Origin of the sequence: Rhizobium sp. Leaf262 (assembly GCF_001422245.1) — a bacterium.
Lineage (GTDB): Bacteria > Pseudomonadota > Alphaproteobacteria > Rhizobiales > Rhizobiaceae > Agrobacterium.
Genome location: NZ_LMMM01000005.1, coordinates 112472 through 170142, shown reverse-complemented (window position 1 = coordinate 170142; position 57671 = coordinate 112472). Strand labels below are relative to the sequence as shown.

The following is a 57671-nucleotide window of genomic DNA, read 5'->3' as shown; positions in this document are numbered from 1 at the left end:
ATACATCCGCCATTGCAAGCATTGTCGTCATCGTATCCGATCTCGTGGAGGAGGTGGGTGATCCCAATATCGCTCGTCAGGTGGCGGCCTATAGCGAACTGATGAAAGCCAAGGAGTTGGCCGGGCAGGAACGCGGTCTCGCCAATGGTTTCATTGCCGCCAAGCAGATGGACCCGGCACGCTTTGCTGATTTTGCCGCAATGGCTGGCGGACAGCAGGCTTTGATCGACACCTTCATACTGGCGCAGTCACCAGAGCGTAGGGCAGGTATCGCGGATGCGATTTCAACGGCTTCCAAAGACATCGCCGCTTTCCGCGCCCGCATTCTCGCCAATGGCGAAAAGGCCGATCTCGGCACCCTCGACAGCGCGTCCTGGTTTGGAACAGCGACCAAGCGTATCGAACTGCTCAAGCAGATCGAAACGGAAAGCCTGACCTCCATCTCCACTCTGGCAAAGGCCGAGGCGGGCGTGGCGTTCGACAAGCTGATCGTCATCGGTCTCATCACGCTGGCTGGCGGCATTGTCATGGTGATCTTCTCCAGCATCATGGCTATGACTGTCGTACGCCCGATTGGCACGATGGTTGCCGCGATGGGCCGACTGGCCAAAGGCGAAATCGACAATGCAGCCCTGGCTTCCGGTCGCAAGGACGAGATCGGCGACATGGAGCAGGCGGTCGAAATCTTCCGCCAGTCCGCCATCCGCAACCGCGAACTGGAAGAGGCAGAGGCGGGCAACAGAGCGCGGGCCGAACGTGAACGGGTGGAAATGCAGCGCGCAGCGGAAGCTGAGGCTGAGGCAAGGCTGACGCAGGCCACGAGCACCTTTGCAGCCAGCATGAAGCGGCTGGCATCCGGCGACATGCTGTGCGAACTCAACGAGCCATTGTCATCGCAATTTGAAGCCCTGCGTCAGGATTTCAACAGCTCTGTCCGGCAATTGCGCGAAACGCTTGCGAGCGTCGGTCAGTCGGTCTCGACGGTCACGAGCGGATCGCAGGAGATTTCAGCGGCGTCGGACGATCTATCCCGGCGCACGGAACAGCAGGCCGCCTCGCTCGAAGAAACCGCTGCTGCTCTCGAGCAGATCACTGCGAACGTGACATCGACCTCCAAGCGTTCCGCCGAGGCGCGGGGCGTGGTGCGGACGGCGCGGGAAAAGGCCAGCAACTCCGGCAATGTGATGCGCGATGCGGTGGCGGCGATGGAGAAGATCGAGGAATCGTCCAGGCAGATCGGTCAGATCATCGGTGTTATCGACGAGATTGCGTTCCAAACCAACCTGCTGGCTTTGAATGCCGGTGTGGAAGCCGCGCGTGCGGGCGAGGCCGGTAAGGGCTTTGCGGTTGTTGCACAGGAGGTCCGGGAACTTGCGCAACGCTCTGCCAAGGCCGCAAAGGAGATCAAGGAGTTGATCGGCAATTCCGCCATCGCCGTTGGAGAAGGTGTTCGTCTCGTCAGCGACACGGGTGCGGGCCTTGGCGAGATTGCCGAACTGGTACAATCGGTCAATTCCCATATGGAAGCGATTGCAACCGCAGCCCAGGAACAGTCCGCTGGCCTTGCCGAGGTCAATACGGCGGTCAACCATATGGACCAGGCCACACAGCAAAATGCGGCGATGGTTGAAGAAATGAATGCTGCCGGAGCATCGCTTGCGCAGGAGAGCGTTAACCTCAACAATCTGCTGTCGCATTTCCAACTGGGGCAGTCGTCGCAGGCTGGGAGGGGTTCATCGTACGGGGCTGTCGGACACGGCTCGCAGCGTCATGCGGCCTGATGTCGGGTAGGCGTTTGCCTGCACATTGGTGGCCGACGCCTGCGAATGACATCATAAGACGTTGAATAAAAGCCACCGCTTCGGACCGAAGCGGTGGCTTTTACATATCTGCGACCCATGGGATTGGTGATTCTTTCGATCTACAGGCTGTTCCACTGCGAAAGCGTCATCATTCCGGGTATGTCTTGTCGTGCCTGTCCAGACAAGATGGCGATATATTCCAGAGAATGCCCATCAGGGTCGTCGAAATAGACGTTGGCCGATGGCATCCAGGGGAAAACGCTCGGCTCATCGATTTCTACGCCAGAGCCGTCACGTGGTGTGATTCCTTTCGAGCGCAGATAGTCAGGAGACTGGATGACCTGATCGAGTGTCGTTTGAAACGCGATGTGAAGTTTGAGTTGCAGGGGCGAGCTATGAATGGACCAAAGCCCCAGCATGGAGGTTTCACGCCCGCCGATCCAGAAGAACGCCACGTTTCGTTCTGGAATTCTGTGTGCCAACTCCAGGCCGAGTATACTGCGATAAAAATCAATCGAGCGTTCGAGGTTCGAAACGGTCAGATGGGTTTCGTAAAGGCCCTGTACCGGGATCATGGTCAACTCCTTGGTGATGCGCCGGGTACCACACCAGACGCTTGATTGATGAGCTGACTGGGTTCATAGGACCTCAACCAAGGTTGAGGTCAAGAGATATGAATGTGAAATTGGACGTTCACCGTGAGCTTTCTGTTGGAGAGGTTGCCAGACGCAGCGGCGTCGCCGTTTCTGCCATTCATTTCTACGAGGCAAAGGGCCTGTTGCGATCGACGCGAAATGCCGGTAACCAGCGTCGTTATACCCGAGAGGTGCTGCGCCGCGTTGCGGTGATCAAAATCGCTCAACAAGCAGGCATACCGCTGGCGGATATTCGCGATGCCCTGTCGACATTGCCCAACGGGCGCACACCGGATGCCGAAGACTGGAAAACTCTGGCTGGCCTGTGGCGAGCAGAATTGCAGCAGCGAATCAACAGGCTGACGCAATTGAGAGACAAGCTTGAGGGATGCATCGGCTGCGGATGCCTGTCGGTCAAGGACTGCCCTCTGCGCAATCCAGGTGATATGCGCGGTAGAGAAGGAACGGGAGCCGTCCTACTGGAGTAACATCGCTTGGTTGCTTCCTCTTGGATCTTCTGATTTTTGGGGTCGCAACTCCAATGCCGACTTGCAATCGGCCGTCAATCGTATAAAGATATCTTTATATGTTGATTGGCTTGAGGTTTGCGATTTGGCTCTAGGGCTTGATAATCTGGTAGGACTGTTAAAGGCGGCGGGAGAGCCCACGCGGTTTCGCCTGCTTGCGCTTTTGGCTGCGGGCGACCTGACGGTAACGGACCTGACTGAAATCCTCGGGCAATCACAGCCGCGCATTTCGCGCCACCTGAAGCTTTTGGCCGAAGAGGACCTTGTCGACCGCTATCAGGAAGGTGCCTGGGCATACTTCCGTTTGAAGCAGGATGGCAAGTCTGCCGAGATGATCAAGCAGTTACTGGCCGTTGCGTCTCCGACCGACGCTGTTCTGTTGCGCGATCATGAACGGCTTTCTTCCGTCAAGCGTGTGCGGGCAGAGCGCGCGCAGGATTATTTCAGCCGCAACGCATCTGCGTGGGATGAGCTGCGCCGCCTGCATGTCAGCGATGATGCCGTGGAAGCCGCGCTTTTGAAGCTGATCGGTACAACTCCGGTCGACTCGATGCTGGATCTCGGCACGGGTACGGGACGTATCCTGCAGTTGCTGAGCGGTACCTATCGCCGCGCGATTGGTATCGATGCCAGCCGCGATATGCTCGCCGTTGCCCGATCCAATCTGGATAAGGCCGGAGTTGCCCACGCCTCCGTACGGCATGGCGATATCTTGAACCTGCCGCTGGAAGGGCAGGATTTCGATCTTGTCGTGGTGCATCAGGTTCTGCACTTCCTCGATCACCCGGAAATGGCGCTGGCGGAAGCTGCACGCATGCTGCGCCCCAATGGACGTCTGGTGATCATCGATCTGGCGCCCCATTCGCTTGAATATCTTCGCGAAGACCACGCGCATGTGCGTCTGGGCTTCTCGCATCAAACCATGGAAGAGTGGCTGAAAAAATCCGGTCTCACGCCGGAAAAGTCTGTCGATCTGCATTCCGGCAAGACGACGGCTCAGTCGCTCGATGTGACAATCTGGGTTGCGCGTGATCCACGCCTGCTGATCGCAGGGCAGGAGCAGATCGACGTACCTCTTCTTTCCGCCGGGAGGGCATGAGATGACAATTACCGAGGCAGACCGTCACACGGGCGGTTCGTTCAAGCTTTCCTTCGAGTTCTTCCCGCCGAAGAATGCCGATATGGATGTGCAATTGTGGGAAACGGTCGAAGAGCTTTCGCGCTGGAACCCGGACTTCGTTTCTGTGACCTATGGCGCGGGCGGCAGCACCAAGGCGCCGACGTTGCAGGCGGTGCAGAGAATGATATCGGTGGCGGACCTGCCTACCGCATCGCATTTGACCTGCGTCGATGCCAGCAAGCAGGATGTCCATGACGTGGTGCAGGAATTCACGGCCGCTGGCGTGAAGCATTTCGTGGCGCTGCGCGGCGATCCGTCCACAGGCATCGGTACCGACTATAAGCCGCACCCGCAGGGTTACGAGAATGCCGCTGCTCTGGTGCGCGGCTTGCGGGATATCGGTGATTTTGAAATCTCGGTTTCGGCCTATCCTGAGAAACACCCCGAAAGCGAGAGCGACGCCGTCGATATCGACATGCTCAAGCGTAAGGCCGACAACGGCGCGACGCGCGCGCTGACACAGTTCTTTTTCGACAACGAGATTTTCGAGCGGTACATGGAGCGCGTGACCAAGGCAGGCATTACCATTCCTGTCGTGCCAGGAATCATGCCGATCCAGAACCTGACGCAGTTGAAGCGTTTTGCCGGGCGCTGCGGCACGAGCGTGCCAGCCTTTCTGGATGAGCGTTTTGCCGGGTTGGATGACGAACCGACAGCGCGTGCGCGGGTGGCCGCAGAGGTGGCTGCCGAGCAGATACTCGACCTTCAGCGGCGCGGCATCAACGAGTTTCACCTTTACACTATGAACCGCGCGCCTCTGGTGAATGCGGTTCTGGAAAATGTCGGTTTCCGGCCCTTGAGACGGTCCGCCGCATAAGGCACGACAAGGTCGATAATGAAAAAAGCGCAGGTTCTGAAAACCTGCGCTTTTTTAATGGCAAATGATAATCAACTACCGGGTGTGCGATACCCCTTGGTGCGTGTCAGATGAAAAGCATCACCCCGACAAACGCAAACGCAACACCGACTGCTAAGGCATTAAGAGAATTTGTAAGTCCCATGCTCTGCCTCCTTTACGTTGACAGTAAGCATTATGACCGTTTTGTGTCTCTTGAAAAGCGAATTCTATGACGCGGTGCACACTGCAAGCGCATGAATTATCAGCGTTTTGCCGCCAATGCGTTGAAAAACAAGTTATATTACAGTGTGTAAAATGCGGTGCGAATTGCGAAAAAAAGTAAACGGCCATGGTTAACCCACGGCCGTTCGATTGGTTTGCGCCAGGTGGCGTTTTGAAATGGCGGACGCTGGACTCAGAGTGCGTTCAGCAAAGCGCGGGTCGGCCAGCCATCTGCGGGCAGGCCGAGGCGCTGTTGTTCGCGCTGTACGGCGATGCGTGTGCCGGAGCCCAGAATGCCGTCGATCTTGCCAACGTCATGCGTCTTGGCATCGAGCTTGGTCTGCAATTCCTTCATGGCTGCGTCGTCAAGGCCAGGCTCAGGATTTCCCTTGGCGTATACAGGTGCGCCCATGAAGCGGGTGGCGAAATAGGCAGCCGAGGTCGTGTAGATAAAGGACTGGTTCCATTCCAGATAAATGTTGAAGTTGGGGTAGGTGATGAAGGCCGGACCCTTGCGGCCCTGCGGCAGGATGAGGGCTGCGGGCAGAGCAGCAAAGTCCTTGTCGCCGTCGCGCGGGGTCACACCAAGGTTGAACCATTCGCCAGCCGTCAGCGTGCCGCCCAGACCGGATTTTTCCCATGGCAGGTTTTCCGGCACGGATACTTCCTGAATCCAAGGTTCGCCCTTTTTGAACCCGAGATGCTGGATGAACTTGGCGGCTGTCAGAATGGCGTCGGGGCTGCTGGACTTGACGTTGATGTGGCCATCGCCGTCACCATCGACGCCGAAAGCGATGATGTCCTTGGGCAGCATCTGCACCTGGCCGATTTCACCAGCCCATGCGCCGGTGTTGGTGGCGGGGTCAAGGTCGCCATGCTGGACCATTTCTGTCAGCGCGATCAATTGCGGACGGAAAAGTTCCGGGCGGCGGCAGTCGTGAGACAACGTGACAAGCGCGTTGCGGGTGTTGAAATCGCCCTGTACGGCGCCGAAATCGGTTTCCATCGCCCAGAAGGCGGCGATGACGCCGGCTGGCACACCAAACTCGTCGTTTGCGCGCTTGAAGGCGGCGGAATATTCCTGAAGCTTCTTGCGACCGAGATCGAGGCGACCCTGGCTGACGGTGCGCTGCGAGAATTCGAGGAAGGTCTGGCGGAAGACGCCCTGTGCACGGTCGCGTGACAGGACCTTCTGGTCGATCTGCGCGCCAGCCAGCGCCTTGTCGACGGCCTCTGCCGTAACGCCTTTGCCGACCGCTTCGGTTTTTACGCCTTGCAGGAAGGTGTTGAGGTCGCCACCGCAGGCGACCTGCTTTGGGTCATCCGGCGAGGTGACGAGGGGGACGGCCAGTGCGGAACCGCAAGACAATGTGAAGACGGTGGCAGCAAGTGCGACGCTGCGGGGCGAAAAGCTGAACATCAGAATTTCCTCAAATGGGTGTGAGACCATGCGTTTGCCAAGTTTTGTGGCAGAAGCGTGGGCAAGATGGTGGAAAACCCCAAGGGAGCATGTTGTTTCCCACGCAATGCGATTATTTCGCAGCACATCTGCCGGAATTCAGCGAAAAATCAAGCCTGATCTCGTCAGCTTCCGGTCTTTGAGGTGGAGGCCAGCCATGTGCGCCAGTTCTTCTCGGAACCGGCAAAGACGTTGATATCCGTGGGCGTGCTGATGCCGGGTATGACGCCGGTGCCGGTATATTGCCAGAAGGCCCATTGGCGATCGCTGTAGATCTCGCCGGGATGGGCAGCGACCGAGCGAACCCAGAAGGGGTAGCTCTTGAACTGTCCGACGAGATTGTCGCGATGGAAATCCACGCTCGTGTAGATGATCGGGCGCTTGCCGTAATGCTTTTCGATGCGGGTGAGGAAGCGCTGGATTTCTGCGCGCACGACATCCGGCGAGGGCCGCGTCTTGCAGGTGGGGGAGGCGGGGTTCCACTCCACGTCCAGAACCGGCGGCAGCTTCATCGATTCCTTCGGTACGGTGCGAATGAACCAGTCGGCCTGCGCATCTGCCGTCGCGCAGAAATAATAGAAGTGATAGGGCGCATGCGGGACGCCCGCGGCAGACGCCTCGCGCCAATATTCGTCAAAGCGCGCATCAACACGGTCCGTACCCTCGGTGGCCTTGATGAAGGCGAAGGCGACGCCGGATTTGCGCACGGTCGCCCAGTCTATATCGCCATTCCACTTCGAGACGTCGATGCCGTGGACTTCATGCCTGTGCGGCGATTTCGAGCCGAAATCCTGCGGGTCGTTGTCCTTGAAGCGCGGCTTTGCGACCGAAGCGGTTTCGAGAAAATCGTAACTGGTGGAGGTGCAGCCGCTCAGCATGAGCACAGACGCGAAAAGAGCCGGAAGTAGCCGCTGCATGATGATCCCAGAACGTATGATTTTCCCGCCGGCTGCTTGGTGAGAAGCGCCGTAATCTCCTGTTTACCATAACAGGGTAAACAAGCCGTTATGGCAAGATGCTGTGTGGAGAAATGTAGCCGTTCGCGGTTGGGTCGCACGTCATTAGACGGCAGTGGGTGTGGCTAGCCCCCCTCTGTCCTGCCGGACATCTCCCCCACAGGTGGGGAGATCGAATCGCGGAGAGCTCTCGGCAAACTCTGTCGTCGAGATTGAAGCGACGTCGGTGCGTCTAGCCGATCTCCCTCCTTGTGGGGGAGATGTCCGGCAGGACAGAGGGGGGTAAGCCACACCCACTGCCATGTGTTATGTTTCGACCTCAGCCCTTCGGCAGCGTCAGCACCGCACGCCACGCATATCCTCGCGCGATAGGCTCAAACTCTAGGGTCGCATTGTGGCTGCCAGCCAGGGCTTCCAGCACGTAACGCATATTGGCACGCGGTGTGACGTGGAACTTGGTGAGCCACGCCTGAAGCAGGGTGCGGAACCAGCGTGGCAAATCTTCCTGCTGACCGAAATCGACGATATGCAGCGAGCCGCCGGGAGCGAGGGACTGTATGGCGCGTTCGACCGCTTTTTCCCATTCCGGTATCATCGATACGGCATAGGAAATCATGATGCGATCAAAACCGGTGCTGCGGGAAAATTCGCTGAGCTTGAAGCTTGTCGCATCGGACGCGCGCAGCACTGGACGCTCGCGGTGGCCACCGAAGTTTTCCGCAGCCGTCGTCAGCATTTCAGCGGAAATATCGAGGCCATAGAGCTTCGCGGTCGGATAGAGCTTCGAAGCGCGAAGCAGATTGCGCCCCGTGCCGCAGCCGACCTCCAGCAGGTTTCCGTCCTGCGGCACATCCAGCTTGTCGATGGTGGTGTCCCGACCCAGCAGGTAATATTTGCGGGTGATGTCGTAGATGTGCCGCTGGTGGCGGTACATGCGGTCCATCAGGTTTGCATGTTTGACATCGCCCAGGCTGATATGATCGCCGACGGTTTTCATGCTGATGTCCTCTGGTAGATATGGAAGCCGCCGTAGATGGCAGAGCGGTCACGTGCGTTGAGTTCCTGAGAACGTTCGGCGAGATAGGACCATTGTGCGCGGATATCCGGCGACAGGCGCCCTTCGATCACGCTTCTTTCAGCAGCGGTTCGGAAGATCACGCGGGCATCTGCCGCCGCCGTGCGGCTGATCTGCGACCATAGCTCGTTGATCTGCGCATCGCTCATCCAGTCCTGTGCGTCCAGCAGCACGTAGCGGTCGACCGAGGAAGCAGGCTTGGAGGCAAGCAATTCGGTGAAGGTGGCGTGGTGGACGTTGACCCGCGACGCGTTGTTGCGAATGGCATCATAATAGTCCTGACGCAGATAGTCGGGCAGGGCGCCTTCCTGCGACTGTGGATACCGTCGCGCGAAAGCCTGCCAGGCGAAATAATTGTCCTTCAATGGAAAATCGCAGGCCAGTTTTTCAAGGCGAGCGCGCAGGACCGGCGCAATCGTATTGCCGTCCGAGAGGCTGGCAAGTTCGTCATACTGGCGCGGCGGGATGCCCAGCCCGAACAGCGAGCTCTTGCGCTTCGTCAGCCAGCGGATAACAGGCTTGTCGAAGAGGGGGGCGACCTTCTCGTCAAAGAACCGGCGTTGTTCGTCCATCGAGCGCGCATTGGCCATACCACGCAAATCAACGCCGTGCAGGCGAGCCAGGACGTGACCTGCGCCGATGAAACGACCCAGAAGTCCCGTGCGATAGATATTGCGATCGAAAACGGAGATACGGCGGCGACCGCTCAGTGTGCGCTTCGACCAGTATGCGCGGGTTTGCGCATCCAGATGCGGCGCGATGAAGCGGTCATAGCCATCGCTGTTGGAACGGACATTTGCCACGCCGAACTGGCGCACGACATCCCCATGCGCAGGCAGATGGCGGAAGGCGGCCAGTTTCAGCTTGTTGAGCGCGATATGGTGCGGGTTGAGATCCACCACATCGATGCGCGACGGATTGCGCGACAGGTAGGCGAGCACGTTGCATCCACCCGAGCCGATGGTGACGATGCTGTGGCCTTCGCGCAGTTCCATGGCGTGCATGTCGACGTCAGGGTCTTCCCATATCTGCGGGTAGACGAGACCGGAAAACAAAACGCCGAATAGGCGCTCCGACAGACCGCTGGTGGACAGGGCCTTGTGCTGAAGCAGTGCTGTTTTGAGTTTTACGTTTTTGCTGAAACCGGTTTTCGGCGCGACACTCGTCATCTGATTCCACCTCTCATTCGGTTGAGAGGCGTTTAGCGGTGAGACGCAACAGTTTGATGACGGGGTGGGGATGCTGCATTGAGCGGTGGTGGGCTTGGCTCACCCCCCTCTGGTCTGCCGACCATCTCCCCCACAGGTGGGGAGATCGACTCGTGGCTAGGTCTCGATCATCTTAAAGGCTGCGGATAGAGTTGGGTGCGCGCGTCTAACCGATCTCCCTCCTTGAGGGGGAGATGCCCGGCAGGGCAGAGGGTGGGTAGGCCCCGCATTCAAACTTGAAACGTTTGGAAAGACTTACTTCCGCAACACGTGCAGCATGCCCTTGCGCTTGGCATCGTAGTAATACCCACGGGCATACAGCCGCACCGCGTTATCACGATCATTATCGGCCACCAGCCATGCGCCGCGCAGGTACTTCACTGCGTATTTCAGGTTGGTTTCCGCGTCGAACAGGCCGGAAGCGGGGCCATCGAAGCCCATGGAGCGGGCCGTGGCGTGTTTGATCTGCATGAGGCCGAAATGGCCGCCATTGATGGCCCTGGGATTGTAGCGGCTTTCGCGCATGACCACACGGTGTACCAGGTCTTCGGGAACGTCATACATGGTGGCATATTTGGTGATGAGGCCACTGAGCTGCTGGCGACCCATCATTGTTGGGGCATCGGGCGCAGTCGTGAGGCTTTCACGCGTGCTGATGGCGGCCAACGCTGCATTTTGCGGAGCCGAGGCATAGGCGAGCATCGCGCCCTGCGGCTTAGGTACCGGAACGACGCTTTGCTGCTTCATCATGTCTTCGGTCAGAGGAATGGCTGCGGCAGAGGGTGTGCCCGGCGCGCCGGGTGCGGGCGGAAAGCCACCCTTCAATGCGACGACCTGCGGAAGGGCTGCGTTGTTTGCCTGATGCATGACAGCGGTCGTTGCAGGCGTTGCCGCCGCAGGTGCTGCCAGCGCGACCTGCGTCGTTTCGGCATGCGGCTGGATTTGTGCGTCGATGGCTGCAGCAGCAGCTGCGATTTCGGACGCGGGAGGAAGTGCTACGCGCCCGCCTTTGACGGCTGCTGCCGTGGGAAGCGATTCCGTTGCGGTGTTGGCTGCGACCTCGACAGGAGCGGCGGTTGTGCCAGCCGGTGTGGCCGTCGTGGCTGCTGCCGTCTGTTGTGTCTGCGCTTCGGCGGGGGTGCCGGGTGTGGTGGGGGCAGCTGATGTTGGTGTGGTTGCGGCAATTTTCGGTTGGACGGCGTCACTTTTCGATGCCACTTCGACGCTTGTGCATCCTGCCAAGGTCAACGCAACGCAGACGGTTGACGACAGAAGAAGCGCCGATTTTCGACGAAAATTGCCTGAAATTTTCATGCTGCCGCCTTTGAGTGCGCCTGTCTTTCGATACCGCCGTTCAAGCGAAGCAGGCAGTCCCTATCCAGCGATCATTAACCTATCGTAAGGATTCCGGCAAGACGCGACTTTTACCCAGGCTTCAGGCAGCGATTCGACGGTATCCGGCAGTGACGGCGCGACCGGCGATGAAGTGGGTTCTTCTGGGGTTTTTCAGCTTTTTTGTTGCAGACATGCGCCGCACCGAGCGGATGGTGAAGCGCGCAAAACAGGCTTGGGCGAGAAGGCACACGAAGGCAACCAGCAACACCACGGCCTGCATTTGTGATACCATTTCAACGACATCGCGGGTGCCGTTGACGAACTGGACCAGAAACGCGACGAAGAAGCCGAAATAACGCAGGCGAAGCGCCGCCAGCACAAAGCAATCAGTAAAGGTGGTTCCGAAGCTTTTTCCGCGCAGATTGTCGTTATCCGCATTGGCTTCACGCGCGGCAGGCGTTGCAATGGTCCAGAGGCTGAACAGCATCAGCCATGCAGTGCCGGTCCATTGCACGATAGAAAGGACGGGAGAGGGAAGAAATTCTGCGCCAGCGACAATGATGGACGCTGCCGTGACCGTGGTGACGACGCCAAGGGTTGCGCCTGTGACGGCGGCAATGAGCGCAACTTTGCCACGAATGGAAGCGTAGCTCGCGACTTTGAAGGAGATGGGCGAGGGTAATGCGAACAGAATCACACAGGCTGTGCAAAAGATCAGCCAGACTTGTGCGGACATATGCTTTCCTCCTTGCCCTCCCCGACGTCATTTTCTTTCAGACTACAGCATCGGCCCAGAAACCGAAACGGATTTCTAGGCCGATGACCGATAAGGTTCGGAGCGGTGTGTTTGCGCCACAGTTTTTTAGCTTAGGCGCATAATACGGCTTAAGGAAGCTTTGCGCGTCGTGATCATGCCGCCTTGTATGGCTGCCCGATGTGGTCCATGACCTCGCCGAACCACTTTGCCGACAAATCGAAGTGCTTGCCGCCCTTGATGCGCGGGAATTCGATGGTGCGCAGCTTGCCGCCCTGATCCTCGTCATGACCTGTGACGCCGGAGACCTTGTTGAGAGCGCTTTCTACCGCCAGATCGACCATGCCCTGAATGAGGCGAAGGTCTTCGCCATTGGCCGGGGCGGAGCGGGCGTAGTAGCCTGATTTCTGCACCATGGTGCGTTCTGCACCGATGAGGCTTGCGAACTGCTTCTGGAACCAGCCGCCGACATTGATCGTGTCGATCTTGACGTGGCCGAAGGCATCGCGCTTGACGGTGTCGCCTGCGGCTTCACGCTCGGCAACGATGGAATCGAGGCCCGCACCTTCCGACACGAAGAGGGTGACGAAGCCGGTCTTTTCCATGATCTTCTTCAGGCGCTCCGCCTCGGCCTGAATGTCAAATGCCATTTCCGGCAGGTAGAGGCCATCGATGCCCTTCAGCTGCTCGCCCATCAGAAGGCCCTCGACATATTCATTGCCCTTGGTCTTCTGGATGTAAGCGCGGGCCGTGGCCGCCGTCAGCCAGCCGCAGTGGCGGCCCATGACTTCGTGGATGACGAAGGTTTTGGGAGCGGCACTCTGCTCATTGCTGACATTGTCGAAGAAATTCGCGCCGACTTCGGCGGCTGTCCATGCGCCCAGCGATTGTTTGATCGGCACGACGTCATTATCGACCGTCTTTGGCAGGCCGACGACCGTGAGGTTATAGCCGTTGGCGCCGAGATAGGCGGCAAGATCTGCTGCCGTTGTGTTGGTGTCATCGCCACCGATGGTGTGGAGAATGGTGACGCCATCCTTGGCAAGGCGATCTGCAGCCACTGCGAGGGGATTTTCGCCTTCCTTGACGAGGCCGCGCTTCGCGCAGTCTGCGGCGTTGGTCAGCTTTACGCGGCTGTTGCCGATGGGTGAGCCGCCATAGCGGTGCAGAAGGTGCGCCTTTTCGCGCATGTCTTTTGTAATGGCGACGCTGTCGCCCAGAAGAACGCCCTGATAGCCGGAGCGATAGGCCACGATGTCGATGTCTGGCGCGATGTCGCTGTAGCGTTCGATCAGGCCACCCACGGCAGAGGAGAGGCAGGGTGCGAGACCGCCTGCGGTCAACATTGCGACTTTATGTTTGGCCATCGTGGCACTCCTTCGTGTTCGTTCCAAAGATGTCGTGTGGCAAATGGATGCGTGACAGATTGTGGCATGTAAAGTGAATTTCTCAAGAAAATGGCCAAATTTCAAAGCGATTGAAGGAGTTAGCCGATATAATCGTTTCAATTGGCATCGTGTTCTCGACCGTTATCTCCGCCTGTGGAAAACCGCTTTGCATTCGGCGACGTAATGGGAATCGGTACGAGCCGATGTGATCTCAAGATGAATAAAAGTTAATGACATGCGACCGTTATGCATATTGCATTCAGCAAATCGGGCCGTATGCTTGGAGGCATGATGTACGATTTCGCCTGTTTGCAACTTTCATCGCTGTGGGAACGGCTGCTCGGCGCGATCGGCGATGCGGCAGGCAATGTGCTCGGGCGTGTGATAGAGGCGGTGCGAACCGTGTTCGAGGGCGACCCGGAAACACGCCGTCAGGTTTCCTTCTCTGTTGCGATCATCGCGCTGTCTGCAAAGATGGCCAAGGCCGATGGCATGGTCAACGATGCCGAAGTGAAGGCGTTTCGTCAGATTTTCGACTTTCCCGAGGAAGAAGCCAGAAACGTCGCGCGGCTCTATAATTTGGCGCGTCAGGACGTTGCCGGTTACGAGGCCTATGCTGAGCGGCTTGCCGGCCTTTGCGGTTCCGGTGATCAGAATTGCGAAATGCTGGAAAGCGTCATCGACGGTTTGTTCCACATCGCAAAGGCGGATGGCCTTATTCATGAGCGCGAACTGGCGTTTCTGGGACGCATCGCCGAGATTTTCAGAATCACCGAAGACCATTTCGAGATGATCATGGCGCGGCACGTACATATGGACGGTCGCGACCCTTATCGCGTGCTTGGCGTTTCGCCTGCCGATGACTTCATGGATATTCGCAAGCGTTATCGCTCGCTGGTGGCGGAGCATCATCCCGACAAGCTGATTGCGCGCGGCGTGCCGATGGAACTGCATGCGGCCGCCAATGAGCGCATGGCGGCTCTCAACGCGGCTTACGCTGCTATCGAGAAAGAACGCCGCGTCGCATGAGTGATTTCATCGCGGATTATAAGGGGGCCATCGTGGTACCCTCGCCAAACCATGGCGAACGCGTCGATGTCGGTGCGCCTGACATGATCATTCTGCATTATACCGGCATGGGCACTGCCGACAGCGCGCTATCATGGCTGTGTAATGTCGAAAGCCAGGTTTCCAGCCACTATTTCGTTTTCGAGGATGGTCGCGTCATGCAGCTGGTGCCGGAAGCGCGTCGGGCATGGCATGCGGGCAAAAGTCTTTGGGATGGCGCAAGCGACATCAACTCTCGCTCCATCGGCATCGAAATCGCCAATGCGGGGCATCCTGCCGGGCTGCCTGACTTTCCTGAAGCGCAGATTCAGGCGGTCATCGAATTATGTCGCGATTGCGGCGAGCGGTGGTCCATTGCGCCGGAACGCGTGCTTGGTCACTCCGATATTGCGCCGGTCCGCAAGATCGATCCGGGCGAGAAATTCCCGTGGGACATCCTGTCGCAGAACGGCGTCGGCCACTGGGTCGCGCCTGCGCCGATCGGCGGCGGTCGTTTCTTTCAGCGCGGCGATGGCGGCCAGCCGGTGGAGGCCCTGCAATCCATGCTGTCGCTTTATGGATACGGTGTTGAAATAACAGGTAGTTATTGCGACAAAACCGAGGGAGCGGTGGCGGCCTTTCAGCGTCATTTCCGGCCTGCTCTTGTGGATGGGATCGCGGACTTTTCCACCATCGATACGCTGCACCGGCTGATCTCGGCGCTGCCGAAATTTAGAAGCGTTTGAACGCGTTTCGCAGAAAATTGTTCCGATAAAATCGTATCCGATAATCGTTTTTTCTGCCTTGCCACAGTAAATCCTTATTACGCCTCTTTATAAGCCTCACCAAACCGCGACATGTTTCGATGTGAAACAAAGGTCGTCAATATTAATGATGAGGACTTGTGACGGATCGTTCCGATGAACTATCCGGTTGGCCCCGCTATGCACGGAGAGCCCGGCAATCCTCATGCCCGGAGACCCTTAATACTAATGAGAAGAGTCATTGTTGCTGTTTCGGCCTGTCTTGCCATGCTGGCCGCGCAGAGTGGAATTGTTTTTGCCAAAGATGAAGTGAAAACCAAAACCGTGTCGCTGGAAACCTATTTCCGCAAGCCTGGCTACCCCATTCCAGAGAAATCTCTTCCCACCACGTTGCAGAATGACTACTCCGATCTCATCGTCAAATACGCCAAGCGCTACGGCGTGCCGACCAATCTGGCTCATGCGGTGATATCGGTCGAAAGCAAGTTCAATCCCAAGGCACGCGGCAGCGCCGGTGAAGTCGGGCTCATGCAGATCAAGCCAGCTACGGCGCGCATGATGGGCTATCGCGGCACCACCAAGGCGCTCTACGATCCCGAAACCAATATCCGCTGGGGTATGCAATATCTGGCAACCGCCCACCAGCTTGGTGGCGGGCAGGTGTGCAGCACGATTCTGCGTTACAATGCTGGCCACGGCGCCACGCGCATGAACCCGGTTTCAAAGCGCTATTGCGGCAAGGTGCAGGCGATTTTGGCAGGCTAGATTCACTCAACCAGCCTCATTCCTGTGCTTGCGACCGGAATTCAGTAGACGCGCGTCTGCGCGGCTGTAGAAAGTCTTTTCAACCCACGGACTTGGGTTGACTGGATTCCTGCGACGAGCACAGGAATGAGGACTGTGGGGACGTGAAATGCCGGACTTCAAATATATCGTCGTCGGTGCAGGCATGATGGGGGCGGCAGCGGCCCGCCATCTTTCAGCGCAGACGGATGGCGTGGCCTTGATCGGGCCTGCCGAGCCAGTGGATATCAAGACCCACAAGGGCGTCTTTTCCAGCCATTACGATGAGGCACGCATTACCCGCGGTTTCGATGGTGATCCTGTCTGGGCGGAACTGGCGAAGCGTTCGATTGCCCGTTATCCCGAGATCGAAGCCAAAAGCGGCATTCGGTTTTATCACGAGGCGGGTTGCCTCTTTACCGGCAACGGCAAAGGGCTGGGCGGCGATTATGTTGATAGTGCCATGGCGGCGCGGGACCGGCTCGGACTTGAGGTCGAGGAATATGCTGCCTCGCAACTCGAAGCGCGTTTCCCGATGTTTGCTTTGCCTGATGATTACGAAGGTTGGTTCGAGCCGCGCAATGCCGGCTACGTCAATCCACGCGCGCTGGTGAAAGCACAGGTCGCGATTGCCGAAAGCCAGGGTGCCACGCTGATCCGCGAGACCGTGGTGAGTATCGATGACACGGCTTCCGGTGTCGCGGTGGTGACGCATGATAGGCGGCGATACACGGCGGACAAGGTGATCGTTGCGGCGGGCGGCTTCACCAATATGGCCGATCTTCTGCCCTCGAAAGTTGATATGGCGGCAACTGGCCGCACCATTGCATTTTTCGAACTGGACGAGCAAAAGCAGCGCGATTTCGAGGGTATGCCGTCCACCATCGTGCTGGCGGAAAACGCCGATGACATCTTCTATATTCTGCCGCCGGTGCTTTATCCCGATGGCAAGACTTATCTGAAGATTGGCGGCGAGAGCGAGAAGGGTAGGCTGGAAACGCTGGACGATGCGGTGCGCTGGTTTCACTCAGACGGGACGGCGAGCGAGGTGGCGTTTCTGGTCAAACGCGCCATCGAACTCATGCCGAAGCTTGAGGGCTGCCCGGTCACGTCAGGCTCCTGCGTCGCATCCATCACCCGCACCGGATATCCCTATGTCGGTTATACGCAGTCTTCCAACATCGCCGCGTTGACGGGGGGCAATTTCGTATCGGCCAAGTCTTCCGATGAGATTGGCAGGCTGGGTTCGGTGTTGTTGCTGGATGGGCAGTTGACGGAGGAGGATTTTGCGGGGCAGGTGGGGCCGGTGTTTGTGTGAAGCGAACGGCAGCGGGTGTGGCTCACCCCCCTTGTAACTTCCCCTCACCGTCATTTGGCGTTTTAATGCCGGTTGCGGTGGCGGATGTACGACCGGGCTCTGCCAGGGGCTTGGTGTCCCCAGGGGGTCTCGGTCTCACATCCGCCACCGCAACCGGCATTAAAACGCCAAATGACGGTGAGGGGAAGTTACAAGGGGGATAAGCCACGCCCACCAGCACTTGTTATTATCGAACCCAAAACCTCTGGAATCGAATCCGCAAACCGCTACAACTCCTTGTACCAGAGTCTAAAATCGGTGAGCTCGAACATGGCAACGCAGTTCAAATATATCGTGGTCGGTGCGGGTATGATGGGGGCTGCTGCGGCGCGGCATCTGGCGGGAAGCGGGGATGGAATTGCGTTGATCGGGCCGCGTGAGCCGGCGGACATCAAAAATCACACCGGCGTTTTTGCGAGCCACTATGATGCGGCGCGCATTACCCGCACCATCGATAGCAACGCCGACTGGGCGCGCCTCGCCAATCGCTCCATCGCCCGATACGGCGAGATCGAGCGCGAGAGCGGTGTAGAATTTTACGGCGAAGTCGGCTGCCTGATCGTGGGCAAAAAACGCGGTACGGGATTTTCCTATGTCGAGAATGTCTGCACGGCGGCGGAGACGCTGGGTGTCGACACCGAAGTTCTGGATGACGCGACGCTTGCGGATCGCTTTCCCTACTTTGCTTTCGAGAACGGATGCGAAGGCGTGTTCGAGAAGAGCAATGCCGGATGGGTCAATCCGCGCGAGTTGGTGCGAGCGCAGATCGTCAGCGCTGAAAAGCGCGGCGTGATGCGGATCGATGACATCGCCATCAGTGTGCGGGAGGAGAGTGGAGTTGCGACTGTGACGACGGCGTCTGGCCAAACCTACACCGCAGAGAAGGTGATCGTTGCGGCGGGTGGTTTTTCCATTGCCGATGGGCTGTTGCCGCAGGCGCTAGAGATGGAAGTCTATGCCCGCACGGTAGCGTTTTTTGAAATTCCCAAGGAAGAGCTGCATCGCTATGCGGGCATGCCATCGCTGATCTATGAGCCTGCCGACCCGCGCGAGCACATCTATCTCTTGCCGCCGGTGCGTTACCCGGATGGGAAGTTCTATCTGAAGATCGGCGGCGAGCCCGTGGATGTCCCGTTGCGCACAGACCGCGAGATTCGTGACTGGTTCCGTTCAGGCGGAAACGCAACCGTTCGCGATGATTTCGTTGAGATCATCGATAGCCTGATCCCCTTGATCGACACAACGCGCGTGTCTATGGCGGCCTGCGTGACGTCTTATACACCGAGCGGATTTCCGGCCATCGGTTACACGGCCTCGTCCAACATCGCAGTGCTGACCGGCGGATGCGGTGCTGCTGCCAAAAGCTCCGATGAAATCGGGCGGCTGGGTGCGGAGCTTCTGGTCGAAGGGCGGATCATTGATACCGGCTATGAAGCGGATTTCGCGCCGGTTTTCTCTTCGTAATAATGCGTTTGCGGATTTTCTGTTGGCTTTCACGGTCGAACCCGTCTAAGGAGCCCGTGCCAGTTGGCCGGGCAGCCGCGCTTTACCAATGTCGAAAGACGGTAGGGTGAGGAAAGTCCGGGCTCCACAAAGACACGGTGCCGGATAACGTCCGGCGGGGGCGACCCTAGGGAAAGTGCCGCAGAGAGTAGACCGCCACCTTTCAGGTGGTAAGGGTGAAAGGGTGGGGTAAGAGCCCACCGCGCCGCTGGTAACAGGGGTGGCATGGTAAACCCCACCGGGAGCAAGACCGAATAGGGATAACGCGGGGTGCGCGCAAGCGTATCTACAGCCGGTTTTTGGGCGAGTTATCCGGGTGGGTTGCGAGAGGCGGCGTGCAAATGTCGTCCCAGATGAATGGCTGCCACGTTCCGGGTCAAACCGGGGCCATACAGAACCCGGCTTACAGGCCAACTGGCAAATTCCTTTTTATTGCAGGGTCTTAAGGCCCACGTCTTCAGCGTGTATAAGCATTTGATATTGTTCCTGAAATAAGATTTCAGGGGCAATTTTTTATTGTCTTTGCGCAAGTGCTTGAATGAACACGGTAAACCATTCGTTAAACTTAACGGGATATGAATGTTCGATCCGAAGCTGGCATCCTGCTGGCTTCTCCCATTGACGCCCAAAGTGTCCCATGGTATCCCAAATGCACACCACAAAGGGTCGTGTTTTTGACCCGCAATCTCTGAAACGGAGAGGCCTGCAAGGGTCCGATGGGCATTACGTCCTACCGGTCAGCGATGTGTCGTGCGTAACGGTGTTGCCGGTCGGTGCAAGTTTCGTCTCTGCATTCGGCGGCTTTGGCAGGTTTAAGAATGGGTCGGTTTTTATCGAACGTGACAAACAGGATCGACGCCAAGGGGCGCGTTTCGGTTCCGTCTCTGTTTCGTTCGGTTCTGGTGGAGCGCGGCATTCAGGAGCTTTATTGTCTCCAGGATTTTGCATTTCCGGCCATCAGCGTGGGCGGCCCGGACTTGCTGGAACGATACGAACGGCAGATCGCCTCCATGGATGCGTTCTCGCCGGAAGCGAACGCGATGTCGCTGCTGGTTCACGGTGGCGGCGTTTTCATGAAGCTCGATTCCGAAGGGCGTTTGATGGTGACGGATTTCATTCGGGAATTCGCCAACATCACCACCGAAGTGACCTTTGTGGGTCGGGCGGATCATTTTCAGTTGTGGCAGCCGGAAGCGTTTCACGAGGCGCAAAAGGCGGCAAGAACGGGGCGCGGTTTTACCGCTGGTCGCCCCGGATAGGACGGGGAAACGGAATGACGGCGAATTCTGGCGGACGATCTTCTGAAGCCGGTGGCGGACCGGTTCGCCACATTCCGGTTCTTCTCCATGAAGTCTTGAGCGCGCTGCAGCCAGCGCCCGGCAAAGTCATTCTCGACGGCACTTTTGGTGCAGGCGGCTACAGCCAGGCCATTCTCGATCAGGGCGCTAACGTTATTGCACTGGACCGCGACCCCACCGCAATTGCGGGCGGACAGGCCCTGGTTGCGGCCAATGGCGGGCGTCTTTCGCTGATCCAGTCTCAGTTTTCCAATCTCGCCGACCATGCGCCAGCCGAAGGGCTGGATGGCGTCGTGCTGGATATCGGCGTTTCCTCCATGCAGATCGATGAAGCCGAGCGCGGCTTCTCCTTCCAGAAAAACGGCCCGCTGGATATGCGCATGTCCGCATCCGGCGTTTCGGCGGCAGATGTCATCAACCGCGCCAAGGTTTCCGACCTCATCCGTATTTTCGGCTTTCTCGGTGAGGAAAAGCAGCCGGGCCGTATTGCCCGCGCCATTGAAAAGAAGCGTGCCGAAGAGCCCTTCCGCACAACGCGGGATCTGGCCGGGCTGATCGAAATCGTCACGCCGCGCAAGGCCAAGGACAAGATACATCCGGCAACGCGGGTGTTTCAGGCACTGCGCGTCTTCGTCAATGATGAACTCGGCGAGTTGGCGCAGGCGCTGTTTGCGGCAGAGCGGGCGCTGAAGCCGGGCGGTCGTCTCGTCGTCGTCACCTTCCATTCGCTGGAAGACCGTATCGTCAAACAGTATTTTGCGGATCGTTCCGACCGTGCGGCGGGCTCGCGCCACATGCCGATGGTGGCTGCCAAGCCAGCGATTTTCGATGCCGTAGGCAAGCCGATGATTGCAGCAAGCGAAGAGGAGGCGGAGATCAATCCGCGCGCCCGTTCCGCCAAGCTTAGGGCAGGCATTCGCACCACGGCACCCGTTCGGCCTGCGGATCTGTCGATCTTCGATCTGCCCGATCTTGCCAGCCTTGCAAAGATGGGAGGTTGATATGCTGCGTACCTTCGATTTCGTTCTGATGGGTGTGATGGTGGCGGCAGCTGTCGTGACCTATTCCATCAAGCATCAGGCCGACTTGAAACTGGATTCCGTGCGCAAGCTGGAAGCCGAAATCAAGCTGGAGAAGGATACGATCGACCTTCTGCGGGCGGACTGGGCGCTTTTGACCCAGCCGAACCGTCTGCACCGCCTCGTCAACGCCTATCAGAGCGATCTGGCGCTGGTGCCGACGCAGCCGACACAGCTTTCGCAGCCGAAGGAATTGCCGATGCTGCGCTCGCAATTGCCACAGCCGCCGGAGCCGGTGGGCATGAGCGTGGAAGACGTGATCGCTGCTGCGATGAACGGCTCCAAGCCTGGCGCAACATTGGGTGGTGTAAAACCCAAATCGCCACCAGCCGGTCAGATTGCGGTCAGTGGCGGTGTTCCGGTGCCGCAGCCACGTGCGCGGGCCGCTCGCCCAGCACAACCCATGCCGGTGGCGCGTGCCCAACAGGGCGACGAAGCTGGTGATATGGATGAAACGATAACTGGATCGGTGGACTGATGTCTTTTCTGTCGCGCGTCATGGTTCTGAAGAGCAGGGCTCATTTTTCCGCCAGCACAAGCGGCTTTACCGACCATGCAGCTTTTGAAGGTGCGCGCAAACGGCGGGCAACGCAGGCTAAAACCCGCGTCGGTCTGCTGATTTTCGGCTTTATAGCCTTTTACGGTGTCGTTGGTGGACGTCTCGTTCAGTATGGCATGACGCAGCCCGAAACGGTTTCCAGCATTGCGCCTGCCGACCGACTGATGGCCTCGCGTCCCGATCTTCTGGACCGCAACGGCGAAGTGCTGGCAACCGACATCCGCACCGTCTCTCTGTTTGCCGAACCGCACCGCATCGTGGATGTGGATGAAGCCATCGAAAAACTGCAGACGGTTCTGCCCGATCTGGATACGCGCGGTACCTATCAGAAGCTGAAATCCGAATCGCGCTTCCAATGGCTGCGCCGTCAGTTGACGCCCAAGCAGCAAAGCCAGATTCTGGCACTCGGCATTCCCGGCATTGGTTTTCGTCCTGAAAAGCGTCGCTTCTACCCCGGCGGACATACGGCGGCTCACGTCGTCGGTCACGTCAATATCGACAACCGCGGCGTTGCGGGCATGGAACGCTATCTCGATAACCAGGGTCTTGCAGACCTGACGGCGCTCGGCATGACCTCGGACCAGCCGCTGGAGCCGGTCAAGCTGTCCATCGACCTGCGCGTTCAGGCCATCGTGCGCGAAGTCGTTGCCGACGCCATCCAGAAATTCAAGGCGATCGGTGCTGGCGCAGTTGTCATCAACGTGCACACCGGCGAAATTCTCGCCATGGCGTCGCTGCCGGATTACGATCCGAACAATCCTGCCGAAGGTGCAAAAGAGGGCTGGCTGAACCGCATGTCGAACGGCACGTTCGAAATGGGATCGACCTTTAAGTCCTTCACTATCGCCATGGGTCTGGATTCCGGCAAGGTGCATATTGGCGACTCGTTCGACGCACGCGCCCCGATCCGCATCGGTGGCTTCACCATCAAGGACTTCCACGGCAAGGGCCGCATTCTGTCGGTGCCGGAAATCTTCCAGTATTCGTCCAACATCGGTACGGCCAAGATTGCCGATACGGTTGGCATCGAAGGTCACAAGGAGTTTCTGACGCGGCTTGGTCTTCTGACAAAGATGCAGACGGAACTGCCGGAAGTCGCCCAGCCATCGCAGCCGCGTGTGTGGAAGAAGATCAATTCTGTGACCATTTCCTTCGGTCACGGCGTCTCCACCACACCGTTGCAGACCGCCATTGCCGGTGCCGCACTGGTGAATGGCGGCAAGCTCATCGAACCTACTTTCCTGCCGCGCACGGTTGCGCAGGCCGATCAGGTTGCCAAGCAGGTCTTGCAGCCCGGTGCCAGCAAGGACATGCGCTTCCTGTTCGAATGGAACGGTGTCAACGGCTCCGGTCGTAACGCCCGTGTCGAAGGCTTCAACGTTGGCGGCAAGACGGGTACGGCCGACAAGGTCGTCAACGGTCGCTACGTGCACGACAAGAACTTCAACGCCTTCCTGTCGGCCTTCCCGATGGACAAGCCCGAATATGTCGTCTTGTCCTTCATCGACGAGCCAAAGACGGACAAGGGCAACGGTGCCGCACTCGCCGGTACGTCTGCCGCGCCGATGGTGCACGATATCATCACCCGTTCGGCAGCAATTCTTGGTGTAAAACCCAAGTTCGGTAAGGACGGTTCGGCCTTGCTGGTGTCTTATTGATTGGTACAGCTTATGACGGACCGGCGAATCGCGCCGGGGGGACAAGACGGACACATCGATGAATTTGCGAGATCTCTCCGGGACCGAGTTCCCGGAACTGAATGAAGTGCTGCGGACAGATGCCGGAGCGCTCGATATCACCGGGATTACGGCTGACAGCCGCAAGGCCCAGCCGGGATCGCTATTTGTTGCGGTTGCAGGCACGAAGGCGGATGGCGCAGCTTATGTGCAGGATGCCGTGGCCAAGGGTGCCGTTGCTGTCGTTTCCAGCCATGCGATCGATGCCGGTGTGCCGGTTCTTGTTGCGTCCGATCCGCGCCGTTTTCTCTCTCTGTCAGCCACTCGCTTCTACGGAAAACAGCCCGAAACCATGGTTGCCGTAACCGGCACTGCGGGCAAGACTTCCGTCGCTTCCTTCACCCGCCAAATCTGGGCATTCGCAGGTCATGCCGCAGCGCAGATTGGCACCACGGGCGTGATTGCGCCCGGTCGCGAAGACTACGGCTCGCTGACCACGCCCGATCCTGTTTCCCTGCATGCGCTACTGGCCGAACTCGCCTCCGAAGGTGTGACCCATGCGGCGATGGAAGCGTCCAGCCACGGGCTCGACCAGCGCCGTCTGGATGGCGTGAAGCTGGCCGCTGCGGGGTTTACCAACCTCGGTCGTGACCACATGGACTACCATCCGACCCTTGAAGACTACATGGCCGCCAAGATGCGGCTGTTCGATACGCTTTTGCCCAAGGGCTCGCCGGTCGTGATTTTCTCGGACGATCCATGGTCGGACCGCGCCATTCAGGTGGCGAAAGAGGCGGGGCATGACGTGCGAACCGTCGGCCGCAAGGGCGATTATCTGGCACTGAAGCGCGTCGAGCATTTCCGCCACAAGCAGATGATCGAAGTGCATCATCACGGCAAGATTTACGAAGTCGATATTCCGCTGGCCGGTGATTTTCAGGTGGCCAATGCGCTGGTGTCCGCAGGGCTTGCAATTTCGACCGGCGTTTCTGCGCCCGTGGCGCTGAAGGCTCTGGAAAAGCTGGTGGGGGCCTCTGGTCGTCTCGAATTGATCGGCCAGACGAAAAACGGCGCGCTGGCCTATGTGGATTATGCCCACAAGCCGGATGCGCTGGAAAACGTGCTGACCTCCGTGCGGCCCTTCACATCGGGTCGCATCATTACCGTATTCGGTTGCGGTGGAGATCGCGACAAGGGCAAGCGCCCGATCATGGGCGAGGTCGCGACGCGACTTTCCGACATTGTGATCGTGACGGATGACAATCCGCGCTCGGAAGAGCCGCAGACCATCCGCTCAGAAATCATGGCGGCGGCACCCGGTGCGCTGGAAATTGCGGATAGGGCAGAGGCGATCAGCCATGCTGTTTCGCTGTTGGGGAACGGCGATACGTTGATTGTAGCGGGCAAGGGGCATGAGGAAGGTCAGATCGTCGGCGGCGTGACGCTGCCGTTTTCGGACCATGAACAGGTGCGTACTGCGCTGGAAGGATTGTAGATTTGAACTGGTTATGGACAGTCGCGGATATGGTCGCCGTCATGGCAGGCCGTCCGGTTGGCAATCTGCCTCAAGGCATTACGGGTATTTCCATCGATAGCCGCACGGTGCAGCCGGGCGAAGCCTTCTTCGCCATCAAGGGCGACCGGGTGGATGGCCATGATTACGCAAGCTTTGCCGTGGCCAATGGTGCTGGGCTTCTGGTCGTCTCCGAGGCCAAGCTGCCGGCATTGGGCAGACTGACCGTGCCGATGATCGTGGTGGAAGATGTGCTGGCCGCTCTGGTCAAGCTCGGCATTGCCGCCAGAGAACGGACATCGGCCCGTATCATCGCCATCACAGGTTCCGTCGGCAAGACGACGACCAAGGAAATGCTGCGTCAGGTTCTGGCACCTTCGGGCAGGGTTCATGCCGCCGTTTCGTCCTTCAACAACCATTGGGGCGTGCCACTGACTTTGGCGCGCATGCCTGCCGATACGGAATTCGGCATTTTTGAAGTCGGAATGAACCACGCGGGCGAGATCAGCCCGCTGGTCAAGCAGGTCAAGCCGCATCTGGCCATCATCACCACCATTGCAGCGGCGCATCTGGGCAATTTCAACAGCTTGGAAGAGATTGCTGCGGCGAAGGCTGAAATCTTCGATGGTGTTCTGCCCGGTGGTGCCGTCATTCTCAACCGCGACAATGCGCAGTTTGAGCAACTCGAACGGGCCGCGTTCGATGCGGGGATCGAGCATGTGCTGACTTTTGGCCAGCACGCCAAGGCCGACTTCCGGCTTGCGGATTTCGAGAACACGCCTGACGGCTCCACCATCTGGGCCATCATCAATGGTGAAACCAGCGAGCTCCACATCGGCGCCGCCGGTCGCCACATTGCCGAAAACGCCATGGCGGCGCTGGGAACGGTTGCCGTCACTGGGGCAGATATCGACAAGGCCTTTGCGGCACTCGGAACAATGGAAGCGGTGAAGGGCAGGGGCCAGCGTCACCGTCTGTCCGTGGGTGACGGATCGTTCCTGCTGATCGATGAGAGCTACAACGCCAACCCGGCGTCCATGCGGGCTGCCATTGCACTTCTGGCTGCGGCAGAGGTGAAGGGTAACGGACGGCGTGTCGCCGTGCTCGGCGATATGCTTGAAATGGGTGAGTTTGCAGCCGAAGTGCATGAGGAACTGTCCGGGCCGCTTCTGTCGGCTGGCATCGAGCATGTCTGGCTGGCGGGTGAGTCGATGGCCGCACTTCGCGATGCTTTACCCGAAAGCGTCAACGTCGCATGGTTCCCGACAACGGCCGAACTCAACGAATTCGTTCTGAAATGGGTCCAGCCGGGCGATGTGGTGATGATAAAATCGTCACTTGGCATCGGTTTCGGCAAGATCGTTGCTGCGCTTCTTGACAAGTATCCGGCATTCCCCGAGACGGGACGCCAAATCTAAAGCATCCAACCGAACGCCGAGACATGGTTTCGGTGACCGGTGCTGAAACGAAAACGTGAAGCGGCGCAGGCTAACCCATCGTCTGCCCGCCGCTTTAACCGGCCTTTTGAAAGGGCAAACATGCTGATCTGGCTCGTTGAACTGTCGGACAAAGTTCAAATCTTCAATCTGTTCCGGTACATTACGTTCCGGGCTGGTGCGGCACTGTTTACCTCTGCCCTCATCGTCTTCCTGTTTGGACCCGCCATCATCAATTCGCTGCGCATCCGCCAGGGCAAGGGTCAGCCGATCCGCGCCGATGGTCCGCAGACGCATTTCAAGAAGGCCGGTACGCCAACCATGGGCGGGTTGATGATCCTCGCTGGCATTCTCGGCGGCTCGCTGCTGTGGGGCGACCTCTCCAACGTTTACGTCGTCTCGGTTCTGATGGTCACGCTCGGCTTCGGTGCCATCGGCTTTTACGACGACTATCTGAAAGTCACCAAGCAGAGCGACAAGGGCTTTTCCGGCAAGGCACGTCTCGGCATCGAGTTCGTCATTGCTGCGATTGCCGTCTTCTTCATGATGCAGATCGCGCTCGCAACGGCCCCGCATGGTGGCACGCTGGGCAGCTCCATCGCCTTCCCGTTCTTCAAGGAATTCGTCATCAACCTCGGCTATTTCTTCGTGCTGTTCGGTGCCTTCGTCATCGTGGGTGCCGGTAACGCGGTGAACCTGACGGATGGTCTCGACGGTCTTGCCATCGTGCCTGTGATGATTGCGGCGGCAACCTTCGGCGTTATCTCCTACCTCGTCGGAAACGCGATTTTCGCCAATTATCTCCAGATCAATTTCGTGCCCGGCACGGGTGAACTTGCGGTGATCGTCGGTGCTGTTATCGGCGGTGGACTTGGCTTCCTGTGGTTCAACGCACCACCTGCGGCTATCTTCATGGGCGATACCGGATCGCTGGCTCTTGGCGGCCTGATCGGCTCCATCGCGGTTGCCGTCAAGCACGAGATCGTCATGATCATCGTGGGTGGTCTCTTCGTCATGGAAACGCTGTCGGTCATCATTCAGGTGTTCTGGTTCAAACGCACCGGCAGGCGTGTGTTCCTGATGGCACCGATCCACCACCATTTCGAAAAGAAGGGCTGGACGGAAAGCCAGGTGGTTATCCGCTTCTGGATCATCTCCGTCGGTCTTGCGATGCTTGGCCTTGCAACGCTGAAGCTGAGGTAACGGCATGATCCCTGTCACCTCACTTGCCGGAAAAAAGGTTGCCCTGTTCGGTCTGGGTGGCTCGGGCCTCGTCACCGCAAGGGCGCTGGTCGCCGGTGGTGCTGAGGTGACGGCGTTCGATGACAATCCCGATAGTGTCGCCAAGGCTCAAGGCGAAGGCATCCACACCGCAGATCTTCGCACGCTCGACTGGTCGAAGCTTACGGCCTTCGTGCTTGCACCCGGTGTGCCGCTAACGCATCCCAAGCCGCACTGGTCGGTCGATCTTGCCCGTGCCGCGGGTGTGGAGGTGATCGGCGATATCGAACTCTTCGTGCGTGAACGCCGTGCACATGCGCCGGATTGCCCCTTCATCGCCATTACCGGCACCAACGGCAAATCCACGACGACAGCGTTGATTGCACATATTCTGACGTCGGCTGGCCGGGACACGCAGCTGGGCGGCAATATCGGCACGGCGATCCTCAGCCTCGAGCCACCCAAAGCACAGCGTTTTTATGTGGTCGAATGCTCGTCCTACCAGATCGATCTGGCACCCACGCTGAACCCGACTGCAGGCATTCTGCTCAACCTGACGCCCGACCATCTCGACCGTCACGGCACGATGCAGCATTACGCCGACATCAAGGAACGGCTGGTCGCGGGCAGCGATACAGCAGTGATCGGTGTCGATGACAGCTATTGCACGATGATTGCCGACCGCGTCGAGCGGGCAGGCGTCACGGTGTCGCGCATTTCCAAGCGCAGCGTCGTTGCCAATGGTCTTTATGCCGAGGGCAGCCGGATCATGAAGGGTGAGAACGGCACGTCGACGCTGTTGGCCGATCTCGATGGCATTCCGACGCTTCGCGGCAGCCACAATGCGCAGAATGCAGCAGCAGCCATTGCTGCCTGCCTCGCTGTCGGCGTTTCGGTTGACGAGGTGAAGGCGGGGCTGAACTCCTTCCCCGGCTTGAAGCATCGCATGCAGCCGGTGGGTCGTCGCGGCAATGTCACCTTCGTCAATGACAGCAAGGCGACGAATGCCGATGCGGCGGCACCGGCGTTGTCCAGCTATGATCGCATCTACTGGATTGCAGGTGGTCTGCCGAAGGCGGGTGGCATCAGCAGTCTTTCGCCCCTGTTTTCCCACATCGCAAAAGCCTATCTTATCGGTGAGGCGGCAGCGGAGTTTGCAGCGACGCTTGGTGAGGCCGTGCCCTACGAAATCTCGGGCACATTGGACAAGGCCGTGCAGCACGCCGCACAGGATGCGCAGCAGGATGGAGGCGACGGCAATGTCGTGATGCTATCCCCGGCTTGCGCAAGCTTCGATCAATATAAGAACTTCGAAATACGTGGTGATTCGTTCGTTTCTCATGTTGCAGCGCTGGCTGACGTGACGATGTTGGTTGGCTCGGAAAAGGTGGAGTGATGAAATGGTAAGCCGTATCGACCGTGGACCGGTCGCGGAATGGTTCTGGACCATCGACCGTTTCTTCCTGACTGCGTTCATCGCGCTGATGGGCATCGGACTGATGCTGTCCTTTGCGGCATCCCCTGCCGTGGCGGAGCGCATCGGCCTCAACAGCTTCTTCTTCGTGGAGCGTCAGGCCATGTTCATGGTGCCATCTGTGGCGATCATGCTCGGCCTGTCTTTCTTGACGCCGCGCCAGGTGCGGCGTGTCGCCGTCATCATGCTCATCGTCGCGCTGCTGATGATGATCTTTGCACTGTTCTTCGGGATCGAAGTGAAGGGTGCACGTCGCTGGATTTCCATCGGCAGCTTCTCCATTCAGCCGTCCGAATTCATGAAGCCTGCTTTCGTCATCGTCTGCGCGTGGCTGTTTGCCGAGCGCGCTCGCCATCCTGAAATTCCCGGCAATCTCTTCGCCATCATTACCTTCGGCATCGTGGCGGCACTTCTCATCGCCCAGCCGGACTTCGGCCAGACCATCCTGACGTCGGTCGTGTGGGGCGGCATGTTCTTCATGGCAGGCATTCCGTGGTTCTGGATCATCATGCTCGGTGGTCTCGGCGTCGGCGGTATTGTCACCGCCTATCTGATGTTGCCGCACGTGGCCGGTCGTATCGACCGGTTCTGGACGGGTGAGGGCGACACGTTTCAAGTCGATACCGCCCGCGAAGCCATCATTCGCGGAAACTGGTTCGGTCAGGGTCCGGGTGAAGGCATCGTCAAGCGCATCATTCCCGATAGCCATACCGACTTCATCTTTTCCGTTGCGGCGGAAGAATTCGGCATTCTGTTCTGCATGCTGCTGGTCGCGATCTTCGCCTTCATCGTGCTGCGCGGTTTGAGCCACGCCTTCAAGGAAAAGGACGACTTCGTCCGCTTTGCCGTCGCCGGCCTCGTGCTGCAGATCGGTATGCAGTCGATGATCAACATCGGCGTCAATCTGGAGCTGATGCCAGCGAAGGGCATGACCCTGCCGCTGATTTCCTATGGCGGTTCGTCCATGATGGCGATATGCGTCACGGCTGGTTTCCTGCTGGCGCTGACCCGCCATCGCCCTGAAAAACGTGCGCAGGAGCGCAGCTTCTTCAGGGTCAATGCGGGCCTTCCCGCGGAGTAAAGACTATGAGCAAAGGTATCGTGCTGCTAGCCGCCGGGGGAACCGGCGGCCATGTGTTTCCGGCAGAGGCGCTGGCTTACGAGTTGAAGGCGCGCGGATATTCCGTGCATCTGGTGACCGACAGCCGCGCCGAACGTTATGCGGGCAAGTTTCCAGCCGATGAAATCCACGTCGTACCATCTGCCACCATCGGCTCCAAGAACCCCATTTCGGTCGCCAAGGCGCTGCTGAAGCTATGGACCGGCCTTCGCGCTGCGCGCCGTCTGGTGACGAAGCTGAAGCCCGTCGCCGTGGTTGGTTTCGGTGGTTACCCCACCGTGCCGCCGCTTCTGGCCTCCACGGGCCTCGGCGTGCCATCGATCATCCATGAGCAGAATGCAGTCATGGGTCGCGCCAACAAGGCGTTGGCAAAGCGCGTGAAAGCCATCGCTGGTGGCTTTCTGCCCGAGACGCAAGGCCAATATGCCGACAAGACGGTGGCGACGGGTAACCCCGTGCGCCCTGCCGTGCTGTCTGCTGCTGATGTGGCCTATACGCCATCTCATGCCGGTGAGCCGTTCCAGCTTGTCGTGTTCGGTGGAAGTCAGGGCGCGCAGTTCTTTTCCGGTGCCGTGCCCGCCGCGATCTGCCTGATGCCGAACGAGATGCGCTCGCGCATTTCGGTGACGCAGCAGGCGCGTCCCGAAGACAAGGACAGCGTGATTGCGTCCTATACCAAGCTCGGCGTGAAGGCGGATATCTCACCCTTCTTCGGCGACATGGCCGAGCGCATCGCCGGGGCCGATCTCGTCATCAGCCGTTCGGGTGCGTCGACCGTGTCGGAACTGTCCGTCATAGGGCGTCCATCCGTTCTGGTGCCTTATCCGCATGCGCTGGACCACGATCAGGCCGCAAATGCTGCGGCCCTTTCGGCAGCGGGTGGCGCAAGTGTCATCAAGCAGTCTGAACTGTCTCCGCAAAAACTGTCGTCGCTGCTGAGTGACGCCATGAACGATCCTGATCGTCTGGCGCAGACGGCGGCGGCTGCAAAAGCCACTGGCAAGCCGGATGCGGCCCAGCGTCTGGCCGATCTGGTAGAGGCGGTTGCCGCAGGGCAATCCGTTCAGCAATTCAAATTGAATACCAAAGAAGGAGTGCATCCATGAAGATGCCGAAAGCCATAGGTCTCGTCCATTTCATCGGAATTGGCGGCATCGGCATGAGCGGCATTGCCGAAGTGCTTCACAACCTCGGCCACCGCGTTCAAGGCTCCGATCAGGCAGACAGCGCCAATGTGCAGCGTCTGCGCGACAAGGGAATCGAGGTCTTCGTCGGACAGGCGGCTGAAAACCTGGGCGATGCCGAGGTGGTTGTGGTGTCCACGGCGATCAAGAAAAACAACCCGGAGCTTACGGCAGCGCGTGAAAAGCACCTGCCCATCGTTCGCCGCGCCGAAATGCTGGCCGAATTGATGCGCTTCCGCAATGCCATCGCTATTGGCGGTACGCATGGCAAAACGACGACGACCTCCATGGTCGCTACACTTCTGGAAGCGGGCAACCTCGACCCGACCGTCATCAATGGTGGCATCATCAATGCCTATGGCACCAATGCCCGCATGGGTGAGGGCGAGTGGATGGTGGTGGAAGCCGACGAGTCCGACGGCACCTTCCTGAAGCTGCCCGCCGATGTGGCCGTCATCACCAATATCGACCCCGAGCATCTGGACCATTACGGCAATTTCGATGCCGTGCGCGCCGCGTTCCGCCAATTCGTGGAAAACGTACCGTTCTACGGTTTCGGCGTGTTGTGCATCGACCATCCAGAAGTGCAGACGCTGGTCGGAAAGATCGAGGACCGCAAGGTCATCACTTATGGTGAAAACCCGCAGGCCGATGTGCGCTTCTATAATGTGCGCATCGATGGGACCAAGTCGATTTTCGACGTGGAAATCCGCCGCCGCCGTACCGGCAAGATCTTCACCTTCACCGATCTGGTTCTGCCGATGCCTGGCCGTCATAACGTTTCGAATGCCACGGCGGCAATTGCCGTTGCCAATCGCCTCGGCATTTCCGTCGAAGACATTAAGAAGGGGCTGGCCTCCTTCGGCGGCGTCAAGCGTCGCTTCACGTTGACGGGCGAATCCAACGGTGTGCAGGTGTTCGACGACTACGGCCATCACCCGGTCGAGATCAAAGCTGTGCTGAAGGCGGCGCGTGAGGCGTGCAGCGGGCGCATTATCGCCGTGCATCAGCCGCACCGTTATTCGCGTCTTTCCAGCCTGTTTGAAGATTTTGCGCATTGTTTCAACGATGCCGACACAATTCTTCTTGCTCCGGTCTATGCGGCGGGCGAAGATGCAATCGAGGGTGTGAACTCCGAAACGCTCGTTTCTGCCACACGGGCAGCGGGTCATCGGGATGCGCGCCACCTCGCTTCTCGCGACGATCTGGCAAAGACCGTTGCAGCCATTGCGAAACCGGGTGATTTCGTGGTTTTGTTGGGGGCTGGTAATATTACGCAGTGGGCGGCAGTGCTGCCCTCGGAATTGGATAGCATTTCAGGAAAGTCTGCATGAGACAGGTGGATGGGGTAAAGTTGCTGGAAAGGCTCGGCGACGGAGTAACGGAACTCAGAGGACGTTTGACGCCGGACAGTCCGATGGATCGCGTAACGTGGTTCAGAGCAGGTGGTCTGGCGGAACTGATGTTCCAGCCCCATGACGTGGACGATCTCATCGCTTTCCTCAAAATTCTGCCGGAAGACGTGCCGCTGACGGTCGTCGGCGTCGGCTCGAACTTGCTTGTTCGCGATGGCGGCATTCCCGGTGTTGTCGTGCGCCTGTCCGCCAAGGGCTTCGGCCAAGTGGAGCTGGCTGGCGAAAACCGCATCAAGGCCGGTGCGATCTGCCCCGACAAGCACATTGCGGCCATGGCGATGGATAACGGCATCGGCGGTTTCCATTTCTATTACGGTATTCCCGGCTCCATCGGCGGCGCGCTGCGCATGAATGCCGGTGCCAATGGGGGTGAGACGCGTGACCGCGTGGTGGAAGTTTACGCCGTGGATCGTCAGGGCAATCAGCACACCCTTTCCAATGCGGATATGGGCTACAGCTATCGCCATTCGGAAGCGTCGAAGGATCTGATCTTCACCGGCGCGCTGTTCGAAGGCCACCCGGAAGACCGCGCGAAAATCCGCGCCGATATGGATGCGGTTCGCCATCACCGCGAAACGGTTCAGCCGATCCGCGAACAGACCGGCGGCTCGACCTTCAAGAACCCCGAGGGTCATTCGGCCTGGAGCCTTATCGATGAGGCGGGCGGTCGTGGTATGGTCATCGGCGGCGCGCAGATGTCTTCGCTACACTGCAATTTTATGATCAACACCGGCCACGCGACCGGCTATGATCTGGAATATCTGGGTGAAGCGGTGCGCAAGCGCGTCTTCGAACATGCGGGCATTCGCCTGGAATGGGAAATCAAGCGGCTGGGGTTGTTTATGCCGGGCCGTGAAGTGGAGCCGTTTCTCGGGGCGTGATGATGTCTGATAGCGGTTTGAATGAATTAGATCGCCGCAGATACGATCTTATCTCAAACGAGCGTCGTAAATTGCTGGCTAACGCGCTTGACCGGCTGTCTACAGCTTTTCTGGCCATTGGGGTGCTGGGGCAAGTTCTGTCCCTGACACCTTCCTCCGCCACGTTGTTAAACGTTTCTGTGATTGCTGGTTGGATTCTCGGCGCTACTCTATTACATTTAACCGCGAGACATGTTCTTGGAGGACTTAAAATATGAACTCTCAGGAATTTTTCTGGTATGTTTTTCCATGGTTGGTTTCTGCCATATGCCTTTGCTGGATGGCATATGATAAATACAAGCACAGGCAGAGATAAGAAATCCTAGCCATTCATACGCCATGATTTGTTCCATTTGGCAGGTTGTGTAAATGAATTCTGCGGCATTCTTTTTTCTTTACATTCTGCCGCTGATTACTGGTGAAGGCGTCTGGTTTGCGATCTGGGTAAGCGACATCAATCTTGCGCGACGACAGAAAAATCATTCCAGCGAATAATTTAAGTTTTCTAAAGACAGCAAAAAAGCCCGAGAAGCCAATGACTTCGCGGGCTTTTCTGTGTGTTTGATTCCGCTTTAGACTTCGTTTTTCCGCGACAGCATGATGCAGAGCAGCGTGATCAATGCAGCGACGCAAAGATAATAGCCGACGTAGCCCATGCCGTAATTCACCTGCAGCCATGTGGCGATGTAGGGTGCCAGCGATGCGCCGAAGATGCCAGCCATGTTGAAGGTGATGGAGGAGCCGGTATAGCGGACGGTGGTCGGGAAGGGGGCAGCAAGTGCCGTTCCGATGAGGCCATAGGTCATGCCCATCAGCGCCATGGCCAGAGCCGCAAACAGGAAGATCGAGGCTTCGCCACCGCTCATCAGGCCAGGCAGCAGGAACGAGAAGGCACCGATCAGCACCGTGGTGGCGATCAGGACTTCACGGCGGCCGAAACGTTCGGCCAGCTTTCCGGCGATGGGAATGAAGATGCCGAAGACGACCGAGCTCATCAGCTGCACTTCCAGTGCGTCGAGGAACGGCAGTTTCAGAACCTTGACGTTATATGACAGCAGATAGGCCGTGCCGATGTAAAACAGCACGAAGGTCGCCAGCGCAACGAATGTGCCGAGTAGCAGGCTGCGCTTGTGGTGGCGGAACAGTTCGGCGACGGGAACGGCAACGCGCTCTTCCTGATCGATCGCTTTCTGGAACGCAGGCGTTTCAGTGATCGACAGACGGACCCAAAGGCCGACGGCGATCAGGATGATCGAGGCGACGAAGGGAATGCGCCAGCCCCAGCTGAGCAATTGGTCCTGCTCCATGAAGTGCAGGAGTATCCAGAACACGCCTGACGACAGGAAGAGTCCGAGCGGTGCGCCCAGCTGTGGGAACATGCCATACCAGCTGCGTTTGCCGGGAGGGGCGTTTTCCGTTGCCAGAAGCACGGCGCCACCCCATTCACCGCCAAGACCGAAGCCCTGACCGAAGCGGCACAGTGCCAGCAGCAGCGGCGCCAGAACGCCTGCGGTTTCGTAAGACGGCAGCAGACCGATGATGACGGTGGAAACGCCCATGGTCAGAAGGGCAGCGACGAGGGTCGTCTTGCGGCCAACGCGGTCACCATAATGGCCGAACACCACAGCACCCAGCGGGCGGGCGAAGAAGGCGATGGAGAAGGTGGCGAAAGATGCCAGAAGCGCCGTCATCGGGTCGTTGTTCGGGAAAAACAACGTCGGAAACACGAGCACTGCGGCAGTCGCATAAACGTAGAAATCGAAGAATTCGATGGTCGTGCCGACCACGCTGGCAGTGAGAACTCGTGCAGGCGAATTTGTCTTTACATCGTTCGGATTTGCAGCGGTCGGCGATACCTTGGATATCGCGTCAGACATTATATTCGTTCCATTGTTAAGTAAGACTTATGACCCTTTACCGGTCAGGGGCTGCGTTAAAGCAATTTTCAAACGTTTGGAACGGTTAAAACGCAATATTTTGGAAAAAACGCATGAATGGGGGATGTTATAGGAATAGAGCAGTGCTCCCACGGCGGAAATGACCATGTTGCGTGATCACTCTTTGAGTTTTCCTGCCTCTAACATTCACAAGTGAGATAAGCCCGTTTCGGTCAGACCGTAACGGGCTTACTCGTTTTGGGTGGGGCATTATCGCTCAACGTTATCCACGCTGAACCAGGGTATGTCAGCCCTTGTGTCCGCCCCAGCAGACTTTCGTAATCGGATCGCACACAGTGGCGAATGAGCTCGTCGCCGTCAAAATCTGAGCGGAGAAAAGAGTGATGACCAGAGTGCAAACAGGAATGAACTTCATGACAAAATACCTTCGATAAATATGGGAAAGAACATTACTTTAAGTTGCCTTAATAAGGCAATACAACCATAAAGCATTGTGCGTTTTGCTGTCAAGCAGTGGTAGAAAGAATTTCCGGTTCGCTCGGCCACCAAGATGGCGCGCATTCATCCGTCTGTGTCATTTGCGGACGACATCGGACCACGCAGGACCGTCTGCATGGCGACATTTGCCGGAATTTGCCTGGGGAAAAGCCGATAATCTTAACGAATCGGTCTTGCGTTCGGGCGCGATGCCTACGCTCTGCGCAACGATTTTATTTCATTCTGTTGAAATTCTGAATCTTGCATTGGCTGCAACACTCTGATTCCAAGGAAGGAATCCGGGCCTTGAGTGATTCTTTAACAAAAATCACGTCATCGGCGCCTCCGGTTAACGAAAGTAAACACTTCATTAACCTTAATGGCGCTTAGTGATTGGCAACGGAGCGGGCGAGAGAATCGCAGAGCTGATGAATGTTCTGCCGACCTCGTTCAGGTGATTTTGGTGTCAGAGGTTTTCATGAGCGGCAAACACGTAGCTGTTCTTATGGGTGGGTTTTCTTCGGAGCGGCCGGTCAGCCTCTCATCGGGAGAGGCTTGCGCGTCGGCTCTGGAGGGCGAGGGCTACAAGGTTACGCGTGTCGACGTGGACCGCAACATTGCCGCAACGCTGACAGCGCTGCGCCCTGACGTCGTGTTCAATGCGCTCCATGGTCCTTACGGCGAAGATGGCACCATTCAGGGCGTTCTCGAATATCTGGAAATTCCCTACACCCATTCCGGCGTTCTGGCCTCGTCTTTGGCCATGAACAAGTCGCAGGCCAAGAAGGTCGCGGCGGCTGCCGGTATTCCTGTTGCCGTCGAAAAAATTCTGAACCGCTTCGAGATCGGCAACGAGCATCCGCTTGCGCCGCCTTATGTCGTCAAGCCGGTCAGTGAAGGATCGAGCTTCGGCGTCGTCATGGTCAAGGAAGACCAGTCGCATCCGCCGCAAATCCTGGGTTCGAGCGAATGGCGCTATGGCGATACCGTAATGGTCGAGCGCTACATCCATGGTCGCGAGTTCACCTGCGGCGTCATGAATGGCGAGGCCATGGACGTGACCGAAGTGATACCGATGGGTCACGCATTTTACGATTATGATGCAAAATACGTAAAGGGTGGCTCAAAGCATGTCATTCCTGCGGAAATTTCACCGAAAATTTACCAAAAAATCCAATCATTGGCGGTCATGGCGCATCAGGTGATTGGCTGCCGTGGCGTGAGCCGTTCGGACTTCCGCTACGACGACCGTTTCTCAGAAGAAGGCGAATTGATCTGGCTTGAGATAAACACTCAGCCGGGTATGACGCCGACCTCCCTCGTGCCCGAAATGGCAGCTTATGCAGGACGCTCCTTCGGTGAGTTCGTCCGCTGGATGGTGGAGGACGCTTCGTGTTCGCGATAACAGGCAAAAAATCGTCGGTTAAAAAGCGCGAGCAATCCGCACTGACATCTGCCGATGAGCGGATGGTTTTGCCGCGTCCGCTACGCAAGGTGTTTCGTTTCGGTGTTTCGCTGGCGACGGGCCGCGTGCATATTCCCGCTCATACCGGCACGCTGGCGACGGCTGCATTCTTCTCCTGCGTCGGTCTCTATGGCATGTCGCTCGGTGGACACACGGACGTCGTGGCACAGGCGACGACGTCTGCCGCAGGCTTTGCCATCGAAGACGTCAAGGTCTCCGGCAATGTTCAGACATCGGAAATCGACGTGTTCCAGCTTCTTGGTCTGGATGGTGCGACGTCGCTGATCGCGCTCGATGTGAATGCTGCGCGCAAGAAGCTGACGGAACTGCCCTGGGTCGAGGACGTGGATGTTCGCAAGATCTATCCAAAGACCATAGAAGTTCGCCTCAAGGAGCGTGAAGCCTTCGGCATCTGGCAGCATGGCACAGAGCTTTCGTTGATCGAAAAGAGCGGCAGCGTCATCGCGCCGTTGCGTGACAACAAATATGCCGGTCTGCCGCTGTTCGTTGGTCGTGATGCGGAAACGGGTGCCGCTGGTTTCGTTGATGAACTGGCCGACTGGCCTGAGATTCGCAACCGCGTGCGGGCCTATGTTCGCGTTGCTGGTCGCCGCTGGGATCTGCATCTGGACAATGGCATCGTCGTCAAGCTGCCGGAAGAGAATGTGCCCAAGGCGCTGCAATTGCTCTCGCGCATGGACATGGAAGATAAGGTTCTTTCGCGCGATGTGGCCGCCGTTGACCTGCGCCTGTCGGATCGCACGACCGTGCAGTTGACGGAAGGTGCAGCGGAGCGTCGCCAGAAGGCTGTCGAAGCACGCTCCAAGGCCCTCAAGTTGGCGGAGAAGAACACATGAGCTTTTTTGGTTCTTCTCATTTCGGTCTGCCGCGTTTGAAGCCCTTGTCTTCCAAGCGCAGCCACGTGGTTTCGGTTCTGGATATCGGCTCTACGAAGGTCGTCTGCATGATCGGCCGTCTGACGCCGCGTCAGGAAAGCGAAGTGCTGCCGGGTCGCACCCACAAGGTCGAGGTCATCGGCATCGGTCACCAGCGTTCGCGCGGCGTGAAGTCCGGCGTCATTGCCGATCTCGATGCGCTGGAAGGCGTCATTCGTCTGGCGGTGGACGCAGCCGAGCGCATGGCTGGCCTGACTGTCGATAGCCTGATCGTCAATGTGTCCGCAGGCCGTCTCGCCAGCGACATCTACACCGCCAGCATCGATCTGGGCGGTCAGGAAGTCGAATCGGGCGATCTGCGCAAGGTGCTTATTGCTGCAAGCCAGCAGTCGCTGCGTCAGGACCGCGCCATTCTGCACTCCCTGCCAACCGGCTACTCGCTGGATGGTGAACGCGGTATCCGCGATCCGCTGTCCATGTACGGCGATTTGCTGGGCGTGGACATGCATGTGGTCACAGCCGAGCGCACGGCGCTGAAGAATTTGGAACTGTGCATCAACCGCGCTCACCTGTCGGTCGAAGGCATTGTCGCGACACCTTATGCCAGCGGTCTTGCAGCCCTGGTTGATGATGAAGTCGAGCTTGGCTGTGCTGCCATCGACATGGGCGGCGGCACGACCACGATTTCGGTTTTTGCCGAGGGACGTCTGGTTCACACCGATGCCATCGGTCTTGGCGGACATCACGTCACCACCGATCTGGCGCGTGGTCTGTCCACCCGCATCGAAGATGCGGAGCGTCTGAAGGTCGTGCATGGTTCTGCACTGGCCAACGGTTCCGACGACCGTGACATGATTGCCGTGCCGCCGATTGGCGAAGACGACCGCGACCAGCCTTCGCAGGTATCGCGCGCACTCGTCAGCCGCATCGTTCGGGCACGCATCGAAGAGACATTGGAATTGATCCGCGACCGTATCCAGAAATCGGGCTTTTCCCCGATCGTTGGCAAGCGCGTGGTTCTGACCGGAGGTGCCAGTCAGCTGACCGGCCTGCCGGAAACGGCGCGGCGCATTCTTGCCCGCAACGTTCGCATCGGCCGCCCCATGGGCGTGTCCGGCCTGCCGGTCGCGGCCAAGGGCCCGGCCTTTTCCACAGCCTGCGGGCTGATGATTTATCCGCAGATCGCGGACATCGAAATCCACGCGGCGCAGAGCGGAATGTTCTCGCCGTTCGGAACAGGTAGTGGCCGGATAGCCCGCGTAGGGCAATGGCTGAAGGAAAGTTTCTGACCTCTGTCTGCCCATCGGGCAGGGGACTGAGTGAGTTGATTAAGAATTGGCCTGCGGGGCGATGCGGCCAGAGAAAGAAGGAATGTTAAAATGACGATACAGCTGCAAAAGCCGGATATCACCGAGCTGAAGCCACGCATCACCGTTTTCGGTGTTGGCGGTGGCGGCGGTAACGCTGTCAACAACATGATCACGGCTGGCCTCCAGGGCGTCGACTTCGTCGTCGCCAACACGGATGCACAGGCTCTGACGATGACGAAGGCCGACCGGGTCATCCAGCTCGGCGTCAACGTCACCGAAGGTCTGGGCGCCGGTTCGCAGCCGGAAGTTGGCCGCGCTGCTGCCGAAGAGTGCATCGATGAAATCATCGACCACCTCAACGGCACGCACATGTGCTTCGTTACTGCCGGCATGGGCGGTGGCACCGGTACTGGTGCTGCTCCCGTCGTCGCGCAGGCTGCCCGCAACAAGGGCATTCTGACGGTTGGCGTCGTGACCAAACCTTTCCACTTCGAAGGCGGTCGCCGCATGCGTCTGGCCGAACAGGGCATCGAGGAACTGCAGAAGTCCGTCGATACGCTGATCGTCATTCCAAACCAGAACCTCTTCCGTATTGCCAACGACAAGACCACGTTCGCTGACGCATTTGCGATGGCCGACCAGGTTCTCTATTCGGGTGTTGCCTGCATTACCGACCTGATGGTGAAGGAAGGCCTTATCAACCTCGACTTCGCCGACGTTCGCTCGGTCATGCGCGAAATGGGCCGTGCGATGATGGGTACAGGCGAGGCTTCCGGCCAGGGCCGTGCAATGCAGGCTGCGGAAGCGGCAATTGCCAACCCGCTGCTCGACGAAACATCGATGAAGGGTGCACAGGGCCTCCTGATCTCCATCACCGGTGGTCGCGACATGACGCTCTTCGAAGTCGACGAAGCCGCGACCCGTATTCGCGAAGAAGTCGACCCGGATGCGAACATCATCCTCGGCGCGACATTCGACGAAGCTCTGGAAGGCCTCATCCGCGTATCCGTCGTTGCCACAGGCATCGACCGCGTTCCTGGCCAGATGGAACGCAACGCCGAAGAGCTTCGCCAGGCTGCTGCTGCAAAGCCACTTATCCGTCCTTCCGCGGCCGTTGCTTCTGCTCCGGCCGCAGTTCAGCCTGCCCCAGTCATGCAGGCACCAAAGACGACCGTAGATCCTGTTGCCCAGACCATTCGTTCGGCTGAAGCTGAAATGGAACGGGAAATGGCACTGGCGGCTGCTGAACAGCGGCTTCGTCAGGCCCAGGCAGAAGCCGAATTCCGGCCTCAGAGCAAGTTGTTCGCAGCTGCTCCAGCGGAAGCACCGGTTGCTGCTCGCCCCGCAGCACCGGTGCACACCGCACCGGCGCCTGCTTACCATGCGCCGGAACAGGTGGCAGCACCTGCACCGCGCATGCAGCAGGCCCCGGCGCCGGTCTATCATGAGCCAGCCCCAGTCGCCCGCGCGCCTGAACCGGTTCGCATGCCAAAGGTCGAGGATTTCCCTCCGGTCGTGAAGGCCGAGATGGACCACCGCGCCCACCCGGCCTCTGCCGTTCCTGAAGAGCGTGGCCCGATGGGTCTGTTGAAGCGGATCACCAACTCGCTGGGTCGCCGCGATGAGGATGATGCCGTTCCATCCGACATGATGGACGCACCAAGCTTGGCCGCCCAGCAGCGTCGCCCGCTGTCTCAGGAAGCCAGCCTCTACGCACCGCGTCGGGGCAATCTGGACGATCATGGCCGTCAGACGCCATCGTCTGCCAGCCAGCACGACGACGATCAGCTTGAAATTCCGGCCTTCCTTCGCCGTCAGTCGAACTGATCCGAAAAGCCGATTGCCGATTCTCGGTCCATCCGATACCCGGGCTCGAAAGGGCCCGGGTATCGCTGTTATATGAACACGCAAGCTTGTCTGTTGTTGCAGATATTTCAAATGGTTGAGTCTGTTACAAAGCGAAATCAACAGTGATTTGAGGTCGCGCCGCAGTGTGCGTATGTATGACCATGACGATGAAGTGACACGGCTATGCCGCAGACGACTTCCTCGGTTGAAATTTGGGCCGCGCCGGGTTAGCAGGCGGGTCCGCACGAAAAGGCAAGACACGCATGACCATCGGACTGCTCGGTTTCCAGACAACTATCGCCAATCCTGTTCAGCTCAAGGGTATCGGCGTTCATTCAGGCAATCCGGTCTCCATGACGTTCCAGCCGGCAGAAGCTGGCACGGGCATCGTTTTCAGCCGCCAGTTCGACAACGGCACTTCCGTTGAGGTCAAGGCCGTCTCGGCCAATGTCGGTAATACGGACCTGTGCACCGTCATCGGTCGCTCGGCCACGCAGTCTGTTGCGACCGTCGAGCATGTCATGGCTGGTATTTACGCCATGGGAATCGACAACCTCATCGTTGAAGTTGACGGTCCTGAAGTGCCGATCATGGACGGTAGCTCTGCGCCTTTCATCGAAGCCATCGAATCAGTCGGTATCAAGAACCTCGGCGTGAAGCGCCGCTATATCCGTATCGTGAAGCCCGTTCGGATCGAGGCTGGTGCATCCTGGGCCGAGTTCCGCCCCTATGATGGTACGCGCTTTGAAGTCGAGATCGATTTCGATACGCCGCTGATCGGTCGCCAGATCTGGAAGGGTGATCTGACCCCTGAGACGTTCAGGAATGAGCTTTCTCGCGCCCGTACATTCGGCTTCATGCGTGATGTCGAGCGCCTGTGGGCCGCCGGTTATGCTTTGGGTTCTTCGCTCGAAAATTCCGTCGTCATCTCCGACGACAACACGGTCATCAACATGGAAGGCCTGCGTTACGAGAAAGACGAGTTCGTTCGTCACAAGACGCTGGATGCTGTTGGCGACCTGGCCCTTGCGGGCGCGCAGTTCATCGGTTGCTACCGCTCCTATCGCGGCGGTCACAAGGTCAATGCCAACGCATTGAAGGCGCTGCTGAGCGATCCCTCGGCCTATGAAATCGTCGAGGCACCCGCCGCCCGTCAGCCGGTCGTTCGCGCCCGTGAGTTCGTGGCCATCAAGCAGACAGAGTTTGCTCCCTGGTCTGCGTGATCTAAGTCTTATAAAGAACAAGAGCCGTCCCCAGGGGCGGCTTTTTCGTATGTCGGCAAAATCAGATCGGAAATGGCGGCTTTGTCGCAGAGATAATCATCAGCTTGCGGGTGTCATGCCATAAAAATGCGTTATTGCGTCATCATTGCGTTGCCCTGCGGACGCTTTTATGGCTAGAAACGCCACAGGAAAAGCCGATGTTCTGTATTGACGCAGGAAGTGGGAACTGACGAATGAAGCGTGTAGTGTCTGGTGCGATGAATGGAACGGTACGAGGAGCGCTCGTATCGCTCATGCTGATTGGCGCCGGAACGCTGGTAACAGCTTGCCAGTCCGACCCTGATATCGACATCACCAAGCTCGGCGTCGAGACCGATCCACCAGATGTGCTCTACAAGCAGGGCCTCGCCAATATGAATGCCGGCAACATGACTGAAGCTGGTCGCAAGTTCTCGGCCATCGACAAGCAGTACCCGTTCACGGAGTGGGGCCAGAAGGCGCTTGTCATGAACACCTTCATCGCGACGCGCCAGAACAAGAATGAAGTGGCCATTGCCTCCGGTTCGCGGTTCCTCAAGCAATATCCCCGTGCGAAGGACGCCGCTTACGTCCAGTACATGATCGGACTTGCCTATTCCAAGCAGATTGCCGATGTGACGCAGGATCAGCGCGCTGCACAGCGCACGATCGAAGCGATGAACAAGGTCGTCAACGATTATCCTGATTCGGAATATGTGCCCGATGCGCAGGCGAAGATTCGCTTTGCGCGTGACCAGCTGGCCGGTCGTGAAATGCAGGTCGGACGTTATTATCTTGAGCGTAAGGAATATCTGGCTGCCGTTTCCCGCTTCCGTATCGTTGTGGAGCAGTACCAGAATACCAACCAGATCGAAGAAGCGCTTGCCCGCCTGACCGAAGCCTATTACGCGATGGGGCTGGTGGACGAAGCCCAAACGGCGGCAGCCGTTCTCGGCAACAACTACCCGGACAGCCAATGGTACGACGATTCCTTCAAGCTGTTGAAGGGGCAGGGGCTTGCGCCTCGTGAAAACAAGGAATCCTGGATTTCCCGCGCCGGTAAAAAACTGGTGGGCGCTTAAGGACAGAGCCTAAGCCATGCTGGTCCAGCTATCGATCCGCGACATCGTTCTGATCGAACGGCTCGACCTAGGGTTCGAGGCCGGTCTTTCCGTGCTGACCGGTGAGACCGGTGCCGGTAAATCCATTCTTCTCGACAGTCTGTCGCTGGCGCTCGGTGGGCGCGGCGATGGCGGGCTCGTGCGCCACGGGGAAGACAAGGGGCAGGTGACCGCCACTTTTGAAGTGGGCATCGACCATCCCGCCCGCCTGATGCTTCGCGAAAACGGCCTCGATGACGACGGCGATCTGATTTTCCGCCGGGTGCAATCTGCCGATGGCCGCACCAAGGCCTATGTCAACGACCAGGCCGTTTCTGTTCAATTGATGCGCCAGCTTGGCCAGCACATGGTGGAAATCCATGGCCAGCATGACGACCGCGCGCTGGTCGATACCAATGCCCACCGCACGCTTCTGGACGCCTTTGCCGGTCTAACCGATGACGTCGTTTCGGTTCAATCGCTTTATCGGACGTGGAAGGACGCGGAGCGCGGCCTTAAGGTTCACCGCGCTAAGGTGGAAGCCGCAGCCCGCGAGGCGGATTATCTGCGCTCCTCCGTCGAAGAACTCGAAATTCTCGCGCCGATGGATGGCGAGGAAGATGAGCTTGCCGAGCGCCGTGCGGTGATGCAGAAATCCGAGCGCATTGCTGGCGACATTGCCGAGGCAAGCGAGTTCCTGAACGGCAATGCCTCGCCGGTGCCCGTCATCGCATCCATGATGCGGCGGTTGGAGCGCAAGAGCCATGAAGCGCCGGGCCTGCTGGAAGAAACCGTGCAGTTGCTGGATGCCGCACTCGACAGCCTGTCCAACGCACAGATGGAAGTCGAAGCAGCGCTGCGCCGCACCGAATTCGATCCGCGTGAGCTGGAGCGCGTCGAAGAGCGCCTGTTTGGTCTGCGCGCCGCTGCCCGCAAATATTGCGTTCCCGTCACCGAGCTACCGGCACTGGCCGAACGCATGGTAGCCGATCTCGCCGATCTGGATGCCGGTGAAGAAAAACTTGCCCAACTGGACAAGCATTTGATTGTCGTGAAGGCGGATTTCGACCGGGCAGCGCAATCGCTCTCCGAAAAACGCCATAACGCAGCCTCGGCTCTTTCCGAAGCCGTGATGGCCGAACTCCCGGCGCTGAAGCTGGAGCGGGCACGCTTTACCGTCGAAGTCACCAGCGATGCTGCTTCCGGCACGGCGGATGGTATCGACATCGTCGAATTCCACGTTCAGACCAACCCCGGCACGCGCCCCGGACCGATCATGAAAGTGGCCTCGGGCGGCGAGCTTTCGCGCTTCCTGCTGGCGCTGAAGGTGGCTCTGGCGGATCGCGGTTCGGCGCCCACGCTGGTCTTCGATGAGATCGACACCGGCGTTGGTGGTGCCGTAGCAGATGCCATCGGCCAGCGGCTGAAGCGCCTGTCGAAAACCGTGCAGGTTCTCTCCGTCACCCACGCTCCGCAGGTGGCCGCCCGTGCCGCTACGCATCTGTTGATTTCCAAGGGGCCATCCGGCGACGGCACCGAGCGCATCGCCACCCGTGTTGCGACCATGCAGCCCGAACACCGCACCGAAGAAATTGCCCGCATGCTGGCCGGTGCTTCCGTCACGGATGAGGCGAGGGCGGCTGCGGCCAAGCTCCTGGCGGCACAGGATTAACGGCTGACGACCACCGCAACGCCCGAACCAATCATCACCCCACCCGCCGTGCGGTTGACGCGGCGCACGATTTTTTCGGAGCGCAGCAGGCTGCGGGCACGCACCGCAAGCGCGACATGGCCGCCGATGACGATTGTCTCCACGCAGAGAATGACGCCCGCCAGCGCGGCCAGATGGTCTACCGTCAGCGAGGCTCCGACCACGTTCGGCAGCAAGGCCACATAGAACAGCGGCATTTTCGGATTACCGAGATTGAGCGCCATACCGGTTGCGAAGATCGACAGCAGGCTGCCGCGTGCTTTGACGGCTTGCAGTTCCGGCACGACCGGCTCCGCCGTCCACAGTCTGATGCCCATCCAGATGAGATAGGCCGCACCGGCGTACCGTAGCACCGTCATCACCGTGCCCATCTCGGCGGCGAGAATGGAGAGGCCGAAGGCGGCGAGCGTGAGGAAGATCAGGATGCCCGCCACGGTGCCTGCGCCATAGGCAAGGCCCGATGCCGCGCCGTGGGTGATGGTGCGGGCGACGATGGTCATATTATCCGGGCCGGGACTGGCTGCAAAAACGAAGAAGGCGGCGGCAAATGCGATGAGCGTCGTCATGTCCATGGTCGTGTCCCCGTTGCTGCTCGCTCCCGGAAATCAGATTACGCGAAAGCTTGGCGTTGAAAAGTGGGCAGGCTGCGTTAAAAACAAATTCGATTCCTGCACGAGGCCTGCCCAATGTCCCAAGATCAAATACCGGTAGAAAACCTGTCCGAGCTTGAGGCTTCCGCCGAGCTTGCCTTTCTGGCAGCCGAGCTTGCGCGGCACGATGCGCTGTATCACGGCAAGGATGCGCCGCAGGTTTCGGACGCCGAATATGACGCGCTGAAGCGCCGCAACGATGCTATCGAGGCGGCATTTCCCGATCTGGTGCGGGCGGATAGTCCATCCAAAAAGGTCGGCTTTGCGCCGCTGCCCACCTTCGCGCCCATCGTCCACGCGCGGCCCATGCTGTCGCTCGACAACACGTTTTCGGATGAGGATGTCAGCGATTTCGTGGCGTCCGTCTACCGTTTCCTCGGCAACATGCCCGACGATTCGATTGCCTTTACCGCAGAGCCGAAGATCGACGGCCTTTCCATGTCGATCCGTTACGAGAACGGCAGGCTGAAGACGGCGGCGACCCGTGGCGATGGCACCACGGGCGAGAACGTGACGGCCAACATCATGACCATCAAGGAAATCCCAAACACGCTGCCCAAGGGCGTGCCTGATGTGGTGGAGGTGCGTGGTGAGGTCTATATGGCCAAGAGCGACTTTCTGGCGTTGAACGCGCAGATGGAAGCCGATGGAAAGCAGACCTACGTCAACCCGCGCAACACGGCCTCCGGTTCGTTGCGGCAGCTGGATGCGACTGTAACGGCCAAGCGCAAGCTGCGTTTCTTCGCCTATGCACTGGGCGAGGTGTCCGACGGTGGCCAGCCGACGCGGATTGCCGATACGCAATACGGAATCGTGGAAAAGTTTCGGGAATGGAGCTTCCCTGTGAACCCCTTCATGAAACGATTCACGTCGGGCCAACAACTGATTGAACATTATCAGGAAATCGGCATCGCGAGGCCTGATCTCGATTATGATATCGACGGCGTGGTCTATAAGGTCGACCGTCTGGATCTGCAGGAGCGCCTTGGCTTCCGCTCCCGCAGCCCGCGCTGGGCAACCGCGCATAAGTTTCCGGCGGAACAGGCGTTCACGACCGTCGAAAAGATAGAGATACAGGTGGGCCGCACCGGCGCGCTGACACCCGTTGCGCGCCTGACGCCGATCACGGTGGGTGGCGTGGTCGTCACCAACGCCACGCTGCACAACGCCGATTACATCGAAGGCATCGGCAATAATGGCGAGCGCATTCGCCCGGAAGAGCATGATATTCGTGTCGGTGATACGGTCATCGTGCAGCGGGCAGGCGATGTCATTCCGCAGGTGCTGGATGTTCTCCTGGAAAAGCGGGATGCCGGTTCGCAGCGTTACGAGTTTCCCAAGCAATGCCCGGTCTGTGGCAGTCATGCGGTGCGCGAGCGCAACGAAAAAACCGGTAAGCTCGATTCTGTTACCCGCTGTACCGGTGGGTTTGCCTGCTCTGCACAGGCGAAGGAACATCTCAAGCATTTCGTTTCGCGCAACGCCTTCGATATCGAAGGTCTCGGCACCAAGCAGATCGATTTCTTCTTCGAAAGCGAAGACCCATCCCTGTCCATCAAGACCGCACCTGACATCTTCACGCTGAAAAAGCGGCAGGAGGACTCGCATCTCACCAAGCTGGAAAATATCGATGGCTTCGGCAAGACCAGTGTCAAAAAGCTGTTCGATGCCATCGACGCGCGCCGCGAGATCGATCTGCATCGGCTGATCTTCGCGCTGGGCATTCGCCATGTGGGTGAAACGACGGGCAAGCTTCTGGCGCGCACCTACGGCACCTACGAGCATTTCGAAGAAGCCATGAAAGCCGCCGCCGATCCGACCGGCGATGCCTGGGCCGAACTCAATAGCGTCGAGGGCATTGGCGAGGTGATGGCCCGCGCCATCGTGGAGTTCTACAAGGAACCGCGCAATCTCGATGTCATCGACCGGCTGATGAAAGAACTGCGCCCGAAGGAGGCCGAGAAACCGACGACGGAAGGCAGCCCCGTGGCGGGCAAGACGGTGGTCTTCACCGGCTCACTCGAAAAATTCACCCGCGATGAGGCGAAGGCCCGCGCCGAAAGCCTCGGGGCCAAGGTTGCTGGCTCGGTTTCGAAAAAGACCGACTATGTGGTGGCGGGGCCGGGTGCCGGGTCGAAGCTGGACAAGGCGCGGGAACTTGGCGTGCAGACCATGGATGAAGATGAGTGGCTCGCGCTGATCGGCGGGTAGCTTCGTCATATTGCTTTCGTGCTTGGGATGTAAGTGACATGCGGCCAAGAGGACGCATGTTATGGATGATCGCCTAGAGGTTTCGGCAGAGACAGTCGCTGCACTGGTCGCGGAGCAGGTTCCACAATGGACGCACTTGCCCATTGAAATGGTCGAGCGCAGTGGCTGGGATAATCGCAGCTTCCGACTGGGTGAGGCGATGCTCATTCGCTTGCCGAGTGCGTCACGCTATGTTGCGCAGGTGGAAAAAGAGCAGCTTTGGCTGCCCTATCTCGCCAAGCATCTTCCTTTGCCAATTCCTGAACCTCTTGCGCTGGGCCAGCCGGGGCAGAGTTTTCCCTGGCCGTGGTCCATCTATTGCTGGCTGGACGGCAAGCCGCTCGCCATGGAGCTTGATAAGATTGATCTCCATCTGCTCGCGCACGATGTCGCGGGGTTCCTTACGGCCCTTCAAGCCATCGACGCCTCTAATGGTCCCGCTGCCGTTACTCATAACTTCCATCGTGGCGGCTCGTTGCGTGTCTATAGCGACGAGACAAATGCGGCGATTGAAACTTTGTCGGATGAAATCGACGTGGATTTGGCGCGTGACGTCTGGGCGAAATCAACCGCCAGCGAATGGCAGCACGCACCCGTTTGGGTTTCATGGCGATGTGGCCGAAGGCAATCTACTGGTCAAAGACGGCAGGCTTTCAGCGGTCATCGATTTCGGTAGTTGTGCCGTTGGCGATCCCTCCACGGACCTCATTCTGGCATGGACCGTGCTGGACAGCGACAGTCGGCGTGTATTCCGCCAATCTCTTTCCTTCGACCTTCAGACATGGCAGCGGGGGCGGGGCTGGGCGTTGTGGAAAGCTTTAATTACGCTTGCCGCACAACGCCCCAACCGTACTCATCTCGCCGAATGGTCACGCAGAACCATTCGCGAGATTTTTTTCGACCATGTTGACGCTAGTTAAGCCACCCCGCGGCGAAACACCCGCCCATCAATCGCCACCAGCCCTGCTGCAATCATCGCCATGCCAATCAGATGTTTTGCCTCCAGCTGTTCGCCCAGCACCAGAGAGCCCAGCAGAATGGCGCTGACGGGAATGAGGAAGGTGACCAGCGCGAGGTTGGTGGCACCGGCTGAGGAGAGAATGCGGAAGAAAATGAGGTAGGCGAGCGCTGTGGAGAGAAGCGCGATGCCGAGCAGGGCGGCCCAGACTTCGCCGCTTGGCATGGCGAGCGTCCATGGCTGGTCGATGATGAGGGCGAGGGGGATGAGCATGATGGTGGACGCGGAAATCTGCCCGGTTGCGGTAACCAGCGGTGGCACGCCCATGGCTTTGAAGCGACGGCCGAAAATTCCGGCGAAGGCGTAGGAAATGGCAGCACCCAGAATGGCGAGCTGGCCCCAGAGGCTGGAGCTTTCGCCTGTGAGTGCCGAAGGGCCGATCATGGTGGCGACCCCGGCAAAGCCGATGATGATGCCTGCAAGCTTGTTGATGGTCAGCTTCTCATCCGTTGTCAGCATATGTGCGACGATGACGGTGAAGAGCGGCGTGGTGGCGTTGAGAATGGAGGCGACGCCGCTGGCGATGTGGGTCTGGCCCCAGACGATGAGGCAGAAGGGAATGATGTTGTTGAGCAGGCCCATGCCGAAGAAGGCGCGCAGCACTTGCGGGGCTGTGGGCATGCGATAGCCCATGATGCGGCAGACGGTGAGCAGGGCTAGTGCTGCGATGGAGACGCGCAGCGTGACGATGGTCACCGGCGGCAATTCCTTGACGGCGATGCCGACGAAAAAGAACGATCCGCCCCACAGGACCGAGAGGGCGACCAGAAGTGCCCATTCGGTCGCATTCATCTGTTTATGCACGGCCACGCTTAATTCCCCTCGCCATATCGTCCCGGCTTTTGTGTAATCCTGGCTGTGGCGCTTGACCACCCGTTTCCTGTAAGCGGTTCAATTTCACGGCGCTTTGCTTTATGCCGTGCGAAGAGCAAACGGGAATCACTCCTTGAAGACCATCGCCATCGATTTCGAGACCGCCAATGAAGAGCGTGGCAGCGCCTGCTCCGTCGGATTGGCGTGGATCGAGGATGGGCGGATCGTGCGGGTGGAAGAGCGGTTGATCCGGCCCAAGGATATGCGGTTTTCGCCGTTCAATGTCGCCATTCACGGCATCAAGCCTGATGATGTGGAAGATGCGCCGGAATTCCCCGAGGTGATGGACGAGTTTGCCGATGACCTGCGTGACTCAACCATGATCGCGCATAATGCGGCTTTCGATTTCAGCGTCATGCGGGCGAGTTTCGACAAATATCGACAGAGTTATCCGCAGCTTTCCTATTTTTGCAGCGTGAAGATGTCGCAACGCGTCTGGCCGTCTCTGCCATCGCACAAGCTCAATATCATCGCCCATCATCTGCAACTGCGCTTCGTCCACCACAATGCGGCTGAAGATGCGGTGGTGTGTGCGGCGGCATCGATTGCGGCGGCCAAGGCGCTTGCTGTTGAGCACATCCACCACATACCGGAAAAGATCGGCATGGTCGCCGGTCGGCTGCACGCCACCGGCTACGCACCCTGCACCATGAGAAAACGCTGACATCACGCCTTGTTGTAGGCTCGCACAGACCTATCTCTATGGCAGTTCATGTGAGGGTTTGGGTTATGGCTAAAGCGTTTCGTTCCTTGGTTATTGCAGGTCTTGCCCTGTTGCCGGTGGCCGCCGCTGCGCAGGTGGTGGGCAAAGTTGGTGTCGACTGGACCGGTAATGATATCGTTGTCGAGGCAATCGCCGACCCGCAGGTCAAGGGCGTCACCTGCCATGTCACCTATTTCGACCGTGGTGTGATCGACCGGCTGAAAAACGGCAACTGGTTCGAAGACCCGTCTAACAACGCCATATCCTGTAGCCAGACCGGCCCGGTTGAGGTGGGCGATATAGACCTTGGCACCAAGGGCGAGGAAGTGTTCCGGCAGGGTATGTCGCTGGTGTGGAAGAAGATGGTCGTCAACCGCATTTACGATAAGGCGAATGATACGCTGATTTATCTCGTGCACACGCGCGAGCTGACCGACGGTTCGGCCAAGATGGCGATTTCGACGGTGCCGCTATATGGGCAGACGGTGACGTGGACGAAGGGGAAGCCTTGATGGGCGTCAGGCATACTGCCGTCATCCTCGGGCTTGTCCCGAGGATCTGACCACGTTTGACGTCGGGATTCGTTAGATCCTCGGGACAGGCCCGAGGATGACGTCGAGAGGGGCGCGCACCTAGAACATAAAACAAAAACGGCGAGCCAGGGGCTCGCCGTTTGCGTCTGTGGTCGAAACTCGCCTCAAGCAGCTTCGCGTGAAAGTTCGTCGGCAATAACCGTGTCGAGGTTGAGGAAGCAGACCATGCTCTTTTCCAACGCCACGATGCCGCGGCAGAAATTTCGCTGCTCTTCGGGGATGATTTCCGGTGCGGGCTGGAGGTCTTCGGATTTGATGGTCATCATGTCGGAGACCTGTTCGACCAGAAGGCCGACCAGCTTGCCGCCGATGTCGGTGACGATGATGGCGGAACGCTCGGATGGTTCGGTCATCTTCATGCCGAGACGGCAGGCCATGTCGATGACGGGAATAACCGCGCCACGAAGGTTGATGAGGCCGAGAACGTAAGGTGGTGTGTGCGGCATCGGTGTGACAGGCGCCCAACCGCGAATTTCGCGGATCGCCATGATGTCGATGCAGAATTCCTGATCGCCGAGATGGAAGGAAACGATTTCCAGATATGCGCCTGATTGTTTGATGGCGTTCGACATGGTCGTACTTTTCCTGACGGCTCTCTTGGCTGGCCGAATTCGAATTGGAAGATAATGCGGCGTCGGAACGGAATCCGGATGACGTCATGTCGTGCGCTTTTGGCGAACCGCTTGCAATCATCATGCGCAAAAACCATTTAAACTTTTCCTAACAATCGGCCTTAAACATCGCGATGGCCAAGCAATTCGTGGTTTCGCAGCAGGGCGTTTGTGGGTATATTTGTGAAATGAGAGAATTACTCGCCAGTCCGGTGAAATTGCTTGGCTTCGCTGCCGCGACCTTCGGGGCGTTACTGCTTGTCGTTTTCACCTTCGAGGGCTGGGTTCGGTACGGCACGGATATATTTCTGTCATCGGTGCAAAACGGTATCGCCTGGTGCTTTTGAGACAAATCAGCGCGGTGGCCGCATCCAACCCTTTCTTGAATTGCCCAAGGTGAGCGCCGTGCGCTAGAAGCATCTCGAAACGTTGGTCAAGCTGATCGGGGAATGGCATGAAGAATATTCGCATCGCGCTTTGGGGTGCTGTCGTGGTGTTGATGGGCGTCATGGTCTGGTTGACCACGGAGCTGACCAAGAGCCGTGAAGAGATGGTCGAGGAAGTCTACGGCACTCCGTTCCAGCTCGTGGCGCAAAACGGCCAACCGATTACCGAAAAAGCCTTTCAGGGCAAGCCGACAGCACTGTTCTTCGGCTTTACCCATTGCCCGGAAGTCTGCCCCACCACGCTGTTCGAGCTGAATGGCTGGATGGAGAAGGTGGACCCCGCAGGCGACAAGATGCAGGCCTATTTTGTCTCTGTCGATCCCGAGCGTGATACGCCTGAAATCCTCAACCAGTATGTATCCAACGTCTCCAAGCGCATCACCGGCATAACCGGCGCACCTGATAAAATCGCCGAAACCCTGAAGGGCTACCGCATCTACGCCAAGAAGGTGCCGGTGGACGAGAAGGACCCGAACGGTGACTACACCATGGACCACACCGCCTCGGTCATTCTTCTGGATGCGAAGGGTCGCTTTGCCGGGACCATTGCTTACGGTGAGAATCCCGATGTTGCCGTGCAAAAGCTGGAAAATCTGACCAAGACCTGAATGGTCAGAAAGTGGAGAGCGCCACGTTTCACGGCAGACGGCATTTCGCTACTATCCTCATTCCTGTGCTTGCCACAGGAATCCAGCGAGCCCAAGTCCTTGGGCTGAAAAGGCTTTCTCCGTCGCGCAGACGCGCAACGACTGGATTCCTGTGACGAGCAGAGGAATGAGGGAGGCCCGACTCCACACTCAGGCGCATTTCTTTTCGAGAATCGGGTGGTCACTCCATTGGATCGCAGCCGCTTTTGTGGCAAAGGCTGACGGCTGGAACCTATGCAAGGAAAGCGTCAGCCGTGAGCGAAATCCGTCTTTTTGTAACCACCACCGAAGTTCAGGCCGGGGAAGTGCTGGATCTGCTGTCGGAGGTGTTCGGCGAAGAAGATGTTGCGATTGCCACGACCGAGGTGGATGAGAAGCGCGATATCTGGGAAGCCTCGGTCTATCTGCTGGAATCGGAAGAAGACGACGCCCGCAGCCGCATCGAAGACGCGCTGAAGATTGCCTACCCACAGCTTGTTCTCGAAAGAGAGGTCATTCCGGACGAAGACTGGATCGCGAAGTCGCTGGAAGGCCTGAAGCCGGTGCGGGCAGGGCGGTTCATCGTCCACGGTTCGCATGATCGGGATAAGGTCCGGGTCAACGATATCGCCATCGAGATCGAGGCCGGGCAGGCCTTCGGCACCGGTCACCATGGCACCACGGCGGGTTGTCTGGAGATGATCGAGCAGGTGCTGCGCGCGCGGACCATTCGCAACGCGCTGGACCTCGGCACCGGCAGCGGCGTTCTGGCCATTGCGGTGGCCAAGATGCGCCCGGTGCCGGTTTTGGCAACGGACATCGACCCTATCGCGATCAAGGTTGCCAAGGAAAATGCGCGGCTGAACGGCATCGTCTCCGGCATGGCGCTGGAAACGGCTCCTGGCTTTCATTCGGATGCGTTCCGCAAGCACGGACCGTTCGACCTCATCATCGCCAATATTCTCGCCCGCCCGCTGATCAAGATGGCACCGCAACTGGTCACGCATCTGGCACCCGGCGGCACCGTCATTCTCTCCGGCATTTTGGCATCGCAACGCTGGAAAGTGCTGTCGGCCTATAATGGCATGCATCTCAGCCACGTCAGAACCATCTGGCGCAATGGCTGGGTCACGATTCATCTGCGTAAGGACTGAGTGGCGTTCAACAAAAAAAGGTGACGCTTTCGCGCCACCTTCTTGATCGGCCTTCGTGACCGAATCCGCGAGCTTTGGGAGGAGAAGCTCAAGCGGGTCTTAGTCGGCAACGCCGAACTGTAGGGCGGAATGCGCCCTGTCTCCGTTTTTACCAGAAGGAGTAGCTGCCCTTTGCGACGCGGTGCAGCTCTTCACGGTTTCTGCCGATGGCAGCAAGTGTCGTGTCATCAAGGCTGAGCAATGCGCGGCTAACATAACGGTCTGCTTCACGACGGCGCGCGTCAACAACCCGGTCGAATGCGTTGCGGAAGATCGACTTTGCCATTGTATTGGTCCTCATGTTTCGGGCTCTCACGCCCTCTCGATGACCAACATATAAGGGAGACAACGGCGAAGAAGTAGGTCTTCCTTGTCAGGATAGACATGCGCTGAGTGCATACCTATCGCTGGAGGTCGTCGTTTTTCAGTCATATTGCTCAATTGCTGTGCGGATTAACGCTTCAATGCGCCATTTTCTGCTTTCATCTGGACCATCGAGACGATGCCGGGCTATGGTCTGCAAACCATCCAGACAGTTCGGAAAGCAGTTCATGTTCCAGTCCTTCGACAACAAATCCACTCCGCAATTCGGCAAAGCCCGCGTCGAGGCTTTGCGCGCCACGTTTGACAGGCTCGGTATCGATGGCTTTCTGGTGCCGCGTGCGGATGAGTATCAGGGGGAATACGTTCCTGAATCGGCGGAGCGACTGGCATGGTTGACGGGCTTTACCGGTTCGGCTGGCGTTGCGCTGGTGACCCGCGCGGAAGCCGTCGTCTTCGTCGATGGGCGCTACACGACGCAACTGACATCTCAGGTCGATCCGTCCGTTTTTACGGGCGGCGATCTCGTGGGTGCGCCACCGGCCAAATGGCTTGCCGAACTTGCGCCGAATGGGTTTCGTCTGGGGATCGATCCGTGGCTGCACACGGGGGCGGAGCTGAAGCGCTTTGAAACCGCACTTTCGGAAAAGGGTGGAGCCGTCGTCCTGCTGGATGGCAATCCGCTTGACCCTCTATGGGAGGGCCGCCCGGCGGAGCCGCTTGAGCCGGTTGTTCTTCAGCCGGATCATGTGACGGGTATTCCGGCAGCGACGAAGATCGAAACCATTGCCGAGATCGTTTACGCACGCAAAGCCAATGCGGTGCTGATTACGGATCCTTCGTCGATTGCCTGGATATTCAACATCCGCGGAAATGACGTACCGCATACGCCGCACCCGCTGGCCCGCGCCATCATCTATGCCGATGGCAAGGCAGATCTGTTTTTGGATGAGCGTAAGGTTGGCGACGACGCCCAGGCCTATCTTCAGCCCCTTGCGACGCTGTTTGCGCCGGATGAGATTGCTGCGCGCCTTCATGCAATAGCGAGCGCTGCCGGACGTATTCTTGCAGATGCGGACGTCGCGCCGGTCGCGCTGACATTGTCGATTGTCGAAGCGGGCGGGCAGGTCGTCGAAGCGGCGGACCCCGTCAAGCTGCCGCGGGCCTGCAAGAATGCTGCGGAACTTGCCGGCTCAGCCGCCGCCCATCTGCAGGACGGTGCGGCCATGGTGGAGTTTCTGGCCTGGCTTGATGGGCAGGCGCCGGGCTCGCTCACGGAAATCAAGGCCGTGACAGCGCTCGAGGCCACAAGAGCCAAGGTCGGGCAGGGCATGCAGAACCCGTTGAAGGACGTGTCGTTCGACACGATTTCCGGCGCGGGCCAGAACGCCGCCATCATGCATTACCGCGTCACTACCGAAAGCGATCGCAAGCTTGAAGATGGCGAGATGTTCCTGATCGATTCCGGCGCGCAATATATCAATGGCACCACGGATATCACGCGCACCGTTGCCATCGGCGAAGTGCCGGAAGAACAAAAGCGATTTTTCACGCTGGTTCTGAAGGGCTTCATTGCCATCAGTCTTGCACGTTTTCCAAAGGGAACGCGGGGATGCGATCTCGACCCGCTGGCGCGTATTGCGCTGTGGAAGGCGGGCGCTGACTACGCCCATGGCACAGGCCACGGTGTCGGTTCCTATCTGTCCGTACACGAGGGGCCGCAGCGCATTTCGCGGGTCTCGAAGCAGGAGTTGCTACCCGGCATGATCTTGTCGAACGAGCCCGGATATTACCGCCCCGGCGCGTTTGGAATTCGCATAGAAAATCTTGTCTATGTTCGCGATGCGGCACCCGTCGAAGGTGGCGATCTGCCGATGCTGTCGTTTGAAACGTTGACATGGTGCCCTGTCGATCGCCGCCTCATCATCGCTTCGCTTTTGACGGACGAGGAACTGCAGTGGCTGAACCGCTATCATGCGCAGGTCTGTGAAAAGCTGTTGCCGCTCATTTCCGATACGGAAGTTCGGCAGTGGCTGGTCTCAGCCACCACCGATATTACGCGATATTGAAATAGCGCATCGCCACCACAAGCGCCCAGCCTGATGCGAGCATGATCAGGCCGGGAAAGCGCAGCCCCACGATGAGGGCAAAGATCAGGGCGATCTTGACCTCATAGCCGCCTTCGAAGAAAGCGGGCGCGACAAGCGTGGTCAGAACGGCAACGGGCACGGCGTTCAGCCCCGCTTCGACGCGGGGCGGTATGCTCTTCATGCGCGTCATCAGCACGTAGCCGCCCACGCGGGTGAAATAAGTCGCAACCGCACTGGCGAAAATGATGATCAGCGTCTGCATATCGAAAAACTGTTCCATCATGCAGTCTCCACCTCGGTCATCTCCTCACCGGTCTTGTTCGGAGGCAGGATGACGGCGAGAAGAATGCCGGTAACGGCGCCGATGCTGACATGCCATGGCGAGCCGACGAAATGATAGGCCACAATGGCGCCGACGGCGCTGGCCAGCATGATGGGATAAAAGCTGGCGCGTTTGCGAAAGCCAAGCACCATCCCCATGAAGTAGATGGGCAGCAGCACATCCAGTCCCGCAGCCTTGGGGTCGCCGAGGAGGTTGCCAAGCGATGCGCCAAGGACCGTAGAGATCATCCACAGGGCATAGACAATGAAGGCGTAGCCCATATAGCAGGCGAAGCTGACGC

General features: G+C 58.5%; 51 protein-coding genes, 1 other RNA gene and 1 pseudogene (2 of these 53 running past the window's edge). 38 read left to right on the top strand and 15 right to left on the bottom strand.

Going from position 1 to position 57671, the window contains the following annotated elements; genetic code table 11:
* On the top strand, positions 1–1781 hold the 3' portion of the coding sequence (locus tag ASF29_RS23890) for a methyl-accepting chemotaxis protein (RefSeq protein WP_082453418.1). 439 nt of this gene lie to the left of the window's left edge; 1781 of the gene's 2220 nt are visible here — the last part of the coding sequence; its start codon lies off the left edge, out of view; it ends in the stop codon at positions 1779–1781.
* Between the two features lie 140 nt (positions 1782–1921).
* On the opposite strand, the gene ASF29_RS07895 is transcribed toward ASF29_RS23890, so the two are convergent.
* On the bottom strand, positions 1922–2377 hold the full coding sequence (locus tag ASF29_RS07895) for a VOC family protein (protein ID WP_062450139.1): 456 nt from the start codon (positions 2375–2377) through the stop codon (positions 1922–1924).
* Positions 2378–2475: 98 nt separating this feature from the next.
* Between ASF29_RS07895 and soxR the strand changes: the two genes are divergently transcribed.
* From soxR to metF, 3 genes are all read left to right on the top strand, one after another.
* Entirely contained in the window at positions 2476–2925 is a 450-nt protein-coding gene (soxR, locus tag ASF29_RS07890) for a redox-sensitive transcriptional activator SoxR (protein ID WP_062450138.1), read from the top strand.
* 124 nt (positions 2926–3049) lie between these two features.
* Positions 3050–4063 (top strand): metalloregulator ArsR/SmtB family transcription factor, encoded by a 1014-nt coding sequence (locus ASF29_RS07885; protein WP_062450137.1) that lies wholly within the window; start codon positions 3050–3052, stop codon positions 4061–4063.
* A gap of 1 nt (position 4064) precedes the next feature.
* The gene (gene metF, locus ASF29_RS07880) at positions 4065–4961 is read left to right on the top strand and encodes a methylenetetrahydrofolate reductase [NAD(P)H] (RefSeq protein WP_062450136.1); all 897 of its coding nucleotides are present in this window, start codon (positions 4065–4067) and stop codon (positions 4959–4961) included.
* Between the two features lie 436 nt (positions 4962–5397).
* Here metF and ASF29_RS07875 read toward each other — a convergent pair whose 3' ends face one another.
* From ASF29_RS07875 to ASF29_RS07845, 7 genes are all read right to left on the bottom strand, one after another.
* Positions 5398–6624, bottom strand: a complete 1227-nt coding sequence (locus tag ASF29_RS07875) for a lytic murein transglycosylase (RefSeq protein ID WP_062450135.1) — start codon at positions 6622–6624, stop codon at positions 5398–5400.
* Between the two features lie 164 nt (positions 6625–6788).
* Positions 6789–7580, bottom strand: a complete 792-nt coding sequence (locus ASF29_RS07870) for a GH25 family lysozyme (RefSeq protein WP_062450134.1) — start codon at positions 7578–7580, stop codon at positions 6789–6791.
* Between the two features lie 358 nt (positions 7581–7938).
* On the bottom strand, positions 7939–8616 hold the full coding sequence (locus ASF29_RS07865) for a class I SAM-dependent methyltransferase (RefSeq protein WP_062450133.1): 678 nt from the start codon (positions 8614–8616) through the stop codon (positions 7939–7941).
* Positions 8613–9863, bottom strand: coding sequence for a DUF3419 family protein (locus ASF29_RS07860; protein ID WP_062450132.1), 1251 nt, complete (start codon positions 9861–9863; stop codon positions 8613–8615). The genes ASF29_RS07865 and ASF29_RS07860 overlap by 4 nt, the downstream gene beginning before the upstream one ends.
* A gap of 294 nt (positions 9864–10157) precedes the next feature.
* Positions 10158–11216: a lytic transglycosylase domain-containing protein gene (locus ASF29_RS07855; RefSeq protein WP_062450131.1), complete on the bottom strand. Its 1059-nt coding sequence runs from the start codon at positions 11214–11216 to the stop codon at positions 10158–10160.
* Between the two features lie 121 nt (positions 11217–11337).
* Positions 11338–11973: a hypothetical protein gene (locus ASF29_RS07850; protein ID WP_062450130.1), complete on the bottom strand. Its 636-nt coding sequence runs from the start codon at positions 11971–11973 to the stop codon at positions 11338–11340.
* Positions 11974–12146: 173 nt separating this feature from the next.
* A complete protein-coding gene (locus ASF29_RS07845) occupies positions 12147–13358 on the bottom strand; it encodes a pyrophosphate--fructose-6-phosphate 1-phosphotransferase (RefSeq protein ID WP_062450129.1) in 1212 nt (403 codons plus the stop codon).
* Positions 13359–13667: 309 nt separating this feature from the next.
* On the opposite strand from ASF29_RS07845, the gene ASF29_RS07840 reads away from it, so the two are divergent.
* The 19 genes from ASF29_RS07840 (at position 13668) to ASF29_RS23880 (ending at position 33946) form a co-directional block, all read left to right on the top strand.
* A complete protein-coding gene (locus ASF29_RS07840) occupies positions 13668–14408 on the top strand; it encodes a DnaJ family molecular chaperone (RefSeq protein ID WP_062450164.1) in 741 nt (246 codons plus the stop codon).
* Positions 14405–15172, top strand: coding sequence for an N-acetylmuramoyl-L-alanine amidase (locus ASF29_RS07835; RefSeq protein ID WP_062450128.1), 768 nt, complete (start codon positions 14405–14407; stop codon positions 15170–15172). The genes ASF29_RS07840 and ASF29_RS07835 overlap by 4 nt, the downstream gene beginning before the upstream one ends.
* A gap of 246 nt (positions 15173–15418) precedes the next feature.
* Positions 15419–15955, top strand: coding sequence for a lytic transglycosylase domain-containing protein (locus ASF29_RS07830; protein WP_062450127.1), 537 nt, complete (start codon positions 15419–15421; stop codon positions 15953–15955).
* A gap of 148 nt (positions 15956–16103) precedes the next feature.
* Positions 16104–17291, top strand: a complete 1188-nt coding sequence (locus tag ASF29_RS07825) for an FAD-dependent oxidoreductase (protein WP_062450126.1) — start codon at positions 16104–16106, stop codon at positions 17289–17291.
* Between the two features lie 309 nt (positions 17292–17600).
* Positions 17601–18794, top strand: coding sequence for an FAD-binding oxidoreductase (locus ASF29_RS07820; protein ID WP_062450125.1), 1194 nt, complete (start codon positions 17601–17603; stop codon positions 18792–18794).
* A gap of 59 nt (positions 18795–18853) precedes the next feature.
* An RNA gene (gene rnpB / locus ASF29_RS07815) (RNase P RNA component class A) lies at positions 18854–19255 on the top strand.
* A gap of 396 nt (positions 19256–19651) precedes the next feature.
* Positions 19652–20092 carry a division/cell wall cluster transcriptional repressor MraZ gene (gene mraZ, locus ASF29_RS07810; RefSeq protein WP_062450124.1) on the top strand — a complete coding sequence of 147 codons (441 nt, stop codon included), beginning with the start codon at positions 19652–19654 and terminating at the stop codon, positions 20090–20092.
* Positions 20093–20106: 14 nt separating this feature from the next.
* On the top strand, positions 20107–21132 hold the full coding sequence (gene rsmH / locus ASF29_RS07805; protein WP_062450123.1) for a 16S rRNA (cytosine(1402)-N(4))-methyltransferase RsmH: 1026 nt from the start codon (positions 20107–20109) through the stop codon (positions 21130–21132).
* Position 21133: 1 nt separating this feature from the next.
* Complete coding sequence (locus tag ASF29_RS07800; RefSeq protein WP_062450121.1) at positions 21134–21688, top strand: hypothetical protein; 555 nt, start codon at positions 21134–21136, stop codon at positions 21686–21688.
* Positions 21688–23427: a penicillin-binding protein 2 gene (locus ASF29_RS07795; protein ID WP_062450118.1), complete on the top strand. Its 1740-nt coding sequence runs from the start codon at positions 21688–21690 to the stop codon at positions 23425–23427. Before ASF29_RS07800 ends, ASF29_RS07795 begins: the two co-directional genes overlap by 1 nt.
* A gap of 58 nt (positions 23428–23485) precedes the next feature.
* Entirely contained in the window at positions 23486–24940 is a 1455-nt protein-coding gene (locus tag ASF29_RS07790) for a UDP-N-acetylmuramoyl-L-alanyl-D-glutamate--2,6-diaminopimelate ligase (protein WP_062450117.1), read from the top strand.
* A 2-nt stretch (positions 24941–24942) separates the two neighbouring features.
* Entirely contained in the window at positions 24943–26376 is a 1434-nt protein-coding gene (locus tag ASF29_RS07785) for a UDP-N-acetylmuramoylalanyl-D-glutamyl-2,6-diaminopimelate--D-alanyl-D-alanine ligase (protein WP_062450114.1), read from the top strand.
* A 120-nt stretch (positions 26377–26496) separates the two neighbouring features.
* Positions 26497–27597 (top strand): phospho-N-acetylmuramoyl-pentapeptide-transferase, encoded by a 1101-nt coding sequence (gene mraY, locus ASF29_RS07780; RefSeq protein ID WP_062450112.1) that lies wholly within the window; start codon positions 26497–26499, stop codon positions 27595–27597.
* Positions 27598–27601: 4 nt separating this feature from the next.
* The gene (gene murD, locus ASF29_RS07775; RefSeq protein ID WP_062450110.1) at positions 27602–29011 is read left to right on the top strand and encodes a UDP-N-acetylmuramoyl-L-alanine--D-glutamate ligase; all 1410 of its coding nucleotides are present in this window, start codon (positions 27602–27604) and stop codon (positions 29009–29011) included.
* Between the two features lie 4 nt (positions 29012–29015).
* Positions 29016–30170 carry a putative lipid II flippase FtsW gene (gene ftsW, locus ASF29_RS07770; protein ID WP_062450108.1) on the top strand — a complete coding sequence of 385 codons (1155 nt, stop codon included), beginning with the start codon at positions 29016–29018 and terminating at the stop codon, positions 30168–30170.
* 5 nt (positions 30171–30175) lie between these two features.
* On the top strand, positions 30176–31315 hold the full coding sequence (gene murG, locus ASF29_RS07765; protein ID WP_062450106.1) for an undecaprenyldiphospho-muramoylpentapeptide beta-N-acetylglucosaminyltransferase: 1140 nt from the start codon (positions 30176–30178) through the stop codon (positions 31313–31315).
* Positions 31312–32727: a UDP-N-acetylmuramate--L-alanine ligase gene (gene murC / locus ASF29_RS07760; RefSeq protein ID WP_062450105.1), complete on the top strand. Its 1416-nt coding sequence runs from the start codon at positions 31312–31314 to the stop codon at positions 32725–32727. Before murG ends, murC begins: the two co-directional genes overlap by 4 nt.
* Positions 32724–33689, top strand: coding sequence for a UDP-N-acetylmuramate dehydrogenase (murB, locus tag ASF29_RS07755; RefSeq protein WP_062450103.1), 966 nt, complete (start codon positions 32724–32726; stop codon positions 33687–33689). The genes murC and murB overlap by 4 nt, the downstream gene beginning before the upstream one ends.
* Positions 33690–33691: 2 nt before the next feature.
* Positions 33692–33946, top strand: a complete 255-nt coding sequence (locus ASF29_RS23880) for a hypothetical protein (RefSeq protein WP_082453419.1) — start codon at positions 33692–33694, stop codon at positions 33944–33946.
* 354 nt (positions 33947–34300) lie between these two features.
* Here ASF29_RS23880 and ASF29_RS07750 read toward each other — a convergent pair whose 3' ends face one another.
* Positions 34301–35605, bottom strand: a complete 1305-nt coding sequence (locus ASF29_RS07750) for an MFS transporter (protein WP_062450101.1) — start codon at positions 35603–35605, stop codon at positions 34301–34303.
* 976 nt (positions 35606–36581) lie between these two features.
* Between ASF29_RS07750 and ASF29_RS07745 the strand changes: the two genes are divergently transcribed.
* The 7 genes from ASF29_RS07745 to recN all read left to right on the top strand — a co-directional run bounded on the left by ASF29_RS07745 (position 36582) and on the right by recN (position 45635).
* Positions 36582–37508, top strand: a complete 927-nt coding sequence (locus tag ASF29_RS07745; RefSeq protein WP_062450099.1) for a D-alanine--D-alanine ligase — start codon at positions 36582–36584, stop codon at positions 37506–37508.
* Positions 37505–38425 carry a cell division protein FtsQ/DivIB gene (locus ASF29_RS07740; protein WP_244473512.1) on the top strand — a complete coding sequence of 307 codons (921 nt, stop codon included), beginning with the start codon at positions 37505–37507 and terminating at the stop codon, positions 38423–38425. The genes ASF29_RS07745 and ASF29_RS07740 overlap by 4 nt, the downstream gene beginning before the upstream one ends.
* Positions 38422–39753 carry a cell division protein FtsA gene (gene ftsA / locus ASF29_RS07735; RefSeq protein WP_062450096.1) on the top strand — a complete coding sequence of 444 codons (1332 nt, stop codon included), beginning with the start codon at positions 38422–38424 and terminating at the stop codon, positions 39751–39753. Before ASF29_RS07740 ends, ftsA begins: the two co-directional genes overlap by 4 nt.
* A 90-nt stretch (positions 39754–39843) precedes the next feature.
* The gene (gene ftsZ, locus ASF29_RS07730; protein ID WP_062450095.1) at positions 39844–41601 is read left to right on the top strand and encodes a cell division protein FtsZ; all 1758 of its coding nucleotides are present in this window, start codon (positions 39844–39846) and stop codon (positions 41599–41601) included.
* Between the two features lie 284 nt (positions 41602–41885).
* A complete protein-coding gene (gene lpxC, locus ASF29_RS07725; protein WP_062450092.1) occupies positions 41886–42845 on the top strand; it encodes a UDP-3-O-acyl-N-acetylglucosamine deacetylase in 960 nt (319 codons plus the stop codon).
* Positions 42846–43102: 257 nt separating this feature from the next.
* The gene (locus tag ASF29_RS07720) at positions 43103–43945 is read left to right on the top strand and encodes an outer membrane protein assembly factor BamD (RefSeq protein ID WP_062450163.1); all 843 of its coding nucleotides are present in this window, start codon (positions 43103–43105) and stop codon (positions 43943–43945) included.
* A gap of 16 nt (positions 43946–43961) precedes the next feature.
* Positions 43962–45635: a DNA repair protein RecN gene (recN, locus tag ASF29_RS07715; protein ID WP_062450090.1), complete on the top strand. Its 1674-nt coding sequence runs from the start codon at positions 43962–43964 to the stop codon at positions 45633–45635.
* Here recN and ASF29_RS07710 read toward each other — a convergent pair.
* Positions 45632–46246, bottom strand: a complete 615-nt coding sequence (locus ASF29_RS07710; protein ID WP_062450088.1) for a LysE family translocator — start codon at positions 46244–46246, stop codon at positions 45632–45634. The genes recN and ASF29_RS07710 overlap by 4 nt on opposite strands.
* Before the next feature lie 114 nt (positions 46247–46360).
* Here ASF29_RS07710 and ligA point away from each other — a divergent pair, with 114 nt between their 5' ends.
* Both ligA and ASF29_RS07700 read left to right on the top strand, forming a co-directional pair.
* A complete protein-coding gene (gene ligA / locus ASF29_RS07705) occupies positions 46361–48535 on the top strand; it encodes an NAD-dependent DNA ligase LigA (RefSeq protein ID WP_062450086.1) in 2175 nt (724 codons plus the stop codon).
* Positions 48536–48596: 61 nt separating this feature from the next.
* Positions 48597–49494: pseudogene (locus ASF29_RS07700) on the top strand (aminoglycoside phosphotransferase family protein).
* On the opposite strand, the gene ASF29_RS07695 reads toward ASF29_RS07700, so the two are convergent.
* Entirely contained in the window at positions 49491–50384 is an 894-nt protein-coding gene (locus ASF29_RS07695) for an EamA family transporter (protein WP_082453415.1), read from the bottom strand. The pseudogene ASF29_RS07700 and the gene ASF29_RS07695 sit on opposite strands and share 4 nt — an antisense overlap.
* A 154-nt stretch (positions 50385–50538) precedes the next feature.
* Between ASF29_RS07695 and ASF29_RS07690 the strand changes: the two genes are divergently transcribed.
* Positions 50539–51129, top strand: a complete 591-nt coding sequence (locus ASF29_RS07690) for a 3'-5' exonuclease (protein ID WP_062450083.1) — start codon at positions 50539–50541, stop codon at positions 51127–51129.
* 65 nt (positions 51130–51194) lie between these two features.
* Positions 51195–51680: a CreA family protein gene (locus tag ASF29_RS07685; protein WP_062450081.1), complete on the top strand. Its 486-nt coding sequence runs from the start codon at positions 51195–51197 to the stop codon at positions 51678–51680.
* Between the two features lie 185 nt (positions 51681–51865).
* On the opposite strand, the gene ASF29_RS07680 is transcribed toward ASF29_RS07685, so the two are convergent.
* Entirely contained in the window at positions 51866–52333 is a 468-nt protein-coding gene (locus tag ASF29_RS07680; protein WP_045228851.1) for a chemotaxis protein CheW, read from the bottom strand.
* A gap of 227 nt (positions 52334–52560) precedes the next feature.
* Between ASF29_RS07680 and ASF29_RS24865 the strand changes: the two genes are divergently transcribed.
* From ASF29_RS24865 to ASF29_RS07665, 3 genes are all read left to right on the top strand, one after another.
* Positions 52561–52719, top strand: coding sequence for a hypothetical protein (locus ASF29_RS24865; protein WP_244473508.1), 159 nt, complete (start codon positions 52561–52563; stop codon positions 52717–52719).
* 107 nt (positions 52720–52826) lie between these two features.
* The gene (locus tag ASF29_RS07670) at positions 52827–53426 is read left to right on the top strand and encodes an SCO family protein (RefSeq protein ID WP_062450076.1); all 600 of its coding nucleotides are present in this window, start codon (positions 52827–52829) and stop codon (positions 53424–53426) included.
* Positions 53427–53719: 293 nt separating this feature from the next.
* Complete coding sequence (locus ASF29_RS07665) at positions 53720–54598, top strand: 50S ribosomal protein L11 methyltransferase (RefSeq protein ID WP_062450075.1); 879 nt, start codon at positions 53720–53722, stop codon at positions 54596–54598.
* Between the two features lie 148 nt (positions 54599–54746).
* Here ASF29_RS07665 and ASF29_RS24665 read toward each other — a convergent pair whose 3' ends face one another.
* Positions 54747–54923, bottom strand: coding sequence for a hypothetical protein (locus ASF29_RS24665; protein ID WP_062450073.1), 177 nt, complete (start codon positions 54921–54923; stop codon positions 54747–54749).
* Between the two features lie 265 nt (positions 54924–55188).
* Between ASF29_RS24665 and ASF29_RS07655 the strand changes: the two genes are divergently transcribed.
* A complete protein-coding gene (locus ASF29_RS07655) occupies positions 55189–57027 on the top strand; it encodes an aminopeptidase P family protein (RefSeq protein WP_062450071.1) in 1839 nt (612 codons plus the stop codon).
* Here the strand turns inward: ASF29_RS07655 and ASF29_RS07650 are convergent.
* Both ASF29_RS07650 and ASF29_RS07645 read right to left on the bottom strand, forming a co-directional pair.
* Complete coding sequence (locus ASF29_RS07650) at positions 57014–57328, bottom strand: AzlD family protein (protein ID WP_062450070.1); 315 nt, start codon at positions 57326–57328, stop codon at positions 57014–57016. The two genes, ASF29_RS07655 and ASF29_RS07650, sit on opposite strands and share 14 nt — an antisense overlap.
* Positions 57328–57671, bottom strand: partial view of an AzlC family ABC transporter permease gene (locus ASF29_RS07645; RefSeq protein WP_062450068.1) — the 3' end only. 370 nt of this gene lie beyond the right edge of the window; the window shows 344 of its 714 coding nt (coding positions 371–714); its start codon lies beyond the right edge, outside the window — the gene reads right to left on this strand; the stop codon is at positions 57328–57330. The genes ASF29_RS07650 and ASF29_RS07645 overlap by 1 nt, the downstream gene beginning before the upstream one ends.

Bases quoted from the DNA above. Each gene is read 5' to 3' on its own strand.
- ASF29_RS07895 (WP_062450139.1), bottom strand. From the start codon at position 2,377: ATGATCCCGGTACAGGGCCTTTACGAAACCCATCTGACCGTTTCGAAC.
- soxR (WP_062450138.1), top strand. From the start codon at position 2,476: ATGAATGTGAAATTGGACGTTCACCGTGAGCTTTCTGTTGGAGAGGTT.
- metF (WP_062450136.1), top strand. From the start codon at position 4,065: ATGACAATTACCGAGGCAGACCGTCACACGGGCGGTTCGTTCAAGCTT.
- ASF29_RS07875 (WP_062450135.1), bottom strand. From the start codon at position 6,624: ATGTTCAGCTTTTCGCCCCGCAGCGTCGCACTTGCTGCCACCGTCTTC.
- ASF29_RS07870 (WP_062450134.1), bottom strand. From the start codon at position 7,580: ATGCAGCGGCTACTTCCGGCTCTTTTCGCGTCTGTGCTCATGCTGAGC.
- ASF29_RS07865 (WP_062450133.1), bottom strand. From the start codon at position 8,616: ATGAAAACCGTCGGCGATCATATCAGCCTGGGCGATGTCAAACATGCA.
- ASF29_RS07860 (WP_062450132.1), bottom strand. From the start codon at position 9,863: ATGACGAGTGTCGCGCCGAAAACCGGTTTCAGCAAAAACGTAAAACTC.
- ASF29_RS07855 (WP_062450131.1), bottom strand. From the start codon at position 11,216: ATGAAAATTTCAGGCAATTTTCGTCGAAAATCGGCGCTTCTTCTGTCG.
- ASF29_RS07850 (WP_062450130.1), bottom strand. From the start codon at position 11,973: ATGTCCGCACAAGTCTGGCTGATCTTTTGCACAGCCTGTGTGATTCTG.
- ASF29_RS07845 (WP_062450129.1), bottom strand. From the start codon at position 13,358: ATGGCCAAACATAAAGTCGCAATGTTGACCGCAGGCGGTCTCGCACCC.
- ASF29_RS07840 (WP_062450164.1), top strand. From the start codon at position 13,668: ATGATGTACGATTTCGCCTGTTTGCAACTTTCATCGCTGTGGGAACGG.
- ASF29_RS07835 (WP_062450128.1), top strand. From the start codon at position 14,405: ATGAGTGATTTCATCGCGGATTATAAGGGGGCCATCGTGGTACCCTCG.
- ASF29_RS07830 (WP_062450127.1), top strand. From the start codon at position 15,419: ATGAGAAGAGTCATTGTTGCTGTTTCGGCCTGTCTTGCCATGCTGGCC.
- ASF29_RS07825 (WP_062450126.1), top strand. From the start codon at position 16,104: ATGCCGGACTTCAAATATATCGTCGTCGGTGCAGGCATGATGGGGGCG.
- ASF29_RS07820 (WP_062450125.1), top strand. From the start codon at position 17,601: ATGGCAACGCAGTTCAAATATATCGTGGTCGGTGCGGGTATGATGGGG.
- mraZ (WP_062450124.1), top strand. From the start codon at position 19,652: ATGGGTCGGTTTTTATCGAACGTGACAAACAGGATCGACGCCAAGGGG.
- rsmH (WP_062450123.1), top strand. From the start codon at position 20,107: ATGACGGCGAATTCTGGCGGACGATCTTCTGAAGCCGGTGGCGGACCG.
- ASF29_RS07800 (WP_062450121.1), top strand. From the start codon at position 21,134: ATGCTGCGTACCTTCGATTTCGTTCTGATGGGTGTGATGGTGGCGGCA.
- ASF29_RS07795 (WP_062450118.1), top strand. From the start codon at position 21,688: ATGTCTTTTCTGTCGCGCGTCATGGTTCTGAAGAGCAGGGCTCATTTT.
- ASF29_RS07790 (WP_062450117.1), top strand. From the start codon at position 23,486: ATGAATTTGCGAGATCTCTCCGGGACCGAGTTCCCGGAACTGAATGAA.
- mraY (WP_062450112.1), top strand. From the start codon at position 26,497: ATGCTGATCTGGCTCGTTGAACTGTCGGACAAAGTTCAAATCTTCAAT.
- murD (WP_062450110.1), top strand. From the start codon at position 27,602: ATGATCCCTGTCACCTCACTTGCCGGAAAAAAGGTTGCCCTGTTCGGT.
- ftsW (WP_062450108.1), top strand. From the start codon at position 29,016: ATGGTAAGCCGTATCGACCGTGGACCGGTCGCGGAATGGTTCTGGACC.
- murG (WP_062450106.1), top strand. From the start codon at position 30,176: ATGAGCAAAGGTATCGTGCTGCTAGCCGCCGGGGGAACCGGCGGCCAT.
- murC (WP_062450105.1), top strand. From the start codon at position 31,312: ATGAAGATGCCGAAAGCCATAGGTCTCGTCCATTTCATCGGAATTGGC.
- murB (WP_062450103.1), top strand. From the start codon at position 32,724: ATGAGACAGGTGGATGGGGTAAAGTTGCTGGAAAGGCTCGGCGACGGA.
- ASF29_RS23880 (WP_082453419.1), top strand. From the start codon at position 33,692: ATGTCTGATAGCGGTTTGAATGAATTAGATCGCCGCAGATACGATCTT.
- ASF29_RS07750 (WP_062450101.1), bottom strand. From the start codon at position 35,605: ATGTCTGACGCGATATCCAAGGTATCGCCGACCGCTGCAAATCCGAAC.
- ASF29_RS07745 (WP_062450099.1), top strand. From the start codon at position 36,582: ATGAGCGGCAAACACGTAGCTGTTCTTATGGGTGGGTTTTCTTCGGAG.
- ftsA (WP_062450096.1), top strand. From the start codon at position 38,422: ATGAGCTTTTTTGGTTCTTCTCATTTCGGTCTGCCGCGTTTGAAGCCC.
- ftsZ (WP_062450095.1), top strand. From the start codon at position 39,844: ATGACGATACAGCTGCAAAAGCCGGATATCACCGAGCTGAAGCCACGC.
- lpxC (WP_062450092.1), top strand. From the start codon at position 41,886: ATGACCATCGGACTGCTCGGTTTCCAGACAACTATCGCCAATCCTGTT.
- ASF29_RS07720 (WP_062450163.1), top strand. From the start codon at position 43,103: ATGAATGGAACGGTACGAGGAGCGCTCGTATCGCTCATGCTGATTGGC.
- recN (WP_062450090.1), top strand. From the start codon at position 43,962: ATGCTGGTCCAGCTATCGATCCGCGACATCGTTCTGATCGAACGGCTC.
- ASF29_RS07710 (WP_062450088.1), bottom strand. From the start codon at position 46,246: ATGGACATGACGACGCTCATCGCATTTGCCGCCGCCTTCTTCGTTTTT.
- ligA (WP_062450086.1), top strand. From the start codon at position 46,361: ATGTCCCAAGATCAAATACCGGTAGAAAACCTGTCCGAGCTTGAGGCT.
- ASF29_RS07695 (WP_082453415.1), bottom strand. From the start codon at position 50,384: ATGAATGCGACCGAATGGGCACTTCTGGTCGCCCTCTCGGTCCTGTGG.
- ASF29_RS07685 (WP_062450081.1), top strand. From the start codon at position 51,195: ATGGCTAAAGCGTTTCGTTCCTTGGTTATTGCAGGTCTTGCCCTGTTG.
- ASF29_RS07680 (WP_045228851.1), bottom strand. From the start codon at position 52,333: ATGTCGAACGCCATCAAACAATCAGGCGCATATCTGGAAATCGTTTCC.
- ASF29_RS24865 (WP_244473508.1), top strand. From the start codon at position 52,561: ATGAGAGAATTACTCGCCAGTCCGGTGAAATTGCTTGGCTTCGCTGCC.
- ASF29_RS07670 (WP_062450076.1), top strand. From the start codon at position 52,827: ATGAAGAATATTCGCATCGCGCTTTGGGGTGCTGTCGTGGTGTTGATG.
- ASF29_RS24665 (WP_062450073.1), bottom strand. From the start codon at position 54,923: ATGGCAAAGTCGATCTTCCGCAACGCATTCGACCGGGTTGTTGACGCG.
- ASF29_RS07655 (WP_062450071.1), top strand. From the start codon at position 55,189: ATGTTCCAGTCCTTCGACAACAAATCCACTCCGCAATTCGGCAAAGCC.
- ASF29_RS07650 (WP_062450070.1), bottom strand. From the start codon at position 57,328: ATGGAACAGTTTTTCGATATGCAGACGCTGATCATCATTTTCGCCAGT.